This window comes from Streptomyces sp. BF23-19, from assembly GCF_041106355.1.
GTDB lineage: Bacteria > Actinomycetota > Actinomycetes > Streptomycetales > Streptomycetaceae > Streptomyces > Streptomyces virginiae_A.
The window spans coordinates 1-57,235 of record NZ_JBGBPT010000033.1; the positions used below are offsets into that span (position 1 = coordinate 1).

General features: G+C 71.1%; 51 protein-coding genes and 1 pseudogene (1 of these 52 cut by a window edge). 11 read left to right on the plus strand and 41 right to left on the minus strand.

Annotation, left to right across the window (positions count from 1 at the left end; translation table 11 throughout):
* From AB8A24_RS19710 to AB8A24_RS19790, 17 genes and pseudogenes are all read right to left on the minus strand, one after another.
* A pseudogene (locus AB8A24_RS19710) lies at positions 1-400 on the minus strand (hypothetical protein); the annotation flags it as partial.
* A 343-nt stretch (positions 401-743) separates the two neighbouring features.
* Positions 744-1,127, minus strand: a complete 384-nt coding sequence (locus AB8A24_RS19715) for a DUF6113 family protein (protein WP_328961813.1) — start codon at positions 1,125-1,127, stop codon at positions 744-746.
* Positions 1,124-2,020, minus strand: a complete 897-nt coding sequence (gene mshB, locus AB8A24_RS19720; RefSeq protein ID WP_369476883.1) for an N-acetyl-1-D-myo-inositol-2-amino-2-deoxy-alpha-D-glucopyranoside deacetylase — start codon at positions 2,018-2,020, stop codon at positions 1,124-1,126. Before mshB ends, AB8A24_RS19715 begins: the two co-directional genes overlap by 4 nt.
* A 24-nt stretch (positions 2,021-2,044) precedes the next feature.
* Positions 2,045-2,239 carry a hypothetical protein gene (locus AB8A24_RS19725; protein WP_030012369.1) on the minus strand — a complete coding sequence of 65 codons (195 nt, stop codon included), beginning with the start codon at positions 2,237-2,239 and terminating at the stop codon, positions 2,045-2,047.
* A 352-nt stretch (positions 2,240-2,591) separates the two neighbouring features.
* A complete protein-coding gene (locus AB8A24_RS19730) occupies positions 2,592-3,674 on the minus strand; it encodes an ABC transporter ATP-binding protein (protein WP_369476886.1) in 1,083 nt (360 codons plus the stop codon).
* Positions 3,667-4,650, minus strand: coding sequence for an ABC transporter ATP-binding protein (locus tag AB8A24_RS19735; protein WP_369476888.1), 984 nt, complete (start codon positions 4,648-4,650; stop codon positions 3,667-3,669). The genes AB8A24_RS19730 and AB8A24_RS19735 overlap by 8 nt, the downstream gene beginning before the upstream one ends.
* 12 nt (positions 4,651-4,662) lie before the next feature.
* The gene (locus AB8A24_RS19740; protein WP_328965863.1) at positions 4,663-5,589 is read right to left on the minus strand and encodes an ABC transporter permease; all 927 of its coding nucleotides are present in this window, start codon (positions 5,587-5,589) and stop codon (positions 4,663-4,665) included.
* A gap of 88 nt (positions 5,590-5,677) precedes the next feature.
* Entirely contained in the window at positions 5,678-6,601 is a 924-nt protein-coding gene (locus AB8A24_RS19745) for an ABC transporter permease (protein ID WP_328961816.1), read from the minus strand.
* A gap of 31 nt (positions 6,602-6,632) precedes the next feature.
* Positions 6,633-8,261 (minus strand): ABC transporter substrate-binding protein, encoded by a 1,629-nt coding sequence (locus AB8A24_RS19750; RefSeq protein ID WP_369476891.1) that lies wholly within the window; start codon positions 8,259-8,261, stop codon positions 6,633-6,635.
* Between the two features lie 107 nt (positions 8,262-8,368).
* Entirely contained in the window at positions 8,369-9,295 is a 927-nt protein-coding gene (locus AB8A24_RS19755; RefSeq protein WP_328961818.1) for a GNAT family N-acetyltransferase, read from the minus strand.
* A 96-nt stretch (positions 9,296-9,391) separates the two neighbouring features.
* On the minus strand, positions 9,392-10,444 hold the full coding sequence (locus AB8A24_RS19760) for a dipeptide ABC transporter ATP-binding protein (RefSeq protein WP_328961819.1): 1,053 nt from the start codon (positions 10,442-10,444) through the stop codon (positions 9,392-9,394).
* Complete coding sequence (locus tag AB8A24_RS19765) at positions 10,437-11,486, minus strand: ABC transporter ATP-binding protein (protein ID WP_328961820.1); 1,050 nt, start codon at positions 11,484-11,486, stop codon at positions 10,437-10,439. The genes AB8A24_RS19760 and AB8A24_RS19765 overlap by 8 nt, the downstream gene beginning before the upstream one ends.
* 51 nt (positions 11,487-11,537) lie before the next feature.
* Positions 11,538-12,461: an ABC transporter permease gene (locus AB8A24_RS19770; protein ID WP_328961821.1), complete on the minus strand. Its 924-nt coding sequence runs from the start codon at positions 12,459-12,461 to the stop codon at positions 11,538-11,540.
* A 23-nt stretch (positions 12,462-12,484) separates the two neighbouring features.
* Positions 12,485-13,411, minus strand: a complete 927-nt coding sequence (locus tag AB8A24_RS19775; protein ID WP_328961822.1) for an ABC transporter permease — start codon at positions 13,409-13,411, stop codon at positions 12,485-12,487.
* Between the two features lie 197 nt (positions 13,412-13,608).
* Positions 13,609-15,261 carry an ABC transporter substrate-binding protein gene (locus AB8A24_RS19780; RefSeq protein ID WP_369476894.1) on the minus strand — a complete coding sequence of 551 codons (1,653 nt, stop codon included), beginning with the start codon at positions 15,259-15,261 and terminating at the stop codon, positions 13,609-13,611.
* 472 nt (positions 15,262-15,733) lie between these two features.
* Positions 15,734-17,638: a translational GTPase TypA gene (gene typA / locus AB8A24_RS19785; RefSeq protein WP_266380445.1), complete on the minus strand. Its 1,905-nt coding sequence runs from the start codon at positions 17,636-17,638 to the stop codon at positions 15,734-15,736.
* Between the two features lie 334 nt (positions 17,639-17,972).
* Positions 17,973-20,288 carry an ABC transporter family substrate-binding protein gene (locus tag AB8A24_RS19790; protein ID WP_328961824.1) on the minus strand — a complete coding sequence of 772 codons (2,316 nt, stop codon included), beginning with the start codon at positions 20,286-20,288 and terminating at the stop codon, positions 17,973-17,975.
* A gap of 345 nt (positions 20,289-20,633) precedes the next feature.
* Between AB8A24_RS19790 and AB8A24_RS19795 the strand changes: the two genes are divergently transcribed.
* The 4 genes from AB8A24_RS19795 (at position 20,634) to AB8A24_RS19810 (ending at position 24,470) form a co-directional block, all read left to right on the plus strand.
* A complete protein-coding gene (locus AB8A24_RS19795; protein ID WP_030385851.1) occupies positions 20,634-20,858 on the plus strand; it encodes a hypothetical protein in 225 nt (74 codons plus the stop codon).
* 102 nt (positions 20,859-20,960) lie between these two features.
* Positions 20,961-21,785, plus strand: coding sequence for a hypothetical protein (locus tag AB8A24_RS19800; RefSeq protein ID WP_369476896.1), 825 nt, complete (start codon positions 20,961-20,963; stop codon positions 21,783-21,785).
* A gap of 1 nt (position 21,786) precedes the next feature.
* Positions 21,787-23,703 (plus strand): fumarate reductase/succinate dehydrogenase flavoprotein subunit, encoded by a 1,917-nt coding sequence (locus AB8A24_RS19805; protein ID WP_328961825.1) that lies wholly within the window; start codon positions 21,787-21,789, stop codon positions 23,701-23,703.
* Positions 23,700-24,470 (plus strand): succinate dehydrogenase/fumarate reductase iron-sulfur subunit, encoded by a 771-nt coding sequence (locus tag AB8A24_RS19810; RefSeq protein WP_328961826.1) that lies wholly within the window; start codon positions 23,700-23,702, stop codon positions 24,468-24,470. Before AB8A24_RS19805 ends, AB8A24_RS19810 begins: the two co-directional genes overlap by 4 nt.
* A gap of 93 nt (positions 24,471-24,563) precedes the next feature.
* On the opposite strand, the gene AB8A24_RS19815 is transcribed toward AB8A24_RS19810, so the two are convergent.
* Positions 24,564-24,803 carry a hypothetical protein gene (locus AB8A24_RS19815; RefSeq protein WP_266380466.1) on the minus strand — a complete coding sequence of 80 codons (240 nt, stop codon included), beginning with the start codon at positions 24,801-24,803 and terminating at the stop codon, positions 24,564-24,566.
* A 117-nt stretch (positions 24,804-24,920) separates the two neighbouring features.
* Here AB8A24_RS19815 and AB8A24_RS19820 point away from each other — a divergent pair, with 117 nt between their 5' ends.
* Positions 24,921-26,996, plus strand: coding sequence for a TPM domain-containing protein (locus AB8A24_RS19820; RefSeq protein ID WP_369476958.1), 2,076 nt, complete (start codon positions 24,921-24,923; stop codon positions 26,994-26,996).
* Positions 26,997-27,034: 38 nt separating this feature from the next.
* Positions 27,035-27,754 carry a PspA/IM30 family protein gene (locus AB8A24_RS19825; RefSeq protein WP_328961827.1) on the plus strand — a complete coding sequence of 240 codons (720 nt, stop codon included), beginning with the start codon at positions 27,035-27,037 and terminating at the stop codon, positions 27,752-27,754.
* A 169-nt stretch (positions 27,755-27,923) separates the two neighbouring features.
* On the opposite strand, the gene AB8A24_RS19830 is transcribed toward AB8A24_RS19825, so the two are convergent.
* The 6 genes from AB8A24_RS19830 to AB8A24_RS19855 form a co-directional block, all read right to left on the minus strand.
* A complete protein-coding gene (locus AB8A24_RS19830) occupies positions 27,924-30,533 on the minus strand; it encodes a SpoIIE family protein phosphatase (protein ID WP_328965865.1) in 2,610 nt (869 codons plus the stop codon).
* Positions 30,534-30,741: 208 nt separating this feature from the next.
* On the minus strand, positions 30,742-31,170 hold the full coding sequence (locus AB8A24_RS19835) for an ATP-binding protein (protein ID WP_328961828.1): 429 nt from the start codon (positions 31,168-31,170) through the stop codon (positions 30,742-30,744).
* 153 nt (positions 31,171-31,323) lie between these two features.
* Positions 31,324-31,734 (minus strand): (deoxy)nucleoside triphosphate pyrophosphohydrolase, encoded by a 411-nt coding sequence (locus AB8A24_RS19840; RefSeq protein ID WP_369476900.1) that lies wholly within the window; start codon positions 31,732-31,734, stop codon positions 31,324-31,326.
* A 39-nt stretch (positions 31,735-31,773) separates the two neighbouring features.
* Positions 31,774-31,959, minus strand: a complete 186-nt coding sequence (locus tag AB8A24_RS19845) for an SPOR domain-containing protein (RefSeq protein WP_030764821.1) — start codon at positions 31,957-31,959, stop codon at positions 31,774-31,776.
* 454 nt (positions 31,960-32,413) lie between these two features.
* A complete protein-coding gene (locus AB8A24_RS19850) occupies positions 32,414-33,166 on the minus strand; it encodes a GntR family transcriptional regulator (RefSeq protein WP_328961829.1) in 753 nt (250 codons plus the stop codon).
* Between the two features lie 136 nt (positions 33,167-33,302).
* Positions 33,303-34,472 (minus strand): DUF4190 domain-containing protein, encoded by a 1,170-nt coding sequence (locus tag AB8A24_RS19855; RefSeq protein WP_369476903.1) that lies wholly within the window; start codon positions 34,470-34,472, stop codon positions 33,303-33,305.
* Between the two features lie 241 nt (positions 34,473-34,713).
* On the opposite strand from AB8A24_RS19855, the gene AB8A24_RS19860 reads away from it, so the two are divergent.
* The 3 genes from AB8A24_RS19860 to AB8A24_RS19870 all read left to right on the plus strand — a co-directional run bounded on the left by AB8A24_RS19860 (position 34,714) and on the right by AB8A24_RS19870 (position 37,763).
* Entirely contained in the window at positions 34,714-35,808 is a 1,095-nt protein-coding gene (locus AB8A24_RS19860; protein WP_369476905.1) for a pyridoxal-phosphate dependent enzyme, read from the plus strand.
* A 129-nt stretch (positions 35,809-35,937) separates the two neighbouring features.
* On the plus strand, positions 35,938-36,756 hold the full coding sequence (locus tag AB8A24_RS19865; RefSeq protein WP_369476906.1) for an isocitrate lyase/phosphoenolpyruvate mutase family protein: 819 nt from the start codon (positions 35,938-35,940) through the stop codon (positions 36,754-36,756).
* 44 nt (positions 36,757-36,800) lie between these two features.
* Complete coding sequence (locus tag AB8A24_RS19870) at positions 36,801-37,763, plus strand: EamA family transporter (protein WP_369476908.1); 963 nt, start codon at positions 36,801-36,803, stop codon at positions 37,761-37,763.
* Positions 37,764-37,794: 31 nt separating this feature from the next.
* Here the strand turns inward: AB8A24_RS19870 and AB8A24_RS19875 are convergent, their stop codons facing one another.
* The 4 genes from AB8A24_RS19875 to AB8A24_RS19890 form a co-directional block, all read right to left on the minus strand.
* Entirely contained in the window at positions 37,795-38,586 is a 792-nt protein-coding gene (locus AB8A24_RS19875) for a trypsin-like peptidase domain-containing protein (RefSeq protein WP_328961834.1), read from the minus strand.
* Positions 38,583-39,596, minus strand: a complete 1,014-nt coding sequence (locus tag AB8A24_RS19880; protein ID WP_328961835.1) for an alpha/beta hydrolase-fold protein — start codon at positions 39,594-39,596, stop codon at positions 38,583-38,585. Before AB8A24_RS19880 ends, AB8A24_RS19875 begins: the two co-directional genes overlap by 4 nt.
* 232 nt (positions 39,597-39,828) lie before the next feature.
* Positions 39,829-40,839 (minus strand): alpha/beta hydrolase-fold protein, encoded by a 1,011-nt coding sequence (locus AB8A24_RS19885; RefSeq protein WP_328965866.1) that lies wholly within the window; start codon positions 40,837-40,839, stop codon positions 39,829-39,831.
* A 396-nt stretch (positions 40,840-41,235) separates the two neighbouring features.
* Positions 41,236-41,673, minus strand: a complete 438-nt coding sequence (locus AB8A24_RS19890; protein ID WP_266380497.1) for a MarR family winged helix-turn-helix transcriptional regulator — start codon at positions 41,671-41,673, stop codon at positions 41,236-41,238.
* A gap of 79 nt (positions 41,674-41,752) precedes the next feature.
* Here AB8A24_RS19890 and AB8A24_RS19895 point away from each other — a divergent pair, with 79 nt between their 5' ends.
* Positions 41,753-42,793 (plus strand): SMP-30/gluconolactonase/LRE family protein, encoded by a 1,041-nt coding sequence (locus AB8A24_RS19895; RefSeq protein WP_369476911.1) that lies wholly within the window; start codon positions 41,753-41,755, stop codon positions 42,791-42,793.
* Between the two features lie 6 nt (positions 42,794-42,799).
* Here the strand turns inward: AB8A24_RS19895 and AB8A24_RS19900 are convergent, their stop codons facing one another.
* The 8 genes from AB8A24_RS19900 to AB8A24_RS19935 all read right to left on the minus strand — a co-directional run bounded on the left by AB8A24_RS19900 (position 42,800) and on the right by AB8A24_RS19935 (position 52,839).
* Positions 42,800-43,999 carry an FAD-dependent monooxygenase gene (locus AB8A24_RS19900; protein WP_328961837.1) on the minus strand — a complete coding sequence of 400 codons (1,200 nt, stop codon included), beginning with the start codon at positions 43,997-43,999 and terminating at the stop codon, positions 42,800-42,802.
* 96 nt (positions 44,000-44,095) lie between these two features.
* On the minus strand, positions 44,096-44,671 hold the full coding sequence (locus AB8A24_RS19905; RefSeq protein WP_328961838.1) for a hypothetical protein: 576 nt from the start codon (positions 44,669-44,671) through the stop codon (positions 44,096-44,098).
* Positions 44,668-45,048 carry a PadR family transcriptional regulator gene (locus AB8A24_RS19910; protein WP_328961839.1) on the minus strand — a complete coding sequence of 127 codons (381 nt, stop codon included), beginning with the start codon at positions 45,046-45,048 and terminating at the stop codon, positions 44,668-44,670. The genes AB8A24_RS19905 and AB8A24_RS19910 overlap by 4 nt, the downstream gene beginning before the upstream one ends.
* Positions 45,049-45,069: 21 nt before the next feature.
* Entirely contained in the window at positions 45,070-46,296 is a 1,227-nt protein-coding gene (locus tag AB8A24_RS19915; protein ID WP_369476961.1) for an MFS transporter, read from the minus strand.
* Positions 46,297-46,530: 234 nt separating this feature from the next.
* The gene (locus tag AB8A24_RS19920; RefSeq protein ID WP_328961840.1) at positions 46,531-47,889 is read right to left on the minus strand and encodes a DUF4407 domain-containing protein; all 1,359 of its coding nucleotides are present in this window, start codon (positions 47,887-47,889) and stop codon (positions 46,531-46,533) included.
* Entirely contained in the window at positions 47,879-49,585 is a 1,707-nt protein-coding gene (locus tag AB8A24_RS19925; RefSeq protein ID WP_328961841.1) for a hypothetical protein, read from the minus strand. The genes AB8A24_RS19920 and AB8A24_RS19925 overlap by 11 nt, the downstream gene beginning before the upstream one ends.
* Positions 49,582-51,912: a hypothetical protein gene (locus AB8A24_RS19930; RefSeq protein ID WP_369476914.1), complete on the minus strand. Its 2,331-nt coding sequence runs from the start codon at positions 51,910-51,912 to the stop codon at positions 49,582-49,584. Before AB8A24_RS19930 ends, AB8A24_RS19925 begins: the two co-directional genes overlap by 4 nt.
* A gap of 87 nt (positions 51,913-51,999) precedes the next feature.
* Positions 52,000-52,839, minus strand: coding sequence for a hypothetical protein (locus tag AB8A24_RS19935; RefSeq protein WP_369476916.1), 840 nt, complete (start codon positions 52,837-52,839; stop codon positions 52,000-52,002).
* 287 nt (positions 52,840-53,126) lie between these two features.
* On the opposite strand from AB8A24_RS19935, the gene AB8A24_RS19940 reads away from it, so the two are divergent.
* The gene (locus AB8A24_RS19940) at positions 53,127-53,699 is read left to right on the plus strand and encodes a Pycsar system effector family protein (protein ID WP_369476918.1); all 573 of its coding nucleotides are present in this window, start codon (positions 53,127-53,129) and stop codon (positions 53,697-53,699) included.
* On the opposite strand, the gene AB8A24_RS19945 is transcribed toward AB8A24_RS19940, so the two are convergent.
* The 5 genes from AB8A24_RS19945 to AB8A24_RS19965 form a co-directional block, all read right to left on the minus strand.
* On the minus strand, positions 53,679-54,383 hold the full coding sequence (locus AB8A24_RS19945) for a Crp/Fnr family transcriptional regulator (RefSeq protein WP_328961845.1): 705 nt from the start codon (positions 54,381-54,383) through the stop codon (positions 53,679-53,681). The two genes, AB8A24_RS19940 and AB8A24_RS19945, sit on opposite strands and share 21 nt — an antisense overlap.
* Positions 54,384-54,489: 106 nt before the next feature.
* Entirely contained in the window at positions 54,490-55,500 is a 1,011-nt protein-coding gene (locus tag AB8A24_RS19950; RefSeq protein ID WP_369476963.1) for an MFS transporter, read from the minus strand.
* A gap of 464 nt (positions 55,501-55,964) precedes the next feature.
* Positions 55,965-56,438: a hypothetical protein gene (locus tag AB8A24_RS19955; RefSeq protein WP_328961846.1), complete on the minus strand. Its 474-nt coding sequence runs from the start codon at positions 56,436-56,438 to the stop codon at positions 55,965-55,967.
* The gene (locus AB8A24_RS19960) at positions 56,435-56,812 is read right to left on the minus strand and encodes a restriction endonuclease fold toxin-2 domain-containing protein (RefSeq protein ID WP_369476921.1); all 378 of its coding nucleotides are present in this window, start codon (positions 56,810-56,812) and stop codon (positions 56,435-56,437) included. Before AB8A24_RS19960 ends, AB8A24_RS19955 begins: the two co-directional genes overlap by 4 nt.
* Before the next feature lie 169 nt (positions 56,813-56,981).
* Positions 56,982-57,235, minus strand: partial view of a hypothetical protein gene (locus tag AB8A24_RS19965; protein ID WP_369476923.1) — the final stretch only. It continues 838 nt past the right edge of the window; only the last 254 of its 1,092 coding nucleotides appear in the window; its start codon lies off the right edge, out of view; its stop codon occupies positions 56,982-56,984.

Sequence of the window (57,235 nt, forward strand, 5' to 3'; positions counted from 1 at the left end):
CGGCCGCGGCCGGCGGGATCTGGGCCGGGGCGGGAGCCGGTGCGGGGGCCGGGGCCTGGGCGCCCGACTTGCGGGGGGCGAACCAGTTGCTGGTCGGCTCCTCGGGTTCGGCGGCCGGGGCGGGCGCGGGCGCCTGGGCGCGGTCCGGCTCCGGCGCGGCCTCGATGCGGGTCGGCTGCGGTCCGCGCCGCTGCGCGAGCGGCGGCGGGGCCTGCCCGGGCGTGGGCTCCGGGCCCAACTGCTCACCGGCACCGGCCGAGCCGGAGTTGGTGCCCATCGCCTTGCGCACGACCACCGGTGGGATCGGCCGCGAACCCGGGATGTTGATCCGGATCCGGGTCGTCAGGGTGGTCTCGGTCTTGGGCCCGTCGGAATCGGGCGTGGACGGCTTAGAGGTCACAGAGTTCTCCTCCGGAGCGGTCGCCGCAGCGTCCGTGGACGGGTACTGGCCGGTTCCGTACGGCGGTGTCCCCGAGGGGTAGGCGGCTCCACCGTGCCCCTTGGGCCCGGAGGACGAACTGTCGGTTTCACGACTCAAGGCAGGTTCTCCCGGTTGGCTCCGCCGCCCGTCATTCCGTGCGCGGGCAGCTCGGCGGCCCGTCCACCATACTGGCCGCCGCCCGCACGCAACTGACTGGCGGGAATCAGGGGTTCCTGATAGCGCCGGTCAAACCCCTCTGAAGCGCCCGGCGAGCACCCGCGCGCGTTCCCCGACGGACCTCCCTACGAGGTCCGACACCACGTCACTTGGCAGACCGAGCGGCCGAAACCGGCCGATCCAGCGAACCGCGCATCGTGGCACACATCACAGCGAGAACGGTTCCACCCAAAAGGTAGACGTACACGCCGATTCCGGACGAACCGAGGAGGAAGTCCCCCTCGGGGCGCGGAACGCTGAGCATCACGTAGGAGAGGAACCAGCCGGCCGCGGCGCCGCCCACCCCGTAGCCGGTTCCGAGGGCGATCCGGCCGCCGAGGAACAGTCCGAAGACGGCCAGCAGGGCGAGCAGCAGACCGCCGGGGAACCAGAGGCCGACCACCAGCCAGCCGGCCGCGCCGGTCAGCGCGCCCGCGACCAGCATGCCGAGGCAGCCGGCGATCCGCCCGGCCGTCGCCGTGCCGCTCATGCCTCCACCCCCGCGAAGAGGTCGTGTTCGCGTTCGCCCGCCGGGGCGCCCGGCCGGCCCTCGACGAGTTCGTAGTACTCGCGGGTGAACAGCGGCTGCGCCAGGTCGTTGGAGAGGGCGAAGACGGCCCCGTCCACGGCGATCTGGGTGGCGTGGGCCCGCATGGCGGCCGCCTTCGCCGCCACGAAGGTGTCCTCGGCCTCGATCTCGGTGGTGATCCGCTCGTCGGCGACGACCCCCGGCACGTCCCCGGGCGAGCCCACCGCGGGGAAGGGCACCCCGGCCCCGGCGGCGCGCAGCCGGGCGAAGCCCTCCTCGACCACTGAGCGCGGGACGCGGTTCCAGTAGATCTTCCCGACCGTATGGGGCGCGCCGAGGTCGCGCCGGTACGCGGTCTCCGCGGCCAGTTCGGCGGCGCGCATGGCGACCCGGTGGGCCTGGATGTGGTCGGGGTGCCCGTATCCGCCGTCCGGGTCGTAGGTGACGAGCACCTGCGGGCGCAGCTCCCGGATCACCTCCACGAGGTACGCGGCGGCCTCGTCCACGTCGGCGGACCAGAAGGCCCCCGGGCGGTGGTTCTGCGGGGCGCCCATCATCCCGGAGTCCCGGAAGCGGCCGGGGCCGCCGAGGAAGCGGTGGTCGTGGACGCCCAGTTCGGCCATGGCCGCGGCGAGCTCGCCGACGCGGTGGGCGCCGAGGGTGTCGTCGCGGTCGGCCGCCAGGTGGGCGAGCCCGGGCGGGATGACCTCACCCTCCTCGCCCAGGGTGCAGGTCACCAACGCGACGTGGGCGCCTTCGGCCGCGTACTTGGCCATGGTGACGCCGTTGTTGATCGACTCGTCGTCGGGGTGCGCGTGCACGAGGAGCAGACGACGGGCGGGAAGACCGTTCATGGGGCCTAGCCTACGAGGCGAGGCCTAGAACTTGAGGCCACTGATCATGCTCGCCACGTTCGAGGTGAGCTGGCTGAGCGTCGGGGCGATGGTGGAACTCGCCAGGTAGAAGCCGAGCAGTACGCAGACCACCGCATGTCCCGCCTTCAGGCCCGCCCTTCGGACCAGCAGGAAGACGATGATCGCCAGCAGCACCACGGCGGAGATCGAGAGTGCCACGGCGTTTCACCTCCACGTCGAGCGGACATCGGTACGCGTATTCGTGCTCGGCAGGAGTCATACCCACCGTGCGCTACGGATCATAACTATCCGTACCAGCGCATCGATCGAAATCCGGCAGCACGAGGGGCGCATGCCGCGCATGAGTGGGGGCACGGGGAGGCCGGCCGGCGAGGCTGTACGCCTCCCCGGCCGGCTGTCGGCACCCGCACGGCCGCACGGCGTCCAGGTTGCATGCCCCAGATCTCGGGGCAGAAACGGTCAAGTTGCCCCCACGTAAACGGAGTTGCCAGGGGTATCCACCGTTTCCCCACCCGTCGCACAGCGGTGGCCGGAAATGATCGGTATGCGGCTACTCCTTCGCCGGTGGATCCGCCGGTGGCGGGGGCGGAGGCGACGGCGGGGGCGGCTGGTCCGACGGCGGGACCACCTGCTTCTCGGCCGCGAAATGGCAGGCCGACGGGTGCGCCGCCGGGCCCGAGGGGAAGACCTGCGGGACCGCGAGCAGCGGGACCTCCACCGCGCAGCGGGGCTCGGCCTTCCAGCAGCGGGTGCGGAAGGGGCAGCCCGAGGGCGGGTTGGCCGGGGAGGGCACGTCACCGGTGAGGATGATCCGCTCGCGGTGCGCGCGGGCCTCCGGGTCCGGGACCGGGACGGCCGAGAGCAGCGCCTGGGTGTACGGGTGGGTCGGGTGGTCGTAGATCTGGCTGTCGGTGCCGATCTCGACGATCCGGCCCAGGTACATGACGCCGACCCGGTTGGAGATGTGCCGGACGATCGAGAGGTCGTGCGCGATGAAGACGTAGGACAGGTCGAAGTCGCTCTGCAGCCGGTCCAGCAGGTTGATCACCTGGGCCTGGACGGAGACGTCCAGGGCCGAGACGGGCTCGTCGGCGACGATGATCTCGGGTTGCAGGGCGAGGCCGCGGGCGATGCCGATGCGCTGGCGCTGGCCGCCGGAGAACTGGTGCGGGTACCGGTTGATGTACTCCGGGTTCAGGCCGACGACGTCGAGCAGTTCCTGGACCTTCTGCCGGCGCGAGCCCTTGGGGGCCACCTCGGGGTGGATCTCGTAGGGCTCCCCGATGATGTCGCCGACCGTCATGCGCGGGTTCAGCGAGGTGTACGGGTCCTGGAAGACCATCTGGATGTTGCGGCGCACGGCCTTCAGGGCGCGGCCCGACAGCTTGGTGATGTCCTGGCCCTTGTACGAGATCGTGCCCGCCGTCGGTCGCTCCAGGTTGACGAGCATCTTGGCCACGGTGGACTTCCCGCAGCCGGACTCGCCGACGATGCCGAGCGTCTCACCGGCGCGTAGGTCGAAGGAGACCCCGTCGACGGCCTTGACCGCGCCGACCTGCTTGCGGAAGACGATGCCCCGGGTCAGCGGGTAGTGCTTGACCAGGTCCTTCACTTCCAGCAGGGACTCAGCCATGGAGGCACTCCTTCCAGAAGTGGCAGGCGCTGGTCCGCTCCACCGGCGACTCGGTCACCCGGTACAGCGGCGGGACGTCGGTGCGGCACACCGCCTGCGCCATCGGGCAGCGCGGGTTGAAGGCGCAGCCGGGCGGGATGGCCACCAGGTTCGGCGGCAGTCCCTTGATGGCGTAGAGCTCCTGGCCCTTCTGGTCCAGGCGCGGGATGGAGTCCAGCAGGCCGCGCGTGTACGGGTGCGCGGGCGCCTTGTAGATCTCGTGGACCGGGGCCGCCTCGACGATCCGGCCCGCGTACATGACCGCGATCTTGTCGGCGACGTCGGCAACCACGCCCAGGTCGTGGGTGATCAGGATGAGGCCCATGTTCAGCTCGCGCTGGAGCTCGGCGAGCAGGTCCATGACCTGGGCCTGGACGGTCACGTCCAGGGCCGTGGTCGGCTCGTCCGCGATGATCAGGTCCGGCTCCAGGGCCAGCGCCATCGCGATCATGATGCGCTGGCGCATACCGCCCGAGAACTGGTGCGGGTAGTCCCCCACCCGTTCCTTCGCCGCCGGGATCTTCACCCGGTCCATCAGCTCGACGGCCTTGCCCTTGGCGTCCTTGCGGGACATCCCGCGGTGCACCTCGTACATCTCGCCGAGCTGCGCGCCCACGCTCAGGACGGGGTTCAGGGAGGAGAGCGCGTCCTGGAAGATCATGGCCATCTCGGCGCCGCGGACCTTGCGGCGCTCCTCCTCCTTCATCTTGAGGAGGTCCTTGCCCTTGAAGAGGATCTCGCCGCCCGCGATCCGGCCCGGCGGCATGTCGAGGATGCCCATCACGGCCTGGGCGGTGACCGACTTGCCGGAGCCCGACTCGCCGAGCACGGCCAGCGTCTCGCCTTCGGCCACCGAGTAGTTGACGCCGTTGACGGCCTTGGCGACTCCGTCGCGCGTCTTGAATTCCACGTACAGGTCGCGGACTTCGAGCAGCATGTGCGGGGCTCCTCAGCGCAGCTTGGGGTCGAGGGCGTCGCGCACCGCGTCGCCGAGCATGATGAAGGCGAGCACGGTCAGGCTCAGCGCGCCGGCCGGCCAGAGCAGCATGTGCGGGGCGTTGCGGATCTGCGAGGCCGCGTTGGAGATGTCGATGCCCCAGGAGACGGTGGGCGGGCGCAGGCCGACGCCGAGGAAGGACAGGGTGGCCTCCAGGGCGATGTACGTGCCGAGCGCGATGGTGGCGACGACGATGACGGGCGCGACGGCGTTGGGCGCCACGTGCCGGAGCATCATCCGGCCGTTGCCGGCGCCGAGGGCTCGGGCGGCCTGGACGTAGTCGTTCTGTTTGGCGGTGATGACGGAGCCGCGGCCGATGCGGGCGATCTGCGGCCAGCCGAGGAGCACGATGAAGCCGACCACCGGCCAGACGGTGGTGCTGGTGACCACGGACAGGAAGACCAGGCCGCCGAGGACGACGGGGATGCCGAAGAAGATGTCGGCGACCCGGGAGAGCAGCGCGTCGCCCCAGCCGCCGAAGAACCCGGCGAGCCCGCCGAGCAGCGAGCCGAGCAGGGCCGCGCCCAGGGTGGCGCAGACGCCCACGGTGATGGAGGCGCGGGCCCCGTAGACGGTACGGGTGTACACGTCGCAGCCCTGGGTGTCGTAGCCGAAGGGGTGGCCCGGGGAGGAGCCCTGCTGCGATTTGGACAGATCGCACTGCAGCGGGTCGCCGCTCGCGATGAGCTGCGGCCAGATCGAGATGATCACAAGGAAGAGGATCATCAGCGAGGAGATGATGAAGACGGGGTTGCGACGCAGCTGGTGCCAGGCGTCGGACCACAGGGAGCGGGGCTTCTCGCCGGGGCCGGTCCCGCCCCGTGGGCCGGTCTTCTCGATGCCCTCGACGCTCTCGGCCTCGTCCAGGGCCAGATCCATGGGTCCTCCCTGGCCGGTCGGGGAGACGGCCTCGTGCGGGCGGGGCCCGACGGGATCGTAGCCGCCGGGCCCTTCGGGACGCTCAGGGTCAGGCATACCGGATCCTCGGGTCCAGGACCGCGTAGAGCAGGTCGACGAGCAGGTTCGCCAGCAGGAAGACGATGACGAGGATGGTCACGAAGCCGACCACCGTCGGGGAGTTGTTGCGCAGGATGCCCTGGTAGAGCTGGTAGCCGACGCCGTGGATGTTGAAGATCCGCTCGGTGACGATGGCGCCGCCCATCAGCGCGCCGATGTCGGTGCCGATGAAGGTGACGACGGGGATGAGCGAGTTGCGCAGCAGGTGGCGGGTGACGACCCGGCGGCGCGGCAGTCCTTTGGCGACGGCGGTGCGCACGTAGTCGGCCTTGACGTTCTCGGCGATGGAGGTGCGCGAGAGCCGGGTGACGTAGGCGAGGGAGACCAGCGCGAGCACGATGCCGGGCAGGATCAGCTCGTTGAGGGGGGCGTCCGGGGAGACGGTGGGACGCACCCAGCCCCATTTGACGCCGAAGAGGTACTGGAGCAGATAGCCCGTCACGAAGGTGGGCACCGAGATGACCACGAGCGTGGCCACGAGCACGGAGGTGTCGACGCTCTTGCCGCGGCGCAGGCCGCTGATCACGCCGAGGGTGATGCCGATGACGACCTCGAAGAAGATCGCGACCATGGTCAGGCGCAGGGTCACGGGGAAGGCACTGGCCATCAGCTCGGTGACGGGCTGGCCGTTGAAGGCCGTGCCGAAGTCGCCCTGGAAGATCTGGCCCATGTAGTGGAGGTACTGCTCCCACAGGGGCCGGTCGAGGTAGAGGTCCTTGCGGATGCGCGCGGCGGTGGCGGGGTCGGGCGCCTTGTCTCCGAAGAGGGCCGCGACCGGGTCACCGAGCGCGTACACCATGAAGAAGATCAGGAACGTGCTGCCGATGAACACCGGGATCATCTGGAGCAGCCGCCGGATCACATAACGTCCCATGGACTGCTCCAGGATCGATCCGAAACGTGGGTCAGCTGACCTTGATCTGGTCGTACACGGGGACGCTGAACTGGTTGAGCGCCACGTCCGAGAGCCGCTCGGCGTAGCCCGCGCTGCCGTTCTGGTACCAGAGCGGGATGGCCGGCATCTGCGCGGCGAGGATCTTCTCGGAGTCCTGGAACTTGGCGACGGCCTTGGCCTGGTCGCTCTCCTGGTTGGCCTCGTCGACGAGCTTGTCGAAGTCCGCGTTGCTGAACTTCCCGTAGTTGGAGGAGGCCCCGGTGTAGTAGAGGGGCTGGAGGAAGTTCTGGATCAGGGGGTAGTCGGCCTGCCAGCCGGAGCGGAAGGGGCCGGTCAGCTTGAAGCTGCTCTGCTGGTTGCGGAAGTCCGCGAAGGTGCCGATCGGGTTGACCGTGCAGACCGGACCCTCGCCCAGCGCGTTGTTGATGCTGTTGCAGACGGCGTCCATCCAGTCGCGGTGCGAGCCGGTGTCCACGTTGGAGGTCAGCGTGACCTTGCCGCCCGGCAGCCCGCCGGCGTCCGTGATGAGCTTCTTGGCCGCGGCCGGGTCGTAGACGCAGGCGTCGCCGCAGACCGTGGAGGAGAAGCCGCCCGCCTCCCCGAGGGCCGGGGAGGTCCAGTCCTTGGCCGGGGTGCGGGTCTCACGGAAGATCTGCTTGGTGATCTCGTCGCGGTTGATGGCCATCGAGATCCCGCGGCGGACGTTCTCCATGCCCTCCTTGCTCCACTGCGGGTCGTACAGGGGGAAGGTGAGGGTCTGGATGATGAGGGCGGGCTGGTTGATGTACCGGTCGCCGAGGTCGTTCTTGACGTTCTTCAACTGCTGCGCCGGGATGTCGTCGACGAGGTCGAGGTTTCCGGAGATCAGGTCCGTGTAGGCGGTGTTGTTGTCGGTGTAGACCTTCAGGTCCACGCCGCCGTTCTGCGCCTTGTCCGGGCCGGGGTAGGTGTCCCACTTGCGCAGCTTCATGCCGGTGCCCTTGGTGTACGAGTCCACCGTGTACGGGCCGTTGCCGATCGGCTTGTTCAGCCAGCCGGCGTGGTCGGTGAAGAAGGCCTTGGGCAGGGGGGAGAAGGCCTGGTAGCCGAGGGTCTCGGGCCAGGTGGAGAACTTGTTCTTCAGGGCGACGGTGAAGATCTTGGCGTCCTTGACGACCAGTCCGGACATCGTCTTGGCCTTGGGCTCGCCGGAGGCGGGGTGGACGTCCGCGTACCCGACGATGTCGGAGAAGAACGGCGAGTTGTTCTGCTTGTTGCGCACGTCCGCGCCGTAGTTCCAGGCGTCGACGAAGGACTGCGCGGTGACCGGCTCGTCGTTGCTGAACTTCCAGCCGTCCTTCAGCGTGATGGTGAAGTTCTGACTGTCCGTCGTCTCGATCTTCTCGGCGACCATGTCGAGGGCCTCGCCCGTCTTCGGGTCGTAGCGCTTGAGACCCCGGAAGAGCATGTCGAGAACCTTGCCGCCCTGCACCTCGTTGGTGTTGGCCGGCTCCAGCGGGTTCTGCGGGTCACCCCACGAGGAGCTGACGATGCCCGCCTCGCCGCCTCCGCCGCTGTCGCTGCCGCCGCCGCAGGCCGTCGCCGCGAGGGCGACGGCCACCGCACATGCGGCCCACTTGGCGTGGGTGGCTCCGCGCATGGAGTGCCTCCTAGGGATCCCAAGACTCGCTTAGGGGCCAATGTCACCCTATGTGGGGTCCTGCACACTCATGGTTGGACCGATTGCACCCGCGCGTCTCGCCCCTGTCACCCCTGGGGGTGCAAGGAAAGCTCCCACGAGTCGACCGCGTAGTGCACGCCCATGCCGTGCGCCTCGTACAGCGCGAGCGCGCCGGTCTCGTTGTGGGTGTCCACCCCGAGGCCTACGGAGTCCCGGCCGCGCTCCGCGTAGACGGCGAAGCAGTGGCGCAGCAGGAAACCGCCGACGCCTCGGCCGCGTACCTCCTCGGTCACGCCGATGTGGCTGACCCAGGCCATGCTCGTCCGGTCGTCCCGGGTGAGCAGCACGGCCGCGTCGCCGTGGCCGGGCAGGCTCGCGATCCACACCAGGGACCAGTCGATCTTGCGGCCGTCTATGTGGTCGAGCCAGGTCTCGTACGGGCGGTCCACATGGCCGAAGTGCGCGGCGAAGGTTCGCTCGATCAGCGCGTGGGCCCGGTGGCGGTCGGCCTCGTCGTCGGCGCAGTGCCGCAGGGTGAGTCCGGCCGGCCGGGTCGGCGCCGGGTCGGCGGCCGGCGACAGGGAGCGGGTCATCACCTGGTAGCGGCGGATGGTGCGGTAGCCGCGCTCGGAGAGGAGGGAGAGGTCCAGGGTGGGCTTCACGTTGAGCTGGAGCCGCAGTACGCCCTGACCGCCGGTCAGCTCCCGGGCCCGGGCCTCCATGCGCTCCAGCAGCAGGAGGGCGGCCTCGGAGTGACCGGGCAGCACGTAGTGGTCCGCGTCGACGCGACCCGGGCCGGAGTCCGCCCAGACGAGGGCGTAGGCGACGAGTCTCCCGTCCTCGAAGGCGAGCCAGGAGTCGGTGGCCAGGTCCACGTCGGGGGCGTTGAGGTCGGACTCGACCGTGCCCAGATCGGTCTCCGGGCGGCCGATCTCGATCACGTCGACGGCATTGAGCAGGGCGCAGATGTCGGAGGCGTCCCCGGGCCCGGCGGGCCGTACGGTGAGGGTCATGGCGTCACTGTCCGTCGCGGGCTCCCGGGGGCGCAACCGGTTTCCCCGGGCTCCCGCCCCGGGGACGGCCCCGGCCGTTTCGGACGAACGCGTCGGTCAGACGGCCAGGACGGCCTTCTCCTCGGCGAAGTGGCACGCGGACTCGTGCGCGGCCAGGGTGTTGACACCCTTGAAGCGCTCCGGGATCGCCAGCAGCGGCTCCTCGGTGGAGCACTTGTCCTGGGCCTTCCAGCAGCGGGTGCGGAAGCGGCAGCCCGACGGCGGGTTGGCCGGGGACGGGACGTCACCGGTGAGGATGATCCGCTCGCGGCCCTCGCGCGCGTCCGGGTCGGGGACCGGGACGGCGGAGAGGAGCGCCTGGGTGTACGGGTGGGTCGGGTGCTCGTAGATCTCGGCGTCGGAGCCGATCTCGGCCATCTTGCCCAGGTACATGACGCCCACGCGGTCCGAGATGTGCCGGACGATCGAGAGGTCGTGCGCGATGAAGAGGTAGGAGAGGTTGAACTCGTCCTGCAGCTTCTCCATCAGGTTGATGACCTGCGCCTGCACCGACACGTCGAGCGCGGAGACCGGCTCGTCGCAGATGATGATCTCCGGGTTGAGCGCGAGGCCGCGGGCGATGCCGATGCGCTGGCGCTGACCGCCGGAGAACTGGTGCGGGTAGCGGTTGATGTACTCCGGGTTCAGACCCACGACGTCCAGGAGCTCCTGGACCTTGCGGCGCCGGTCGCCCTTCGGGGCCACCTCGGGGTGGATCTCGAAGGTCTCCCCGATGATGTCGCCGACCGTCATGCGCGGGTTCAGCGAGGTGTACGGGTCCTGGAAGACCATCTGGATGTTGCGGCGCACGGCCTTCAGCGCGCGACCGGACAGCTTGGTGATGTCCTGGCCCTTGTAGAAGACCTCGCCGGCGGTGGCCCGCTCCAGGTTCATCAGGAGCTTGGCGACCGTGGACTTGCCACAGCCGGACTCGCCGACGATGCCGAGGGTCTCGCCCTTGTAGAGGTCGAAGGAGATCCCGTCGACCGCCTTGACCGCGCCGACCTGCTTCTTGAACAGGATTCCCTGGGTCAGCGGGAAGTGCTTGACCAGGTTACGGACCTGGAGGATCGGCTCGCGCTCGGTGGCGTTCTTGGTGAGCTCAGCCATGGATCTGGTCCTTCCAGAAGTGGCACGCGCTGCCGCGGCCGGGCAGTTCGGTGCCGTCCTGCTCGGTGACCGGGTGCAGCACCGGGATCTCGGTGCGGCAGATGTCCTGCGCCTTGGGGCAACGGGGGCTGAAGGCGCAACCCGTGGGAATGCGGAGCAGGTTGGGCGGCAGGCCCTTGATCGCGTAGAGCTCCTGGCCCTTCTGGTCCAGGCGCGGGATCGAGTCGAGCAGGCCACGGGTGTACGGGTGGGACGGGCGCTTGTAGATCTCGTGGACCGGAGCGGTCTCGACGATCCGGCCCGCGTACATGACCGCGATCTTGTCCGCGACGTCGGCGACGACGCCGAGGTCGTGGGTGATCAGGATCAGGCCCATGTTCATCTCGCGCTGGAGCTCCGCGAGCAGGTCCATGACCTGGGCCTGGACGGTCACGTCGAGAGCCGTGGTCGGCTCGTCGGCGATGATCAGGTCCGGCTCCAGGGCCAGCGCCATCGCGATCATGATGCGCTGGCGCATACCGCCCGAGAACTGGTGCGGGTAGTCACCCACGCGCGCCTTGGCGGCGGGGATCTTCACGCGGTCCATGAGCTCGATGGCCTTGAGCTTCGCGTCCTTCTTGGACGCGCCCCGGTGGACCCGGAACATCTCGCCGAGCTGATCGCCCACCGAGTAGACCGGGTTCAGGGAGGACAGCGCGTCCTGGAAGATCATCGCCATCTTGTCGCCACGGAGCTTGCGGCGCTCCTCGTCGGACATCTTGAGGATGTCCCTGCCGTGGAAGCGCACCTCGCCGCCGGACACCCGTCCGGGCGGGCTGTCGAGGATGCCCATGATCGCCTGAGCGGTGACGGACTTGCCGGAGCCGGACTCGCCGAGCACGGCGAGGGTCTCGCCGGCGCTGACGCTGTAGCTCACGCCGTTGACGGCCTTGGCGACCCCGTCACGGGTCTTGAACTCGACCTGGAGGTTGTCCACCTCCAGCAGCGGCACGGCGGATCCGCCGCCCGTCTCCGCAACGCTGAGAATCTCCGACGTGGTCACGCCGCCACCTTCGTCCTGCTTGCTGATGTTGTCTCGGGGCATCGGGCTGCCCTACCGGAGCTTCGGGTCGAGTGCGTCACGCAGGCCGTCGCCGACGAAGGCGAAGCCGAGCACGGTGACGACGACGAAGAGGCTGGGGAAGTACCACAGGTAGTCGTTGACACCGATGAAGCCCTGACCGGCCGCCAGCATGTTGCCCCACTCGGGGACGTCGACGGGAACGCCGGCGCCGAGGAAGGACAGCGCCGCCACACCGACGATGGTGGTACCGACGTTGAACGTCGCGTACACCAGCACGGCGGTCAGCGAGTTGGGCAGGATGTGCGTGCGCACGATGCGCCAGCCGCTCGCGCCGAGCGCCTTGGCCGCATGGACGTAGTCCATCTCGCGCACCGACAGGATCGAGCTGCGCAGAAGTCTGGATACGGTGGCCCACGAGAAGATCGCGAGCGAGATGATCACCGGGGTGATGCCGCGGCCGGTGACCAGGATGATGACGACGGCACCGATCATCAGCGGGAACGCGAGGAACACGTCCGCGACGCGCATGACCAGTGTGTCGGCGAAGCCGGAGAAGTAACCGGCGATGGCGCCGAGGGCGACACCGATCAGCACCGCGAAGAAGATCGAGGCGAGGCCGACGAACATGGCCACGCGGGTACCGGCTATGAGGCGCGAGAACATGTCGCGGCCCAGGGCGTCGGTACCCATCCAGTGGGTGCCGTTGGGCGACGCGAGGGTGTTCTCGAGGTCCTGCGCAGCAGGGTCGAACGGGGCGAGCATCTCGCCGAACACCGCCGTCAGGAACAGCAGCGTGATGATCACGAGGCCGACGACGGCCAGCTTGTTCTGGACGTAGCGGTGGCGGATCTCGCCCCACTGGCTCAGTTGCTTGGGTCGGGGTTCGGCCGGGGCCGAAGCGGACGACACGGGGTTCTCGTCCCCGATCGCCGGGCTCGTTGCGAGCTCAGACATGAGGAAATCCTCCTTGGGGGCGGTCAGCTGAGGCGGATACGCGGGTCGAGGGCCGCGTACAGCAGGTCCACGATGAGGCTGAGGACGACGAAGATGGCGACGCTGTAGGTCACTACGCCGATCACGATCGGGTTGTTCTGCTGCTGAATCGCCTGAACCAGTGCCAGACCGACACCGTCCCAGTTGAAGATCGCCTCAGTGATGAGCGCACCACCGAGGAGTCCGCCGAACGAGATGCCCAGGTAGGTGACCACGGGGATGGACGAATTGCGCAGCACGTGCTTGAAGAGCACGCGCCGGCGCGGAAGTCCCTTGGCCACGGCCGTCTTCACGTAGTCCGCGCGCAGCACCTCGAGCATCGTGCCGCGGGTGAGGCGGGCGACGAAGGCGATGTCGGTGACCGCGAGGGTGACCGCGGGAAGGACCATGCCTTCGAGCTTGTCGCCGCCGAGCTGTGGGAACCACTGGAGTTCCACGGCGAAGTACTTCATGAGCAGCATGCCGATCACGAACGTCGGGAATCCGACGGCCATGGTCGTAAAAAATGTCGTGGCCATGTCCAAGATGCTGTATCTGTAGAGGGCGGCGATGATGCCGACGCCCATACCGAACACCGTGACGAGAACGATGGCCAGCAGGGCCAGCTTCGCGGTGTTCTGCAGCTTGGGACCGAGGATTTCGGACACCTCGCGGCGCTGGACGAAGTCCTCGCCGAGGTCTCCGGTCGCGACCTTGGCCACGTAGTTCACATACTGCTCGGGCAGCGACTTGTCGAGCCCGTAACGCGCCTTCAGTTCCGCGACCACTGCGGGGTCGCGTGCCTTGTCGCTGCCCGCGATCGAACCCACGGGATCACCGGGGAGAACGAACAGACACGCGAACAGAACCATGGTCGCGCCGATGAGGACTATGACCATCTGCCCGAGGCGACGGGCGACGTACCTTCCCATGTTTTGCCTCTCTACCTGGCCGCTTCTGGGAGCAGCGGCCTCCGACCCAAGGAACGGGCCGGCTCTCGGCCAGCGGGGATTGCCCGCGGATGTGAGGGGTGCCGAAGTAAAAACGGCCTGCCGAGCGGGGCCGCGGCCCACCGGTCTCCCGGGGGCCGCGGCGCGTGCGCTCCTGGCGGATATACCGCCCGAACCGATTACTTCTTGATCGAGATCTTCTCGAGGATCGGGTCCTCGTTGAAGTTGATGTCGTCCAGACCGTTGAACTTGTCCGTCGCCATCAGGCGGAACTGGGAACGGTTGAAGGTCGGGATGAGGGCCATGTCGTCCATGGCCATCTTCTCGGCCTGCTTGTACATCGCCAGACGCGCGGCCTCGTCCTTGGTGCCACGGGCCGTGTCGATCAGCTTGTCGAACTCCGGGTTGTTGTAACGGACGCGGTTGTCACCGGTCACGTTGCCCTCGGCGTCCTTGTTCATCGAGGCCGAGTGCAGCAGCGGGAACAGGAAGTTCTCCGGGGTCGGGTAGTCCGCGCCCCACGCGAAGCGGTAGATACCGGTCGCGCCGGAACCCTGCTGCTCCTTGAGCATGCCCGGGAAGTCCTTGCCGTCGAGCTTGACCTTGACGCCGAGAACGTCCTCGAGCTGCTTCGCGATGGCCTGGACCCACTCTTCGTGGCCCGCACCGGTGTTGAAGCTGAACTTGATCTCGGTACCCGGCTTCAGGCCGCCCTTCTCGGCGTACTCCTTGGCCTTGGCGACGTCCTGCTTGACGCAGGAGACGCACAGGTCCTTCTGGTACGCCTTCGGGAACGCCGGCGGCACGATGGTCGTCGACGGGGTCTGGTAGCCCTGGAAGACACCCTTGGCGATGGCCTGACGGTCGATCGCGTAGGAGATCGCCAGACGGGCGTCCTTGTTGTTGGTCGGGCCGTTGTCACCGATCGGCAGAACGAAGTTCATGCCGTTGGTGTCCTTGGCGAACCACTTGTTCTGCGGCTTGTACTTCGCCTCGGCCGTCTTCAGCATCGGCGTCGGGATGTGCGCGTAGTCGAAGGTGCCGGCCTGGAAGCCGTCGTACTCGAGCTGCTGCGCGGTCTTGTCGTTGAGGAGGGTGACCTGGACCTTCTCCAGGGACGCCTTCTGCAGACCGTAGCTGTCGTTACGGACGAGGTTGATCGCCTTGTTGTGCTCCCACGTGCCGTCCATCTTGAACGGACCGTTACCGACGGGGGCCTCGCCGAACGCCTTGTCCTCTTCGCCGACCTTGGCGACCTTCGGGACCGGGCTGTAGGCGTTGTGCGCCGTCTTCAGGACGAACTCGCAGTCCGCCTTGGACAGGTCGACCTTGATGGTGGTCGGGTCCGGCGTGGTGACACCGCTGAAGGTCTTGGCGGAGCCGTCCTGCAGCTGCTCGTAACCCTTGATGCCGGCGAAGTGGTACGCCACGTCGGACGCGGCGGCCTTGTGCGCGGCACGGGCCCAACCACGGGCGAACGACTCGGCGTCGACGACCTCGCCGTTGGAGAACTTGGTGTCGGGCTTGATCTTGAAGGTCCAGGACGTGCAGCCCTCGTCCGACGTCGCCGACTCGGCGAGCGCGGGCTCGGCCAGGCCGTCCGGCGTGTTCCCGTACAGGCCGGTGAACAGGGCGTTGGCCAGCAGGACACCGGTGGACTCGTGGGCACGCCCCGGGTCGATGGTGTCGGGCTCCGTGCTACCGAGCCGGAACACACCGCCGTTGGCACTGCCCTTGTCCTTGCTGTCACCGTCACCGCCGCCACAGGCGGTAGCGGCCAGGGCGACGACAACCGCGCCCACGACCCACTTGGCGCTCTTGGCACCGCGCATGGGTTTCCTCCTCATGAGTCCACTGATCGACTTGAGGGGCAAAAAAACCTCGCCGACACCCCTGACGGCGAGCAATTTTCCTGCCCATAGTGTGCTCGTGAGTCGGCGCGATCCCCACATCGCGTGACCCATTGACCCGAGCTCAATGGAGCCATCCTCAGGGACTGCCAGGCCGTAAACCACACTTAAGTGGTCTCGTTTTCACAACATCGATCCGCGTCAGAAACCCGAAATCCGGACAAACGGATAGGAGACAGACACGTGCGAAACGGACGGTTAGCTCATCTTCCGGAGTGTCACGGTCGGTATGCGGACACCTGAACGCAAAAATCCGCTTGACATAAGCGAACAGCCCCTCCCTTCACGGACTCCGTGAAGGGAGGGGCTGCTGCACTACCAGGGCCCTGCGGCCGGCTGCGCCGACCGTTGCCACCGCCCGAGCAAATCCGGGCGAACAGCCTTACGACTGTTGTTACTTGGCGGACTTGGCGCGCGACGCGGTGCGCGAGCGGTCCTTCTGGTCCAGGACGACCTTGCGGATACGGACGGCCTCCGGGGTCACCTCGACGCACTCGTCGTCACGGCAGAACTCCAGGGACTGCTCCAGGGAGAGCTTGCGCGGGGGCACCACGTTCTCGGTGTTGTCCGCGGAAGCCGCACGCATGTTGGTGAGCTTCTTCTCCTTGGTGATGTTCACGTCCATGTCGTCGGAGCGCGAGTTCTCGCCGACGATCATGCCCTCGTACACCTCGGTGCCGGGGTCGGTGAACAGGACGCCGCGCTCCTGCAGGTTGATCATCGCGAACGGCGTGACCGAACCGGCGCGGTCGGCGACCAGCGAACCGTTGTTACGGGTCACCAGCGGGCCGAACCACGGCTCGTGGCCCTCGTGGATCGAGTGGGCGATGCCGGTGCCGCGCGTGCCGGTGAGGAACTCCGTACGGAAGCCGATGAGACCGCGCGACGGGACGACGAACTCCATGCGGACCCAGCCGGAGCCGTGGTTCGACATGTTGTCCATGCGGCCCTTGCGGACGCCCATGAGCTGCGTGACGGCGCCCATGTGCTCCTCGGGCACGTCGATCGTCATGCGCTCGACCGGCTCGTGCACCTTGCCGTCGACCTCCTGCGTGACCACCTGCGGCTTGCCGATGGTCAGCTCGAAGCCCTCGCGGCGCATCTGCTCGACCAGGATGGCGAGCGCGAGCTCACCACGGCCCTGGACCTCCCAGGCGTCCGGGCGCTCGGTCTCCAGCACGCGGAGCGAGACGTTACCGACGAGCTCGCGGTCCAGACGGTCCTTGACCTGGCGCGCGGTGACCTTGCGGTCCTTGACGGCGGACTTGGCGTCCGCGCCCTTGCCGCTGCCGCCACGGCCGACCATCGGGGAGGTGTTGGTACCGATGGTCATGGAGATCGCCGGCTCGTCGACCGAGATCAGCGGAAGCGCGATCGGGTTCTCCGGGTCGGCCAGGGTCTCGCCGATCATGATCTCGGGGAAACCGGCGACCGCGCAGATGTCACCCGGGCCCGCCACCTCGGCCGGCTTGCGGGTGAGCGCCTCGGTCATCATCAGCTCGGTGATGCGGACGTTGGAGATCGAGCCGTCACGCTTGATCCACGCGACGGTCTGGCCCTTGCGCAGCTCGCCCTGCTCGACGCGAACCAGCGCGATACGGCCGAGGAAGTTGTCCGCGTCCAGGTTGGTGACGTGGGCCTGGAGGGGGGCCTCCTCGTCGTACACCGGGGCGGGGACGTGCTCCAGGATGGTGGAGAAGAACGGCTCCAGGTTGGTGCTGTCCGCCGGGACGGTGCCGTCCTCGGGCTTGGTCAGCGAGGCCACGCCGTCACGGCCGCAGGCGTAGACGATCGGGAACTCGATCTGGTCCTCGTCCGCGTCCAGGTCCAGGAAGAGGTCGTACGTCTCGTTGACGACCTCGTCGATCCGGGAGTCCGGGCGGTCGGTCTTGTTGATGCAGAGGATGACCGGCATCTTCGCCTGCAGAGCCTTGCGCAGGACGAAGCGGGTCTGGGGCAGCGGACCCTCGGAGGCGTCCACCAGCAGAACGACGGCGTCCACCATCGACAGACCGCGCTCGACCTCACCACCGAAGTCGGCGTGGCCGGGGGTGTCGATGATGTTGATCGTGATCGGGGCCCCGCCGTCCTTGGGGTGATACTTCACCGCCGTGTTCTTGGCGAGGATCGTGATGCCCTTCTCACGCTCCAGGTCGTTCGAGTCCATCATGCGGTCGTCGAGGTGCTGGTGGGCGGCGAAGGCACCGGCCTGCTTGAGCATGGCATCGACGATGGTCGTCTTGCCATGGTCGACGTGGGCGACGATGGCGACGTTACGGATGTCGTGGCGCGTGGGCACTTCGGCGCTTCTCCCGGGATCGTGGATGGCGTCGCGTACGGTCCGGCACGCGCGCCTCGGCCGGGCGAAAACCTGCCACGGCCTTACCCCATGGTACGTCGAGTGGCGGGAACCGCCTGCCGGGGGTCTGTCAAGAGGCCGGATGCATGAGTGCGGCCGAGGGTTGCGTGGGGTGCCCCGACCGCTGTTCCGACCGGTATTCACGCGGGTCAACGGGTATGCACGACCTTGCCCGCCGGGGGATCCGGCGGGCAAGGGACTTGAGTCACATCTGAGCTTGTGACCCTGCGGTCAACCAGACAGGCACCGCTTTGTCACCACTTCTTCTCCCCCGCTACTTCTTCTTGTCCTTCGCGGTGGGCGCCTTCTTCCAGCCGATGTCCTGGTAGCGGGGAGCGCCGAGGCCGAACGCGCCCGCGTTGGCCAGGCCCGGCTTGACCGCCACCAGCTCGGGACGCTGGAAGAGGGGGATGGAGCCGGCCGCGGCCCAGATCCGGGCGTCGGCCTTGCGCATCAGCTCACGGGACCGGTCCTCGTCCAGCTCGCCGACCGCCTGGTCGAAGAGCTGGTCGATGTGGTCGGTGCCGACCCGTGTGTAGTTCTGTTCGACGAGGAGCGAGCCGTCCGCGGCCGGCTCCGGCTTGGCGAAGATGGGCCGGGCGTCGGTGGCCGGGTAGGCCGTCGCGGGCCAGGAGTACAGGGCCAGGTCGTACTGCCCGGAGGCGATGTGGTCCTTGAAGAAGCTGTCGTCGGCCACCTTGATCGTCTCGGTGTTCACACCGACCTTGCGAAGCATCCCGGCGATCCGCTCGCCGACCGTGCGCAGGGACTCCGAGCCGGGGCCCGCCGGGAGGACGAACCGCAGCGAGAGCGCCTTGCCGTCCTTGGCGAGCATGCCGCCGGAGGTGCGGACGGGCTGCTTGGCGGGTGCCGGGGCCGGGGAGGCCTTGGCGGGGTCGACCTCGTCGCGGGCCGGGACGCCCTTGGCGTCGTCGATGCTCTCCGCCGTGGCGGCCCGGGCGACCTGGGCCGCCTGGGCGAGCAGGGACGCCTCCTGCTGGGCGCCGAAGGGGGCGGGGGCGAGCACCGGGGACGGCCCGTCCTGGGTGCCCTCCGGGGCGGTGTCGCCCTTCGCCCGGTCCTCGGTCGCCGAGCGCGGGTCGCCGTTGGCTCCGTCGTCCTGGCCCACGATGTAGAGCCCGTCGTTGCCGGTGCCCGGGCCCGACGGGGTCTTCGAGTCGTCCTGCTGCTCGCTCTCCGGGCCGGCCTTGGCGCCCGCCGGCTCGGTGATCTTGCCGCCCTTGCGCCAACCCGCGTCCGTGAGCAGGGCCTGGGCCGCGTGGGTGTCCTGGCCGCCGAGCGCGTCGCTGTTGTCGGCGTACGCCCGCTGCCCGGCCAGGGCCAGGTGGCTGCCGACCGGCTTCGCGGGCAGGCCGAGCGGCTTCAGTACGACCTCGGCCAGCGCCTTGCGGTCCAGGGCCCGGGCCACCGCCCGGCGCACCCGCTCGTCCGCCAGCGGGCCGGAGGCCCCGTTCATCGCGAGCTGGGTGTAGGTGGGCTCCAGGGACTTGCGGACGGTGAAGGCCTTCAGGGCCGTCTGCTCCTCGGCGTACCGCTTGACCGAGTCGAGGTGCTTCTGGCGGCTCTCCGTCTCCGCCGCGGCCTTCTCCTCGTCCACCCCGAAGGCGGTCGCCCACGACAGCGTGGCCTCCGCCGGGGTCAGCGCGGCTCCCGGGCCGTGGGCCGGCGCGCCGCCCGCGCCCGGGCCGTTCTTGCCGGCCGCGTCGCGGCGGGCCAGTGCGATCCGGTCGGCCCCGGCCCGGTCGATCTCCGCCAGATCGAGCTTGCCGGCCGCCAGCGCCGCCGGGCGCTCGGCCCGCGGCACCGCCGTCAGGACCAGCGTGTCCAGCTTGGCCGGGCGGCCCCACCAGCGCGCGTTGCGGGTCAGGGCGGCGGTACCGGTCTTCTTGTCGATCGCGCCCAGCCCGAAGGGCCCGGCGGTGATCTTCAGCGCGCCGCGGGCGCCCTCGTTGAAGGCGTCCGGGGTGCCGGTGACCTGCTTGGGGTAGAGCGGGGTGAAGAGCGAGCGCCAGTCGGCGTACGGCTTGTTGAAGGTGACCCTGACCTCCAGGTCGGTCTTGCCCTTCTCGATCTTCTCGATGCGGTCGTAGCCGGCGTTGCGCGCCGTCCAGTACGCGGAGTCCTTGCCGTTCAGGGCCCGCCACTGCGCCACGAAGTCGGCGGCGCCGATCTCGCGCCCGTCGCTCCACACCGCCTTCTGGTTCAGCTTGTACTGGACGACCTGCTTCGGCTCCCGCTCGATGATCTCGGCCTTCTCCAGGTAGTCCGGGTTGGCCACCGGCCGGCCCTTGGCGTCCAGCACGAAGAGCTGGGGCAGCACGGCGCCGGCGATCCTGTTGGTGGTGGCGTCCGCGTCGGCCTGGAAGGTGTTGAGGGTGTCCGGGAGGGTGTCCACCGCCCAGCGCAGCACACCCCCGTCCGCGACCTTGTCGCGGGTGGTCGTCGCGATGTCCTGTCCTGCGGCGGCCTGACCGCCCTCGTCGTCACCCGCGCCGCAGCCCGTGAGCAGCGGCAGTGCGAGGACTCCCGAGGTCAGGAGCGCCAAGGACCTGCGCCTTCTCTGGGACATGGGTGGTACCTCCGGGGCGGGGCGTGGGGGAAGCATGATCACGTTCGGCGGTATATGGAGCTGATCACACCGGTTGCCGGAACCCACTGAAATAGACGCTCCGCCGCACCCCCCGCACCCGCCTCTCGCCACGCCGCGAACCCCACCCGTGCGGACCAATCCCGCTTGCGCGGCGAGAGGCGTTCCCCCGGGAGAGGGATGACAATGGGGGGCAGGGAGGGGCGCACGATTCACGCCTGCGCGCCCGCAATCGCTGCACGTCCCTTCACACGGGGGACGGGAAGCGCGACACTCGCAGGCGCACATGAGCGTTGCCACCGCACCTGGCGGAAGTGAGGGCAAATCATGTCCCTGCAAGACGATCTGAGTGCCGTACGGCGCAACCTGGACGAGCTGACGCGCAAGGTCGAGCGGCTGGAACAGCAGGCCGCACGGCAGAAGCCGTCGACGACGGCGGCCGGTCCGGACCCGTCCCGGATGGTGACGGTCCCGGACACCCCGTACGACAGCTCCCTGTGGACGGACTCCGACGACGAGGGCCTGGGCGCCCGCGACCGCCGCGCCCCCTGAGGCAGTCCGTCACGGACACGCATCCACCCGCGCCCCGTCGGGTCCGGCCGTCCGCGGCCGGGCCGGTCGGGGCACCCCTCATCACTCCACCCGGAGTCTTCTTTGGCCACAGGCACGGAACGACCCCAGCAGCGGCCCGGCGGCGTCCACGACGCCTCACGGGCCGCGATCGCGGCCCGGCACCTGCGGACCGACCGGTGGTGGCTGGCCCCCGCCGGCACCGCGGCCGGGCTGTTCGCCTTCATCGTCTACTCGACCTGGCGGGCCTTCGCGAACGCCGACTACTACGCGGCCCCGTACGTCTCCCCCTTCTACTCCCCGTGTCTCGCGGAGAACTGCGTCCCGATGAAGGGCGGGCCCAACTGGGAGATCTTCGGCAGTTGGTGGGGCCTCTCCCCCGCCCTGCTGATCCTGATCTTCCCGCTCGGCTTCCGGCTGACCTGCTACTACTACCGCAAGGCCTACTACCGGGGATTCTGGGCCTCACCGCCCGCCTGCGCCGTCGCCGAACCGCACGCGAGGTACACCGGCGAGACCCGTTTCCCGCTGATCCTGCAGAACGCTCACCGGTACTTCTTCTACGCGGCGGTCCCGGTCGCGGGCATCCTCACGTACGACACGGTGCTGACCTTCCGCGACGAGCACTACGCCTGGGGCCACATGGGCCTCGGGACCCTGCTGTTCCTGGTCAACATCACCCTGATCTGGGCCTACACCCTGTCCTGCCACTCCTGTCGGCACATCATGGGCGGCCGGCTCAAGCACTTCTCCGAGCACCCGGTGCGCTACCGGCTCTGGGGTTGGGTCAGCCGGCTCAACGCCCGCCACATGCAGCTGGCGTGGGCCTCCCTGATCAGCGTGGCCCTGTGCGACTTCTACGTGTACCTGCTGGCGAGCGGCGCCTTCACCGACCCGAGGATCTTCTGAGATGGCTCAAGTGGAACGGCAGCAGTGGGACGTGGTCGTGGTCGGCGCGGGCGGCGCCGGACTGCGCGCCGCGATCGAGGCCCGCGAGCGCGGCGCCCGTACGGCCGTGATCTGCAAGTCCCTGTTCGGCAAGGCCCATACGGTGATGGCGGAGGGCGGGATCGCCGCCTCCATGGGCAACGTCAACGAGGGCGACAACTGGCAGGTGCACTTCCGCGACACCATGCGCGGGGGCAAGTTCCTCAACCAGTGGCGGATGGCGGAGCTCCACGCGAAGGAGGCTCCGGACCGGGTCTGGGAGCTGGAGACCTGGGGCGCGCTCTTCGACCGCACGCCCGACGGGAAGATCTCCCAGCGCAACTTCGGCGGGCACGAGTACCCGCGCCTCGCGCACGTCGGCGACCGCACCGGCCTGGAGCTGATCCGCACCCTCCAGCAGAAGATCGTCCAGCTCCAGCAGGAGGACTTCAAGGAGTACGGGGACCACGAGGCCCGGCTCAAGGTCTTCCAGGAGTGCACGGTCACCCGGGTGTTGAAGGACCGCGGCGGTCCGACGGACGGAGCGAGGGTCTCGGGGACCTTCTGCTACGAGCGCGAGACCGGCCGCTTCTTCGTGCTGGAGGCCCCGGCGGTCGTCCTCGCCACGGGCGGGATCGGCAAGTCCTTCAAGACCACCTCCAACTCCTGGGAGTACACGGGCGACGGCCACGCGCTGGCCCTGCTCGCGGGCGCGCCCCTGCTCAACATGGAGTTCGTGCAGTTCCACCCGACCGGCATGGTCTGGCCGCCGTCGGTCAAGGGCATCCTCGTCACCGAGTCCGTACGCGGTGACGGCGGGGTACTGCGCAACTCCGAGGGCAAGCGGTTCATGTTCGACTACGTCCCCGACGTCTTCAAGGAGAAGTACGCCGAGTCGGAGGCGGAGGGCGACCGCTGGTACGAGGACCCGGACAACAACCGGCGCCCGCCCGAGCTGCTGCCGCGCGACGAGGTGGCGCGGGCGATCAACTCCGAGGTGAAGGCGGGCCGCGGCTCACCGCACGGCGGGGTCTTCCTCGACGTGTCCACCCGGATGCCGGCCGAGAGGATCAAGCGGCGGCTCCCGTCGATGTACCACCAGTTCAAGGAGCTGGCGGACGTGGACATCACGGCGGAGCCGATGGAGGTGGGCCCGACCTGCCACTACGTGATGGGCGGGATCGCGGTCGACTCGGAGTCCGCCGCCACCGTCGGGGTGCCGGGGCTGTTCGCGGCCGGGGAGGTCGCGGGCGGGATGCACGGCTCGAACCGGCTCGGCGGGAACTCGCTCTCCGACCTGCTGGTCTTCGGGCGGCGGGCGGGACTGCACGCGGCCGAGTACGCCACGTCGGCGCCGCGCCCGAGCGTCGTCCAGGCGGAGGTCGACGCGGCGGCGACGGAGGCGCTGGCCCCCTTCCACGCCGCCGAGGGCGCGGAGAACCCGTACACGCTCCACCAGGAACTGCAGACGACCATGAACGACCTGGTCGGGATCATCCGGCGCGAGGGCGAGATGGCCGAGGCTTTGGAGAGGCTCGCGACCCTGCGCGTACGGGCCTCCCGGGCCGGTGTCGAGGGGCACCGGCAGTTCAACCCGGGCTGGCACCTCGCGCTGGACCTGCGGAACATGCTGCTGGTCAGCGAGTGCGTGGCCCGAGCGGCCCTGGAGCGCACCGAGAGCCGGGGCGGGCACACCCGCGAGGACTGCCCGTCGATGGAGCGCGCCTGGCGCCCGGTGAACCTGCTGTGCCGGCCGGTGGACCCGGCCCCGGTGGACCCGGCGGCCGACCGGATCACCCTGGTCCGTACCCGCACGGAGCCCATCCGCCCCGACCTGCTCGCGCTCTTCGAGAAGGAAGAGCTGGCCAAGTACCTCGCCGAAGAGGAGCTGTACGGATGAGTACGTACGACGCGAGCTTCCGGATCTGGCGGGGCGACGCGGAGGGCGGGGAACTGCGGGACTTCACCGTCGAGGTGCACGACGGGGAGGTGGTCCTGGACATCGTCCACCGGCTCCAGGCCACCCAGGCCTCGGACCTGGCGGTGCGCTGGAACTGCAAGGCCGGCAAGTGCGGCTCGTGCAGTGCGGAGGTCAACGGCCGGCCGCGGCTGATGTGCATGACGCGCATGTCGACCTTCGAGCGGTCCGAGACGATCACGGTCACCCCACTGCGTGCCTTTCCGGTCGTCCGCGACCTGGTGACGGACGTGTCCTTCAACTACGCCAAGGCGCGGGAGGTGCCGGCCTTCGTACCGCCGGCGGGGGTGGCCCCGGGCGAGTACCGGATGCAGCAGATCGACGTGGAGCGCTCGCAGGAGTTCCGCAAGTGCATCGAGTGCTTCCTGTGCCAGGACACCTGCCATGTGGTGCGTGACCACGAGGAGAACAAGGGTGCCTTCGCCGGTCCGCGGTTCCTGATGCGGGTGGCGGAGCTGGACATGCACCCGCTGGACGCGGCGGCGGAGGCGGGCCTGGACCGCAAACGCACCGCGCAGGAGGAGCACGGGCTCGGCTACTGCAACATCACCAAGTGCTGTACGGAGGTCTGCCCGGAGGGCATCAAGATCACGGACAACGCGCTGATCCCGCTGAAGGAGCGGGCGGTGGACCGTAAGTACGACCCCCTGGTCTGGCTGGGGAACAAGATCGGACGCCGGCGGGGCTGACGGCCTGCCCCGGGCCCCCTCGGGAGGGCCCGGGGTCGGCGTCCGGCGTCCGGCGTCCGGCGTCCGGCGTCCGGCGTCCGGCGTCCGGCGGGGTCAGCGCCCGGAGTGGTCGATGACGTTGCCGTTGGAGCAGTTGTTCGCGTGGTCCCCCACCCAGTCGCCGAGGACGGGGACCACGGCCACCTCCTGGAGGCAGACGGCGGCCGCGGTGAAGTTCCAGTTGTTGGCCGCGTTCACCCCGCCGCCGAAGTTGCTGTCGTTGTCGGCGTGGGCGGGCGTGGCGAGGGCGAGCGCGGCCACGGTGAGCGCGGCGGCGGAGATGATCTTCTTCATGGGCTGCCAACGAGCCGTCGGCGGGCCGGTCACGGACGATGACTCCGAATGCGCGGCCACGAAAGCCCCCATACCCTCCCAATTGTGATTCCGCCGAGAAGCAGGCCGCGCCGCAGGATGTTCGTACGGGCCGGGCTCGCCCTGGCGGCCGGGCTGCTCGCGGTCGGCGGCGGGGGCGCGGCCGGGGCGACGCCCGCGTGGGCCGAGGATCCCGTCACCCTGTCCCAGCAGGGGCAGATCACCGACCGCGTGGGGGCCCTGGGCGACCGGCAGGGGGCCGTCACCGCGGCGCTCGACAAGCTGTACGCCGACCGGAAGATCCAGCTCTTCGTCGCCTACGTACGGGACTTCTCCGGGCGCTCCCCCCAGAGCTGGGCCGACGCCACCGCCCAGCGCAACGGCCTCGGCCAGAACGACGTCCTGCTGGCCGTGGCGACCGGGGCCCGCCAGTACGCCTATTCGGCCGATGTCGACTCCGGTTTCACCGAGCAGCAGCTGGCCACCGTCGCGCAGACCGCCATCGAGCCCGCCCTGCGGCAGAACGACTGGGCGGGCGCCGCCATCGGCGCGGCCAACGGCTACAACGCCGTCCTCGGTGGTCAGCCGATCCCCGTGCCCACCATCACCCCCGGACCGGCGAATCCCGGCGGCAAGGCGGACGGGGAGAGCGGGGCCGGGGACTTCGTGCTCCCGGTGATCGCCGTCGGCGCGGCCGGGGCGCTCGCGGCGTACACGTACACCCGCCGCAAGCGCAAGGACGCCGCCGGTGGCGGGCGCGGTACGACCACCGGGCCGGGCTGGCCCGAAGGGGCGCCGGACCGGCTCCCGCTGCCGGAGCTGGACTCCAGGGCCAAGGCCCTGCTGGTGGAGACCGACGACGCGGTCCGCACCAGCACCGAGGAACTCGGTTTCGCCTCGGCCCAGTTCGGCGAGGAGGCGGCCCGCCCGTTCGTCGCGGCCGTGGAATACGCCAAGGACGAGCTGACGCACGCCTTCCGGCTGCGTCAGCAGCTCGACGACGCCTACCCGGAGGACGACGCGACCCGGCGGCGGATGCTGGACGAGATCGTCGCCCGGTGCGCCGAGGCGAACGGGCGGCTGGACGCCGAGTCGGCGGACTTCGACCGGCTGCGGGACCTGGAGAAGAACGCCCCGCAGGCGTTGGCGAGCGTGGAGCAGAGCTATCTGGAGCTGACGGGGCGCGCGAGCACCGCCGAGGCGACCCTGACCGCGCTGGCCCGGCGGTACGCGGACTCGGCGTCCGCGCCCATCGCCTCCAACGCCGAACAGGCCAAGGACCGGCTGCTGTTCGCGGCGACCAACCTGGGCCTGGCCCACGCGGCCCTCGACGCGGGCGAGAAGGGCACGGGGGCCGTGCACGTACGGGCCGCCGAGGGCGCGGTGGACCAGGCGGCGACCCTGGTGGACGCGGTCGAGCGGCGGGCGCAGGAGCTGGCGGAGGCGGCCGGGAAGCTGCCCGGCGCGCTGACCGAGACGGACACCGACCTCGCGGACGCCCGCGGGCTGCTCACCGGAACGGCGGAGGGCACCTCGACGGCGGACCTGCGCGGACGGATCGGCCGGGCCGAGGCCGTACTGGCCGACGTACGGCGGGAGGAGGCGGCCGGCCGGTACGACCCGATCGACGCCCTGCGCCGGATCGAGGAGGCCGACGCGGCCCTCGACGAGGCGCTGGCCGGGGCGCGGGAGCGGGAGTCGGGGCGGCAGCGGGCGGTGGCCCTGCTCGACCAGGCCATGCTCGCGGCGCGCAGCGCGATCGGCGCGGCGACGGACTACATCACCACCACCCGGGGTGCGGTGGGCAGCCAGGCCCGGACCCGGCTGGCGGAGGCGGGCCGGCACCTGGAACGGGCGGTGTCCCTGACGGAGGCCGACCCGGCGGGGGCGCTCGCGGAGGCCCAGCGCGCGGATGCGCTGGCGCGGGAGGCGCAGCAGCTGGCGGAGCAGGACGTACGCGCGTACCAGGACCCGTACGCGGGCCGGCGGCACGGCGGCGGCCAGGGCGGTGCCGTACTGGGCGGGATCATCCTGGGCGAGATCCTGCGGGGCGGCCGGGGCGGCGGGGGCTTCGGGGGCGGCGGCGGGGGCTTCGGCGGTGGGGGCGGCAGCGGTCCCGGCTCCTTCGGGGGCGGCGGAACCCGCGGCCGCATGGGCGGCGGCGGCCGCTTCTGAACTGCACACACATCGTCCCTGACCAGGAGAGACCCATCATGAGCAAGCAGACCGTCCTCGGCCGCGTCACCCAGCTCGCCAAGGCCAACATCAACGCGCTGCTGGACCAGGCGGAGGACCCGCAGAAGATGCTGGACCAGCTGATCCGCGACTACACGAACAACATCTCGGAGGCGGAACAGGCGGTCGCGACGACGATCGGCAACCTGCGGATGCTGGAGGCGGACCACACGGAGGACGTGGAGGCGGCCGCCGAGTGGGGCGGCAAGGCCCTGGCGGCGAGCAGGAAGGCGGACGAGCTGCGGGCGGCGGGCTCGGCGGCGGACGCCGACAGGTTCGACAACCTCGCGAAGGTGGCGCTGGGCCGGCAGCTCCGGTCGGAGAAGGAGGCGAAGACGGCGGAGCCGACGATCGCCGCCCAGACGGAGGTCGTCGACAAGCTCAAGTCGGGTCTGGACGCGATGCGGAACAAGCTGACGGAGCTGCAGGGCAAGCGCGACGAGCTGGTGGCCCGGGCCAAGACGGCCCGAGCCCAGAACACGATGTTGGACGCGGTGAAGAACATCGACGTCATGGACCCGACGAGCGACCTGGCCCGCTTCGAGGAGAAGGTGCGGCGGGAGGAGGCGATGGCGCTCGGCAAGCAGGAACTGGCGGCGTCCTCCCTGGACGCCCAGTTCGAGGCCCTGGACGACCTCGGCAAGTCCTCGGAGGTCGAGGCCCGCCTCGCCGCCCTCAAATCCGGCAAGGCCGCCTAGGCCGTCTCTTTCGGATCTTGTCGCCCGGCAAGATCCGGAAGAGACGGCCTGGGTCGGGGCCAGGATTCCCGCCCGCCGCTCCACGACCGGCGTCGGTGACAGCCGCCCCGCCCGACCGGGGGGCGGCCACCACGTGCTGTCGGCCCCTGCCCCGGCGGGCGGGAGGTGCTCAGCCGTACATGCTCAGCAGCTGCTCCGCCGAGAGTTCGGCGACGGCCTCCGATGCCGCGCCGGGCAGCGGGAGTTCGAACCAGACCGTCTTGCCGCGGTGGGTGCGGCGCGTGCCCCAGCCCGCCGACAGCAGGCCGACCAGCTGGAGGCCTCGGCCGCCCTCGTCGGTGTCACGGGCGCGGCGGCGGCGGGGCTGGACCAGGTTCGCGTCCCAGACCTCGCAGACCAGTGTGCGGTCCAGCAGCAGCCGCAGCCGGATCTCGCCCTCCCCGTACCGCAGGGCGTTGGTGACCAGCTCGCTGACCAGGAGTTCGGTCGTGTCCAGCAGGCCCTCCAGGCCCCAGGCCGGGAGCTTGGCCCGGGCCAGTTCCCGGGCCCGGCCCACCGAGCGTGCCTCGCGCGGCAGTTGCCAGTCGCCGACCGCGTCCACCGGCAGGCCCTGCACCCGTGCCATGAGCAGGGCGATGTCGTCCTCGCCGTGCCGGGTGTCGAGGGTGTTCAGCACGTGGTCGCAGACGTCCTCCAGCGGCCGGACCGGATCCGCGAGGGCCGCGCGCAGTCCGCGCAGCCCCTCCTCCAGGGGATGGTCGCGGGATTCCACGAGCCCGTCCGTGTAGAGGGCCAGCAGAGCCCCCTCCGGCAGGTCGACCTCGACCTCCTCGAAGGGTTCGCCGCCCACGCCCAGCGGCATCCCGGGCGGGACCTCCAGGAGCAGTGCGGGCCGTGAGACGCCGGCCTCGTCCGGGGGTTCGACCAGCACGGGCGGCATGTGGCCCGCGTTGGCGATGGTGCAGCGCCGCGTCACCGGGTCGTAGACCGCGTAGACGCAGGTGGCGAGGTACACCTCGGAGCGGTCCGCGTCCCGCGAGTGCAGGGCCGCCCGGGAGGCCTGCTGGGAGCCGCCGGGGGCGCCCAGGCCGCGGGCGATCTCGTCGAGCGCGGTCAGTACCTCCGCCGGTTCGAGGTCCAGCAGCGCCAGGGTCCGTACGGCGGTGCGCAGTTCGCCCATGGCGACGGCGGCCCGCAGGCCGCGGCCCATGACGTCGCCGACGACCAGCGCGGTGCGGTGCCCGGGCAGCTCGATGACGTCGAACCAGTCGCCGCCGACCTCGGTGGCCGCGTTGCCGGGCAGGTACCGGCAGGCGATGTCGAGACCGGCCGCCTCCGGGTCGCCGGGGGGCAGCAGGCTGCGCTGCAGGATCAGCGCCCGCTCGTGCTCGCGGCGGTAGAGCCGTGCGTTGTCGATGCATACGGCGGCCCGTGCGGCGAGTTCCACGGCCACCGCCCGGTCCCGTTCGCCGAAGGGTTCGCTGCCCTTGGTACGGGAGAACTGGGCGAGTCCGACGACCGTGTCGTGGGCGACCATCGGCACGACCAGCGTGGACTGGACGAGGTCCTCCGGTCCGCCGCCCTCGATCAGCCGCGTGCGTGCCGTACGCAGGGCCAGCGCGCCCGGCGAGGCGGCCGGGTAGCGGTGGATGTCGCCGACGGAGACCGGTGCGCCGGCACCCGACAGCGGGGCGTCCGAGACGGCGGAGGCGAAGGCCACCCGGCGCAGGGCGGCCGAGGGCGTCCGGGCCGGGCCCTGGCCGGGCAGGCTGGGCACGCCCGGGCCCTGGGGTCGGGCGGGCCGGTCGTCGTCGCCGAGCAGCAGCCCCTGGTAGAGGTCGACGGCGGCCAGGTCGCAGAAGCCGGGGACGGTGACGTCGAGGAGCTCGCGGGCGGTGGTCTCCAGGTCGAGGGAGTTGCCGATGCGGTGCCCGGCCTCGTTGAGGAGGGCGAGGTTGCGCCGGACCCCGGCGGCCTCGCGGGCGGCGAGGTGGCGGCGGGTGACGTCGGTGCCGATGCCGGCGACGCCGATGGGGCGGCCGCTGCCGCCGTGGACGCGGTAGAGGTTGATGGACCAGTGGCGGTTCTCGCGGCTGCCGGGCGCGGCACCGGTGATCCGCAGGTCGGTGACCGAGTCGCCGGTGTCCAGCACCCGGCGCAGGGCTTCGGTCATCCGGTCGGCCTCGTGCGCGGGCAGGTAGTCGTGCACGGTCCGGCCGCGGTGCTCCTCGGCGGCGCCCCCGAAGACGGTGGCGAACCGGCGGTTGGCCCGCTGCACGGTGAGGTCCGTGCCGAAGAGCAGGAAGCCGAAGGGAGATTGGCCGAATATCGCCTGTGAGGCCGCCAAGTCGGATTCGATCCGGCGCAACGCGCGTACGTCGACGACGACACACAGCGCGGCCCGTTCGGCGGTCGCCGTCTGGGTGGGCATCACATAGATCTCGGCCACGCCGTGCGCGCCGTTCCCGCCCGGGATCCGGAAGGGGATCAGGCCGGTCCACTCCTTGCCGTCGAGGATCTCGGCGACCTTGCGGTGCGCGTCGGGACGCAGCTCGGGCGGCATGAAGGCGTCGACCGGGTCGCGACCCACGGCCTGGGACGCGCTCAGCCCGAACAGTTCCTCGGCGCGCAGGCTCCACTGGTCGATGAACCCGTCGGGTCCGATCGAGAAGGAGGCGACCTTTATGTAGTCATATATCGAGCCAGGCGGACTGCTGTGCCACAGGGCGTCGTGCCATGTCTCTCGCGGCACGTCGGTCTGATGTGCCTGCGCAGGTATCTCGCTCACGCGACCGTCCCCTCCAGCTCACCGCAACCGGACCGGCCATGACCGAAGTATTCAGCACCACGGCCCCGGACGGCACGGCGTTCACGATCACAGCACGGTCTCGATGATTTCGAGCCATGTCGCGCGATCTCCCCCGCGTCCTTCCCCCGGCTGTCGCCGGGAGGCGTTCCCCAGAGGTCACACGCCACCGTTCACCTTGTTACTCACCAGGAAGAGCCAACTCGAACCACACAGTCTTGCCCGATTTCCCGTGGCGGGTCCCCCAGCGCTGCGAGGAGACGGCGACCAGGTGCAGGCCACGGCCCCCCTCGTCGTCATGGTCCGCGACCCGCTCGCGGGGCGGATCCGGAAGCGGATCGGAAACCTCCACGAGCAGTGCGGGGCCGGCCGCGGAGCTGTCGGCGGCCGGATTGCGCCGTTCCAGACGGACGCCGATGGGGCCGGAGGCGTACCGCAGGGAATTGGTGACGAGCTCGCTGACCAGCAGGACGGTCACATCGCCGACGGCTTCCAGGCCCCAGTCGTGCAAGGCGCCGCGGACGGCGTGGCGGGCGGTGCGGACGGCACCGGGCTCCGCGGGGAAGGCCCACTCGGCGCACTCACCGTCTGTGTCGATCACGCCGATCACTTCCCGGGCCAGCAGCGACCCCAGTCCGGTTCGTCGGGGACGAAAGGGGGACGAGATAGGGATTAATAGCGACATACCCGATATTTGGGGCGTCGTACCACTCGATCCCCGCCCACCGGCGCACTGTGGCGCAGACGGCCTAGACCGGGAGCCTCACGCGCCCCCGCCGCCGTCCTGGCACAGCCGGCGCCCGGCCTCGGCGACCGCGGGCCGGTCCTGGTCCAGCCAGTCCACCGACTCCAGCTCCTCCGGCCCGAGCCAGCGCAGCTCGTCGTGGTCCTCCAGCGGGGCGGGCACTCCGGAGAGCAGTCGGGCGGTCCACACGTGCAGGACGAGGCCGGGCCGCAGCGGCCACTCCCCCGGGATCCGCTCCAGCGGCTCGGCCTCGACGCCGAGCTCCTCGCGCAGTTCGCGCACCAGCGCGTCGGGGACGGACTCACCCGGTTCGGCCTTCCCGCCCGGCAGCTCCCAGCGTCCGGCGAGTTCGGGCGGTGCGCTGCGGCGGGCGGCCAGCAGGCGCCCCTCATGACAAAGGGCTCCGCCCACGACCACTCGTACCGTCATGGGCGGAGCCTATGTCAGCGTCGCGGGGCGCTGCGACGCTCAGTTCATCGTGGCGGTCCGACCGATCCGCTCGACCCAGTAGAGCTGCTTGTGTCCTCGGTCCTCGAGGCTGTCGGCGACCTTCTGGGCCTCGGCCCGGGTGGCGTACCGGCCCACCCGGTAGCGGTTGCCGTTGTCGTCCTCGCGTATGACCAGCCACGGAAGCAGGGCACCGCTGTCGTTCATTGCGTTTCACCCTCCGCCGACGTACCTGTCCGGGAAACCGCATTGCGCATATGCCCGAGCTTACGCCCGACCTTTACGGAGCGGATACGGTTTTTCACGAAGAGGTACCTCACAGGCGTACGCATCCGGCCATGCGTACGACTGGGCCGTGCGCGCCGGTTCGAACGGGGCGCACCGGCGGCCGGGGCGGGACCGCCGCGCCGTCGGGCGGCGGGCATCCGCGCAGGTGGCGCCGAGGAAGCGGCGGGGTGTCCGGAGCGGTCCGGGCCGCGGCGCGGGGGAAGGGGGTCCCGGCATACGGACCGAACGGTCCGAGGACGCCCGGGGCCGGGAGGGCGCGGGCGCCCGCCATCGCGCCGAAACCCGCCGGGTCGCCGGCGTCCGGTCGGGCGCGCGTGAACCCCCGGACGCCGCCCGGGGGTTGATGTCGCGAAGGAGGGAGCGGAGGGGACGGCTACCTCACCGGGAGGTGGTACGCCAGGCGGTAGCGGTCCGCCGGGACCACCACGTCGGCGGTCTCCACGGCCCGGCCGGAGGCGTAGTAGGTGCGGCCGATCACCAGCACCACGTGCCCCGGCACCCCGCCGAGGAGCAGGATCTCCTCGGCCAGCCCGGGCCGTGCGCCGACCTCCTCGACCACGTTGTCCACGACGACGTCGATCGCGGCCATCCGGTCGACCACCCCGGAGCCGCCCAGCGGTCCTTCCTCCGGCAGCATCACGGGAGTCCGGCCGGTCACGGCCAGCGGCTCCCAGGAGGTCGACAGCATCATCGCCTCCCCCGCGTCGCGGAAGACGTACCGCGTCCGCATCACGCGCTCGCCCGGTTCGATGCCGAGGCGCTTCGCGATCTCGGCGGGCGCGGCGGCCTGCTCACTGCTCGACTCCCACGTGCCGCGCGCGCCCACGTCCGCCTGTTCCTGACGGAACGGAGTCGAGGCGCCGCCCGTGCGGTAGCCGGCGCGGGCGACCCGCCGCGGGACCGGCTGTTCCCGTACGTACGTGCCGGATCCGGACCGGCCCTCGACCAGACCCTCCGCCATGAGGACCTTGCGCGCCTCCAGGGCCACGGTGTCGGAGACCCCGTACTCCTCGCGGATGCGTGCCTGAGAGGGAAGCCGGGCGTGCGGGGGCAGAGAACCGTCGACGATCTTCCGTCGCAGATCCCCGGCCACGCGCAGATAGGCCGGCTGCTCACCGAAAGTCACTGGCCACTCCCATCAGGTTGACAGACAGCTACACCCTGGCAACCGACGGTTGAAGACCGCAAGCAAGGGCCAGAGTTTCACTCGAAGTGATGAAGCCAGGTCCTCAAACCCGTTACCCTGCGCTACCTCGACGCCGTCACGCCGACTCCGACGAGGGCCCCCCGTCGGACCCGCCGTCCCCGTCCTCCAGGTCGTCCTCGATGTCCTGCAGCCACTGCGGAACCACCGTCGAAAGCCCGTACGCACCGCGCAGCGCCCGTTCCGTCTCCAAGGACATGGCGAGCTCCGCCCCGCGCCACGGCTGGTTGAAATCCTCCGGCCTCCTGGCCTGCGAGGCGCGCTGCCACTGCGTGCGCGCCGCCTCGATCTCCTTCAGCTGCGCCGCCACCGCCTTCTCCATCCCCGGCCGGGCCGCGTCCCCCTGGAGGAGCTTCGCCTCGACGCCCAGCACCGCGTGCACCTCACGCGCCCACGCCTGGTACTCCGGCAGCACGTCCTCCACGTCGCTGTCGGGAGGCCGGCTCATGACGAACTCGACGGCGTTGGCGGCCTGCAGGAAGGCCGCCTGCTCGGGCTTCAGCATCGGGGCGTCCTTGCGCAGACTGCCCCGCCACTCCTCCTCGGTCGTACCGATCACGCAGACCAGCGCCCGGTCCCCCTGGCGCCAGGACTCGCGGGAGGGCGCGTAGTAGAACATCTCCGCGTACTCGGGCAGCGCCCACGTGTCCATCGCGTACGCGTCCTGGGCCTTCCAGCACGTGTCCTCGGCCGTGCGGTCGGCCGCGCGGGACTCGGGGTCGTCCGGCACCTCCAGCACCTCGGCGGCGGTGACCTCGCCGTGGTGCACCCGCGCGCAGTCGATCCGGTACGTCACGGGCCGTTCGTCGACCAGGTCCCCGCCGGGAACGTTGAAGCAGTCACCCGCCCGCAGGTCGTCGAGGTCCGTGAGCTCGCCCTCGACGTCGGTGTATTCGCGCAGCGAGTCGAACCGGTCGTCGACGGAGTTCAGGAGCCGCTGACCGGTGAACACCAGCGCGCCGGTCATCGCCACGGACACCACCAGGCCCACGATCGCCAGGACCTTGCCCCGGTCGCCCCGCTTCGTGATCTGTACGAGGGCCGCGATGCCGAAGGCTATGCCGAGCGGCGGGAAGCACAACAGCCCGGACAGCAGCGAGGCGAGTGCGAATCCGTTGAGCGCCGGCGGCTGCTGTCCGTAACCGGGCGGCGGGGCCCAACCCCCGTGCGGGGGCGGCGGGGGCCAGGAGTGGCCCGGTCCGGGAGGAGGACTCGGCGGGTTGCTCACGGGGGCGGACTCCATCGCAGGGCGGCATCGCGGGGCGCCGCGCCGCAGCGGGCGCGAACGGATGCGCGAAATAGTACGCAGCTCAGGCGCCCGGCAGATCGGTCGCCCCCGCCGTCACGCACGGCCCGGTCGGCGCCCGCGGCTCCTGCGCCCCGGTGCGTGACACGGACCCCTGCGACGATCACCGACGCGTAACATCCGTGCCGTACACCGGCCATGACCGAGCGAAGGTGTTCCACCCATGACGCACGCACTCCCCGGCTACATCTGTTCCGAGGACGGCACCCGCGCGGACGTCCGGACCGCCCCGTGGGCGTGCCCGGTCTGTGGCGGACCCTGGGACCTCGATTTCACTCCGGACCCGACCGCGGCCCTGGAACCGGCCGCGGGACCGAACTCGCTGTGGCGGTACGGGTCCGTGCTGCCGCTTCCCGGGGCGTTCTCCGTGTCGCTGGCCGAGGGGCACACGCCAATGATCCCGCTGGCGGAGCGGATCCACGCCAAACTCGACTTCCTGATGCCCACGCTGTCCTTCAAGGACCGGGGCGCGGTGATGCTCGTGGAGCTCGCCCGGCGGCTCGCACCGCAGCGGGTCGTGGCGGACAGCAGCGGCAACGCCGGTACGGCGGTGGCCGCGTACTGCGCGCGCGCCGGACTGGCGTGCGAGATCTTCGTGCCCGAGGGCACGTCGGAGAAGAAGACGGCCCGGATGCGGGGGCACGGCGCTGCCGTCCGGGTGATCCCCGGCGGCCGCGAGGACGCCGCGCAGGCCGCCCGGGCGGCGGCGGACGCACCCGGCGTCTTCTACGCGAGCCACGTGTTCAACCCGTACTTCCTGCACGGGACCAAGACGTACGTGTACGAGGTGTGGGAGGAGTTGGGCGGCCGGCTTCCGGAGGCCCTGGTGGTCCCCGTGGGCAACGGCACCCTGCTGCTCGGGGCCGCCCTGGCCGTGGAGGAACTGGCCCGGCGCGGGGTCAGGCCGCCGGCCCTGATCGCGGTCCAGGCGGAGGCGGTGGCCCCGCTGGCGCGGGCCTTCGCGGCGGGCGCGGAGGAAGCCGCTCCGGTGGAACAGCGGCCGACCCTGGCCGAGGGGATCGCGATCCCGGCGCCGCCGCGCGCCCGCCAGATCCTGGCGGCGGTCCGCAAGTCCGGCGGCACCGTCCTGACCGTCCCGGACGACCGGCTGCGCGAGGCCCGGCGGGACCTGGCCCACCGCGGCCTGTCCGTGGAGCCGACGGCCGCCGCCTGCTGGGCCGCGGTGGGCCCGTCGGCTCCCGGGGATCCCCTGCAGGGCCGCACCGCCGTGATCCCCCTCTGCGGCGCGGGCACATAGGGGCGGCCCACCCACGCCCCGGCACCCGCACCCCGGCACTCCGGCACCCGCACCCGCGACCTGCACCGCCCCCACGTCCATGTCGGAATTCCACGAGCCCGGACGCGCCCGGTCTGATGAACTGACCCCATGACCACCCATGTTGATCTCGCCGCCCGGGCCACGGCGTTCGCGGCCCTGCACACCCCGGCCGCCCCGCTCGCCCTCGCCAACGCCTGGGACGTGGCAAGCGCCCGCATCGTCGAGGCCGCCGGCGCCCCCGCCGTCGCCACCACCAGCGCCGGCGTCGCCTGGTCCCTCGGGTCCCCCGACGGCGACGTGCTCGCCCGGGACCGGGCCCTCGACCTCGTCGCCCGTGTGGTCGACGCCGTCTCCGTGCCCGTCACCGCCGACATCGAGGGCGGCTTCGGCGCCGACCCGGCCGCCGTGGGCGAGACCGTCACCGGGGTCCTCGCCGCCGGGGCGGTCGGCATCAACATCGAGGACGGCCACCGCGACCCCGCCGAGCAGGTCGAGCGCCTGGCCGCGGCCCGCGCCGCGGCCGACGCCGCCGGGGTCCCGCTCTACATCAACGCCCGCGTCGACACCTACCTCCGGGGCTTCGGCGAGGACGCCACCCGTCTGGACGACACCCTGGCCCGCGCCGCCGCGTACCTGCGGGCCGGAGCCACCGGCGTCTTCGTGCCCGGCGTCCTCGACCCGACCACCGTCGCCGAGCTGGCCAAGGGCATCGACGCGCCCCTCAACATCCTGCTCGGCCCGGGCGCCCCGACCGTCGCCGCCTTCGGCGCCCTCGGCGTCTCCCGCGTCAGCCTCGGCTCCTGGGTGGCCGAAGCCGCGTACGCCGTGGTGCGCCGCGCCGCCGAGGAACTCCTCTCGGAGGGCACCTACGGGGCGCTCGCGCACTCCCTGCCCTACGGCGAGCTGAACGGCCTGCTCAAGGGCTGAGAAATCCGGAAGCCTGCATGGGCCAACGACCTTAGGATCCGGGCATGAGCACCTCAACTCCGGTCGACGGCAAGGCCGGCAAGGACGGCGAGGCCGCCGGGTCGGCCGCCACCCCCCTCGGCGGGATCTCGGGGGCGGTCTGGGCCGCCCTCGCCCTCGTCTACGTGGTCTGGGGCTCGACCTACCTCGGCATCCGGATCGTCGTCGAGACCATGCCGCCCTTCCTCTCCGCCGGAGCCCGGTTCATCACCGCCGGCCTGCTGCTGGCCGGGGTCGTCGCCTGCCGGTACGGTACGGCCGCGCTGCGGGCCACCCGCGCGCAGCTCGGCTCGGCGGTCCTGGTCGGCCTGCTGCTGATCCTCGGCGGGAACGGCGGTGTGGTCCTCGCCGAGACCTCGGTGCCCTCGGGCCTGGCCGCGCTGCTGGTGGCGGCGGTGCCGATGTGGGTGGTGGTGCTCCGGGCGAGCACCGGGGACCGGCCGCCGCGGCGCACCCTGGCCGGGGTGCTGGTGGGTCTCGTCGGGCTTGGGGTGCTGACCGGCCCCGGGCTCAGCGGCGCGGTGCGGCTGTCGGGGGTGCTGCTGGTCGTGGCGGCCTCGGTCCTGTGGTCACTGGGTTCGTTCACGGCGCCCCGGCTGAAGTTGCCGGCCAACCCCTTCACGGGCAGCGCCTACCAGATGTGCGCGGGCGGGATCGCCGCCGTGGTCGTCGGTCTGCTGCGCGGCGAGCACCGCGGTCTGGACCCGGCGGCGTTCTCCACCGCCTCCTGGGTGGCTCTGGGCTATCTGACGGTCGTCGGCTCGCTCGTCGGCTTCACGGCGTACGTGTGGCTGCTCCAGGCGGCTCCGCTGTCGCTGGTGTCCACGTACGCGTACGTCAATCCGGTGGTGGCCGTGGCGCTCGGCACGCTGATCCTCGACGAGGCGCTGACCTGGCCGATCGTGGTCGGCGGTGCGATCGTCGTCGCGGCGGTGGGCGTGATCGTCAGTACCGAGCGGAAGAAGTAGCGGAAGAAGCGACGGCGGCGCGGGCGCGCGCTCAGCCCCGCGCGGCCTGTTCGTACAGGGCTTTGGCGTGCTCGTCGAAGAGCGCGGCCGTGGAGTCCACGTCCGTGTCCCCGCCGCTCAGCACCCCGATCAGGTGCCCGGCCCGGTCCGGGCCGCCCCGATCGGCGATCCAGGGGCTGCCGCTGGTCCCCGTCCAGAACCCGGCGCAGCTCATGTAGAGCATGTCGGGGTCGTCCTCGTCGTGGCGGGTCTGGGTGGTGCAGGAGACGGGCTTGTTCTCCGGGTTGTGCTCGGACTCCGGGTAGCCGACGACGGTCACGTCCCGCTCGTACCCCGAGGTCCACTCGGGCTTCGGGGCCTCGGCGCCGCCGCCGACCGCGTCCTGGATGCTGCGCCCGTCCTCGTCCGGCTCGATGGTGAGGAAGGCGAAGTCGGCCGTGTCCTCGCCCCATTTCGTCCAGCGGTCGTCCACGTGGATCGACTTGACCTTCCACACGCCCAGCGGCTGGGTGCCGGCGCCCTCGCCGGAGAAGGCCGGGGCGAAGGAGAGCTCGCCGATGGCCAAGCCGTCGTGGGCCACCTCGCCCGGTTGCCCGTCCTCGCCCGCCGGGGCCACGCAGTGCGCGGCGGTGGCGACGACGTTGCCCTCGGGGCTGTCGACGACGCTCGCCGTGCACCAGTGCTCGCCGCCCGCCATGAGTACTCCGACGGTGGGGAAGGGGAGCACCGGCCGCTCGCCGGGCACCTTGAGGAACGCGACGGCGAACACCGCCACGATCCCCGCCGCGGCGGCCGCCGACGCCCCCTTCACCACCGTGCTCATCGCACGACGGGATCGGGTGTCGGTGCCTTCATCACCTTGCTGATCCACTCCAGGGAGCCCTCCCTCATACCGCGCACGTACGACTTTCCGTTGTGCTCACCATCCTGGATCACCTGCAGCGAAGTGTGCACGGGGCCCTTGCCGAAGTCGTTCATGAACTTCTCCGCCTTGTCGCGGCCGCTCTCCTTGGTGCCGATCTGGAAGTTGATGTAGACGTCCGGGCCGCCCGCCGCGATCAGCCGCCCGGCGAGCTTCTCCGGGTTGTCGGCGTCCATGGCCTCCTTGTTCCCCTGCCACAGCGGGGAGTCGGGGACGATGTCGACCCCGCTCGCGATGGCCGCCTTGAACCGGTCGGGGTGCTTGAGGACGTGCTTGAAGGCACCGAACCCGCCCGCGGAGGAGCCCATGAAGGCCCAGCCGTCGCGGGACGTGAAGGTCCGGAAATTGGCCTTCGTGAAATCCGGGATGTCTTCGACCATCCAGGTGCCCATCTTGGGCTGGCCGGGGATGTCCGAGGCGTCGAAGTGGTGCTTGGTGTCGGCGTTGTGCACCGGCATGATCAGGATGAAGGGCAGGCTGGTGCCGGCCTTGACCCCGTCGCTCACGGCCTGCTGCAGGCCGAGGCCGGGACCCGTACCCCAGTAGTTGGTGGGGTAGCCGCGCCCGCCGGGCAGGGAGATCAGGACCGGGAAGCCGCTCTTGGCGTACCTCGGGTCGTCGTACTCCTTGGGTACCCACACCCACACGTCACCCGTGAAGCCGGACTTCTTGCCGGTGAGGGTGGTGCGGCCGATCTGGGTGCCGTCCGGCAGCCGGGAGGTGCGGACGAACGAGGCCTTCGGCCCGGTCGGCATCTGCACCTCGGGCGGCACATCGGCGATCGCCCCGGCCTTCTCCTGGGTCTTGCCGAAGGCGACCGGATCCCCTATGTCCGAGAAGAGCCCGTACTGGTAGGCCGCCGTTCCGGCCCCGGCGAGGGTGAGCGCGAGCCCACCGCTGATCAGAATCATGCGCAGGCGATGGGGGCGACGGCTGCCCTCGGTCACAGGGCCGCCGTCGCCTTGCTGGTCTTGCTGCACGGTTTTTGTCCCGTTCCTTCTCCGGCGCCCACAAGGGGCGCGGGTCGGACCGATCGGTCCCCCTTACACCCTTTACAGAGGTATGAACGACGGGATGGGTTGCCTGGGACGGGGGTGACGTGGCGAGCGCCACGCGGTCGGCGGGGACGCGCCGCCGGGCCGGTCAGCCGACTTCGGGCTTCGGCCCCTTCAGGACCTTGCTGACCCACTCCAGGGAGCCTTCCTTCATGCCCCGGACGTAGTGCCAGCCGTTGTGCTCACCGTTCTGGATGTCGCGGACGGTCATCTTCACCGGTCCCTTGCCGTACTGCTGCTGGAACTTCGTCATCCGCTCCTTCCCGCTCTCCTTGGTGCCGATCTGGAAGTTGATGTAGACCTCGGGCCCCTTGGTGTCGATCAGCTTCTGGGCGAGCTTCTCCGGGTTGTTCGCGTCCATCTCCGTCTGGTGGCCCTTCCACAGCGGGGAGTCCGGAACGATCTCGCCGCCGCTGGCGATCACGGCCTTGAACCGGTCCGGGTACTGCAGGACGGTCTTCATGCCGACGAAGGCGCCGGAGGAGGAGCCCATGAAGGCCCAGCCGTCACGGGACTTGTACGTACGGAAGTTGGCCTTGACGAAGTTCGGGACGTCCTCGGCGATCCACGTGCCCATCTTGGCCTGGCCGGGTATGTCGGAGCCGTCGTAGTAGTACTTGGCGTCCGGGTTGAGCACCGGCATGATCACGACGAACGGCAGGCTGGTGCCGGCCTTGACCCCGTCGCTGATGGCCTTCTGGAGGCCGAGGCTGCGGTCGGACCAGTAGTTGTCCGGGAAGCCGTTGCCGCCGGGGAGCGCGATGAGGACCGGGAAGCCGCTCTTCGCGTACTTCGGGTCGTCGTACTCCTTGGGCGCCCACACCCATACGTCGCCCTCGAAGCCGGACTTCGCGCCGGCGAGGCGGGTCTTGGCGATGATCGTGCCGTCGTCGAGCTTGGCGGTCTGCTTGAAGCCCGACTTGGGACCGACCGGCAGAGCCACGTCCGGGTCGCCGGAGGGCGTGGCGGCGGTCGCCGGGGCGCTCGGGTCCGCCTTGCCCGTGGCCGAGGGCGGGGTGTTCTTCCCGAAGCTCACGTCCTCGCCGTTGCCGGAGAACCAGTCGAGCTTCCAGGAGACGAATCCGCCGCCGAGCAGCAGCGCGAGGGCGACGGTCGCGCCGATCCATATGCGGCGCCGGGAGCGCTTCGGCTCCGGGGTCCGGGTGGCGGCGGGCCGCTCGCCGTCGGGCTGCCGGTAGGGGTACTGCTGCGGCGGGCCCGGGTACCCGGGGAAGTCCTGGTGGCCCTGGTACTGCTCCTGGGGCGGGTACTCCTGGTACGACGGCTGCCCATCAGGCCGCGGGCGCTGCGGGTACTGGTGCACGGACTTCGCTCCGAACGGTCATGACTGCCCCCGAGGGCAGAACGGCTGTACATCCCCTGGAGGCGATCCGGCCCGACCGACAGGACACCCCCTGGTTCTGATGTACGAAACCGTCGCGTAGTTCCAAGAGCGAGCAAAGTCACGCGGGGCGCCCTCGACCGGCCGGCCGCCTCAGCGCTGGGCGTCGAGCGCCTCCGCGCACCGCCCGAGCAGTTGGATCAGCAGCTCCCGTTCCTCGCCGGTGAACGCGGCGGCGAGCGCCCGCTCCACCCGCACCGCGCCCGAGTCCGCCAGCTCCATCACCGTACGACCCTCGTCCGTGAGCCGGGTCTCCAGCACGTTGCGGTGCCATTCGTGCGGGGTGCGTTCGATGAGCCCGCGCTCCTGGAGGTTCTTCAGCACGGTGTTCATGGTCGGGGGCGTCACCCCGCACAGGCGGGCGAGCGCGGCGGCCGAGATGCCCGGCTTCTCGGCCAGCCAGAGCAGCGCGGCGTACTGCGGAACCGTTACTGCGGCCGGCTTGCACGCCGTGTTCTTCGCCGCGAGAAGCGCCTGCTCAGCACGCTTGAGGTGAGAGCCGATGCGCTCCTCGGGGGCCATGGAGGTCATGCCCGCATCCTACGGCCACCCTTGCAAGCATTAGAGCTCTAACATACATTCGCCTTCACCTGATCGATAGAGGACACCCATGAAGACGAAGTCGTTCCTGCCCGCCGGCCTCACCTCCGCCCTGACCCCCGCCCTGGCCCCCGCCGTGACCGCGGCGACGGTCATGGCCCTGACCCTCGCCCTGACGGCGGCCCCCGCACAGGCGCACGCTCCGGCCGGCGACGCCCGAATATCCACGGCCTTCGCCCTGCCCGGCGGGAAGGTCTACCCGGAGGGCATCGCCGCCGACCCCCGTACCCGCACCGTCTACGTCGGCTCGTACGCGGACGGCACCGTCTACCGGGCCCGCCCCGGCCGGGGCGAGGCCGAGGTGTTCCTGCCCTCCGGCACCGACGGCCGCCGCACGGCGAACGGCCTGCGCGTCGACGCCCTCGGCCGCCTGTGGGTCACCGACTCCACCGCGGGCGTGGCGGTCTACGACACCGCCGGCGGGTCCCGACTGGCCCACTTCGAGGTGGCCCAGGGGGCCGGCGCCCCCGCGCACTTCGTCAACGACCTGGCCTTCGCCCCGGACGGCACCGCGTACCTCACCGACAGCGTCCGCGGGGTGATCTACCGCGTGACCCCCGAACAACTGGCCGCCGGGAGCGGGACCCTGACCGCGGCCTACGACCTCACCCCGGCCCTGCGCCCCCGGCCGGGCGGGGGCTTTAGCCTCAACGGCATCGTCGCCGACCGGTCGGGCCGCTACCTCCTCACCGTCGACATGACGGCGGGCGACCTCTACCGCGTCGACCTGCGCACCGGCGCCGTCCGCCGCGTCGACCTCGGCGGCGGCGACCTGAAGGCCGCCGACGGCCTCGACCTCTCCCCCGACGGCACCCTGCGCGTGGCGCACAACATCACCAACACGCTGACCCGCTGGCAGGTCCGCGGGGACGGCACCCGGGCCCGCCTCACCCGGACGATCACGGACCCGTCCCTGCAGATCCCGACGACCCTCGTGCACACCCCGGGGCGCACGCTGGTGGTCCGTTCCCAGTTCGACAAGGGCGGCCCCATGTCCCCCGGCTCGGGGACCCCGACCACCTTCACGGTCGCCGCGGTCCGCGGTCTGTGATCCCCTTCAGTACTGCTTGAGCGTGATGGCGGTGGCGGCCCGGTGGATCGGCTCGACGGCCTTGGCCATGAGCCGGTCCTTGCCCGGGAGGCGGCCCAGCAGCGACAGCACCGCCATGGACATCCGTACCTGCCCGGCGCTGCGCAGCACCATCCGCTTGATGTTGGCCGGACCGAGCTTCTGGTTCCGCTCGACGAACGGCCGCATCTCCCGCTCGTACGCGGCCAGCGCGGCGGAGTGCCGGCCGCCGGCCGCCGCGAGCTCGCCGGCCAGGACGTACGCGCCGACCAGCGCGAGGCCGGTGCCCTGCCCCGAGGCGGGCGAGGCGCAGTAGGCGGCGTCGCCGAGCAGCACCACCCGGCCGGTGGACCAGCGGTCCATCCGGACCTGGCTGAGCGAGTCGAAGTAGAAGTCGGTGGCCCCGTCCATGCCGTCGAGCAGCCGGGGCACCTCCCAGCCCTCGGCGGCGTAGGCCTCGGCGAGCAGCCGCTGCTGGCTCGCCCGGTCGCGCCGGTCGTACTCCAGCGGTCCGGAGGCGAAGAGGAACATGGCCTTGGCGCCGTCGTCCCGGGCCGTGCTGTAGGTGAGGGCGGTGCGGCCGGGGCCCACGTAGGTGAGCTCCCAGCGGTCGAGCCCGAGGTGGTTGGGCACGCTGAAGACGCAGACGTGGTGGCCGAGGTCGTGGACGAAGCGCGCCTCGTCGCCGAAGACCAGCGCGCGGGTGGCGGAGTGCAGCCCGTCCGCGCCGACGACGAGGTCGTAGTCCTCCACGCGTCCGCTCTCGAAGGTCACCCTCGCGCGCGCTTCGCCGTTGTCGACGGCGGCGACGGCGTCGTCGAAGAGGTACTCGACCTCCCCCGCGGCCGACTCGTGGAGCAGGCGGTTCAGGTCGCCGCGCAGGATCTCGGCGTCCTCCCGCTGCCGGCCGCCGAAGGTGTCGCCGTCCATGCTCGCCACGCGTTTGCCGGCGGCGTTGACGATCGAGCCGCCCCGTACGTCCGTACGCAGCTTGCGGATCTCCTCCCGCAGCCCCATCCGGGTCACCACGTCCAGGGCCGCACCCCGGATGTCGACCTTGTAGCCGCCGTCGCGGATCGCGGGGGCCCGCTCCACCACGGTCGGCCGGAAACCGTGCGCGCGGAGCCAGTAGGCCAGCGCGGTACCGGCGATTCCGGCTCCGGATATCAGGACCCTTGCGTTCTCCATCGCGCCGGCACTCTCCTTGCGTCGCAGGCAGGGCATGTGATCACCAGATCGTGCCAACCTCGCGGCGCGCGTACCAGACGTACCGTCAAGTAATCTTCAGAGCGCTTGAGTTGAGCCACCCTTGGCGTTCCGACGGGCCCGCATGTCGGCGTACACGTACGGCAGCGCGGGCAGCAGCAGGAGCGGCGCGACCCACAGCGGGAGCGTGAACAGCACCCTCTCGCCGGCCAGTCGCTTCACGAGGATCAGCACGGGCAGACCGACGGCCAGGGAGAGCAGCCACTGGTGGCGCATGCGCATGGTGCCCCGGCGCAGCTCCCAGGCGACGGTGACCGCGCCGATGGCCACCCAGAAGGCGAGGTAGTGGGCGCGTACGTCCATCTCGGTGGTCCGGCGGACCAGGAACGTGAGGAGCGGAAGCCAGCCGAGGACGTAGCAGGCCATGGCCGTCGTGCGCAGGGCCCGGTGGGTGAAGGGGGCACGCTCGCGCGCCCAGGCCGCGGCGAAGGCCCGTACGTCCGGGCCGACGACGTCCTGCCCGGTGCGCCCGGCGGCCTCCGCGTCCTCCAGGTGCGCGGAGAGCTCGTCGAGCATCTCCCGCATGTCCGCCTCGGCGACGCCGCGGTACCCCCAGTTGCTGCGGCAGGCCGCGAGTATCTGCTCGTTCGTCATGGTGTGCCTTCCCCCGTGGATTGCGTACCGACGCTCAGGATCCGACCGACGGGCCCGACGAAGGACTGCCAGCCGGCCCGCCCCGCGGTCAGCTCGGCACGCCCGGCCTCGGTCGGTCGGTAGTACTTGCGCGGGGCGCCGCCACTGGGCGACGGAGCACGGTACGAGGAGATGAGCCCCGCCCGCTCCATCCGCGCGAGCAGCGGATAGATGCTGCCGTCGCTGACGAGGTCGAGCCCACCCTCGGCGAGCGCCTCGGCGAACTCGAAGCCGTACCTGGGGCGTTCGGCGATCAGGGACAGCAGGCAGAGGTCGAGCACTCCGCGCAGGAGCTGGCTGCGCCGTTGGTCGGCGGTCGCGGTCGGCTCCTTTGTCATGCGGTACAAGATAGTCATCTACTACCTTGCGCCGCAAGACAGTTGCTTCTCGCGCGGCAGCAGCAGCGGGGTGGCCAGGAGGAGGACCCCGGCGGCCGCGATCGCGGTGCGGGGGCCGGTGACGACGGCCAGCACGCCCCACCCGGCGGTCAGGGCGGCGATGGTGACGCTGCTGCTGATCGCCCAGGCGGCCTGGGTGCGGGCGAGCCGGCCGGGGTCGACATGGGTGAGCCGGTAGGTGGCGAGCACCGGATTGAACAGGCCGCAGCAGGCCACCAGGCCGAACTGGACGGTGATGACGAGCGCCATCCCGGGGATGCCGGGCGGGACGAACGCCAGCCCGAGCGGCCAGCACGCGCGCAGCGCTCCGGCGGTGCGGAGCACCCGGTGCCGCCCGTACCGGGCCACGAGCCGGGGTGCGAGGCGTGAGCCGACGAGGCCGCCGATGCAGGGGAGCGCGAAGACGAGACCGTACTGCCAGGGCGCGAACCCGAGACCACGCAGCAGGAGCAGGGCGAGCAGCGGCTCGGAGGCCATGATCAGGCCGTTGACGGCGATCGCGTTGAGGAACAGCGGGCGCAGCACGGGGTGGCCGAGGATGTGGCGCCACCCTTCGAGCAGATCGCCCGCGCGCAGCCGCGGCGACCCGGCCGCCCGCCCGGGGCTCGGTTCCGTCCCGCCGACGGACCGGATGCCCAGCGCCGAGAGCAGGTAGCTGACCGCGTCGGCGACCACGGTCACCACCGGGCCGAACATCCCGATCAGGGCCCCGCCGAGCGGTGGTCCGACCATGGTCGCGGTCCACGTCGTCGACTCGAACCGGCTGTTCGCGACGAGCAGGTCGGCCGCCGGCACGAGCGTCTTCAGATACGCGCCGGCGGCCGCCTTGAAGGCGATGTCCGCCGCGGCGACGACGACCGACACGAACAGGAGCTGGGCGAACCCGAGCCACCCGAGCGCGAACGCCACGGGGACGCTGATCAGCGCGACGAACCGGGTCAGGTCGGCCCCCACCATGACCGGCCGCTTGCGGCGCGGCTCCACCCAGGGACCGAGCGGCACCGCGAGCACGGCCCCCAGCACCCGCCCCGCCGCGGCCAGCGCCGCCACCTGGGCCGGCCCGGAGTCCAGTACGAGGATCGCCATCAGCGGGAACGCGCCGAAACCGAGCGAGGTGCCGAACGCGCTGACGGCGTACGCGGCCCACAACCGCCCGAACCGCCGCCCGAGCCCCCGCGCCCCGACCACCGCCCGCGCGGCCTCGTACAGCCGTGCACCCCGGGCGACCGCCTCCCGCTCCCTGCGCCCCATCCGGCCCCGGCCCCTCTCTCCTTGTCCGCGCATCCTGCCACCGCGGCCACGGTGGCAGCGCCGCGAGGGCCGGACCCCGACCGGGTCGATCCCCTGCCGATCCGCCGGACGCGACGGTGACCGGTCGCCGCGGCCGCCGGGGCGGTCGGAGCAACCGGTCACCGTCGTGCGTCATTCGCCCAGGAGTCGGGCGGTGCGGGCGTCGAGCTCCTCGCGGACCATGCGGGCGTGCTCGGTGCGCGCCTTGTAGTGGTCGTGCCCCAGCCGGGCCTTGTCCTCCTCGGCCCACACCTCGGCCGCGTACTGCCGGACCTCGTGGTCGATGGCGTCGACCCGGCGCTGCGCCTCCTGGTCGTCCAGGTGCATGCGCTTGTTGGCCTCGCGCCGCTCCGCGAGCCGGCGGTCGTACTCGGACGGGCCGCTCATCAGCTTGGCGAGCACCGGCATGGCGTCGACCAGCAGCAGCACGGCGTGCAGCAGGAACATCATGAAGAGCGCGAAACCGTCGGACCAGGCCACCGTGGACAGGGCGTCGGCGCGCATCAACAGTCCGTCGTGCTGCTGCGACTTCTGCCGATCGGCGACCTTGGCGTCGATCGCCTTCTTGACGTCCACGCGGTAGGCGGTCCCGGCGTCGATCAGCGTCTCGGACAGGACGTTGCCCTTGGCGACGAGTTCGGCGCGCTTCGCCTCGTACTCGGCGACCTTGCCCGTCGCCTTGTACGCGCCGGTGTCGGCGCGGGCGCGCTCACAGGTCTCGCTGGTGTCCCAGCCGTTGCCGCGCCGGATCCAGCGGTCCTTGGCGCACTCGTCGCGCTCGGTCTGCAGTTTCTGACCGAGGTTGTCGTTGTAGGTCTTGATCTGCCCGTCGAGTCGGGCGGTGGCGGCGGTGTTGTCGTCGATGTCCGCCTTGATCGAGGCCGGCGCGCCCGGCACCGTCAGGTGGAAGTCTCCGCACGCGGCGCGGTCGGTCGTGTCCTTGCCGTCGAGGGGGTTGCAGGCAGTGAGGTCGCCCCGGAAGTCGGCGAGGTCGCGCTCCCTGTCGACCGCCATCTCCTGACGTATCTCCCGGTCGAAGATCTGGAACAACAGCGGCTCGGCGATGGTGAGCCCGAGCACCAAGGAGAGGAACAGCCGGGGCACCAGCATGCGGACCGCCCGTCCGCCGGTGTAACCGTGGGTGCTGGAGACCAGCCAGCTGTCCAGGGCCAGCACGATCCACGCCCAGACCAGACCGACGACGATCGCCACCGCGACCGGCGTGCCCTCGCGGATCGTGGAGATCGCCATGGCCATGGAGGCACCGCCGAGCAGCGCGGTGTTGAGGACGATGGCGCCGTACCACGTGTAGCGGGCCCGCTCGGCGCTCTCGCGGTCGAGGATCTCCTCGCGGATGCCGATCAGTCGGCGCAGGAACACGGCGGGGCCGCGGCCTCCCCAGGTGCGGTACGCGCGGTGGGCGGGGCGGGTCTCGGCCGCCCAGGCGTCGTACTCCTCCTCGGGCGGGCGGACGGGGGTGTCAGCGGCCACGCTCCTCCCTCCCCGCTTCACCGAGGTCGTCGTCGGCGATCAGGGGGCGGCGCGCGGAGCGGGCGCCGTCCTCGTCGCCCGCGCCGTCGCGGTCCCGGTCGGTGCCGCCGTCGCGGGCGGGCCGGTCGGTGCGCCCGCCCCCGTCGCCGTACCGGTCGTCCTCGTACCGGTCGTTCCCGTACCGATCGTCACGTCGGCCGTCGCCCGGGTCGTACTCACGCCCGTACTCGTCCTTCTCGTACGGGCGGCGGCGCTCGTCGGAACGGTCCCGGGAGGAGGTGCCGTCGCCCTCCTTCAGCTGCGGGGTGTCGGTCGCGCCGGTCACCTGCCCGGCGGTGGGTGGGTCCTGGTCCAGGAGGCCCTGCCCGGTGCTGAGGCGCTCGACGAAGGCGCGCGCGTCGATCGGCGCGTTGTCGAGGAGGCCGCGGTTGATCATCTGGCGGCCCAGCTCCTGGTTGATGCTGTCGCGCCGGTCGGCCCGGTGCCGCCTCTCGGCCCGGTCGGCCAGCACGTCCTCGCGGTGCTCCGCGCGCTGCGCCAGCCGGTCGTCGCGGTCCGAGGTCCGCTGCTCGCGCTGCTCCTCCCGGGCGGCGTCGAGCGCGGCGCGGTGGTCCTGACGGTCGACCTCGCGGTGCCGGTCCTCGCGCTCCAGGCTGTAGCGCAGGTCCTCCCGCTCGGCCTGGCGCCGGCGTTCGGCGTTCTCCCAGTGGCGCTCCTCGTCCTCGCGCTGCCGCTCGCGCCGCAGCCGGTCGGTCTCGCGCTGGCGCTCGGCCAGCTCTGAGTACCCGATCTCGCCCCGGCGCTGGGCGAGGATGTCGGTGTTGGCCGGGTCGGTGCCGAAGTCGTCGAGGTCCTTGAGCGCCTCGGTGCGGTCGAACTCGTTGTCCTTGCGCTTGAGCTTGTGGGTGTAGTGCTGGTCCTCGGCGTCGGTCCGCTGGGTGTACGACCGCCTGAGGTCGTCCAGTTCCTGCTGGTGCCGCATCTCGAGCGCCTTGCGCTCGGCGTCCATCCGCTCCCGTTCCTTCTCCCGCTCGTGCTCCATCTGCTCGCGCTCACGGCGTACCGCCTCCTTCACGCGGTCGTGCTCGTGTTCGCGCCGCTCCTCGTCGGCACGGCGCTGCTGGGTGGCGAACTCCTCGGGGGTGAGCACCGTCAGGTACGGGTCGCCGACGGAGAGACCGGCGATCCGCGGCGGCTCCATCTCCAGGTACGAGATCAGGCGCGCGGTCAGCCGCCGGGACACCTCCTTCCCCGCTTCGAGCGGCCATTCCTGGGTGACGTCGGTGAGCCCGGGCAGCGCCCGGAGATAGCCGAGCAGCCGGGACTCCACGTCGACGACGCCCTCGCGGACGACGGCCACGGGGTCGGTGACCGTGCAGTGGAAGGCGACCTGGACGGTGAAACCGTCGGTCTCGGCGGACGGTACGTCGGTGCCGACGGTGACGGGCACGGCGGTGCGGCAGTCGACGACGGTGACCGAGCCGGCGTTCAGGACGGTCTCGTCGCCGGGCCCGCGGACGCCGTGGTCGGTGAGGTACTGGTCGCCGGTGCGGTACACGAGGACCTGGTGGGCGGAGACGCGGGGCAGTTCGTCGTACGAGCGGGTCGGCTGGTTCCAGAAGCGGCGACCGGTGCGGGGCGCGGGGGCTAGCACGCGCTCCTCGACCAGGGGATAGGTCTTGCGGATCGTGGTCATCGTGGGTGGGTGTCCTTCGCACTGTTCAAGGCGCCGAGCAGGGTCGCGACACAGTCGGGACCCGTGGCGCGAGTGGGACGGGAGACCGCGAGTCGGCCCAACTCACTTGTCAGCAAGGGGTGCTCGACCTGCGGAAGCGCGGCGGCGAGGGCGTGACCGAGTCGCGCGGCCGCAGCGGTGGGGTCGGAGGTCACGGCGGGCAGGCCACGGACCGTGACGAGGAGGGCGGACAGGGCGTTGCGGCGCAGCGGCCGGTAGCAGAGGATCGTCGCCCACAACTCCGCGACGACGTCGGCCTCTTCGGGCCGGTCGGCGAGGTGGCGCGCGACGGCGGGGCGGCCCGAGAGCCGCTCGGTGGCGGTGAACACCCAGAGGGTGGTCTCGAGGACGAGCAGGCCGGTCGCCGAGTAGGCGGCGGACCGGGTGCGCTGTTCCTTCCTGATCCGGTGCGCCAGGGCGTCGAGGACGATACCGGCGTCCTCCTGGCAGTCGACGAGCGTCAGGAACAGCTGCGCCCAGGCCCGTAGACCGTGCTCGCGTTCCGCCCGCTTCTCGAGGGCGCCGCTGCGCAGCACCGCCCAGAGCCACTTCACCGCGTCGGTGGGGAAGGTGACGCCGAGCTGGCCGCTGAAGGCGATCAGCGCGGTGCCCCGCAGGGTGGGGTGGAGGGACTGGGCCCAGGTGCGGGCCAGGGTGAGCGCGGCGGCCGCCTGGGTCTCCTCCAGGCACATGTACCAGAGCACGTACACCGCGAGGGTCTGCCCGGTCTCGCCGCTCTCCCCGCGCGCCCACGGGTCGAGGTAGCTCTGCACGACCTCGTCGAAGGCGATGTGCCCGAGGAGGGTGAGGCCGGAGGCGATGGACAGCTGGAGGGCGGGGTCGGGGTCGGCGTCGACGAGCGCGTCCAGCCAGTGCCGGACCGCGTCCCAGTACTCGGTGGGGTGATCGCGCCACAGCGCCTGCAGCACCCAGCGGCGCAGCTCGGCGTCGGCGAAGACCATGACCTCGCGGGTGGTCGCGCCGTAGACCTGCATCTCGGTGGTGATCAGGGCGTTGCGGGAGAGGGAGCGGCGCCGGTCCACCGGGCGGGCGCGGCGGCGCTGCTGCGGGTCCTGGCCGTCGGGGGCGGCGGTCTGCCCCGTGGTGTCGGGGGCGGCCGCGCCGTCGGCGGAGGAGGCGACCTCCGGGGTGAAGTAGACCGGCCCGAGGAGCCGTTCGAGGAGGTCCTGCAGCGATTCGAAGGCGCGCCGTCCGATGCCGGGGGCGAACGCGAGGGTGGTGACCTCGGCGATCTCGCGCAGGCTCCGCTCCTCCTCGGTGCCGAACCACTCCTGGACCGCCTGCGGCGCGCTGCCGCTGTGCTCCTTCCACGCCTGGTCGGGGTCGGCGCCCGCCGCGATCCGCTGCGCCGCTTCGGCGACGACGGCGATGGGGCAGCGGGGCGGGATGCCGGAGACGGCCCGGTCGACGATCTCCTGCGGGATGCGGGCCTGGACCAGCCGGGCCCGGACCACCTTGTCCAGGACCGGGGGCCGCCACGGCAGATGGCGTACGGCCTTGGGCGCGCGCCCGGCCACGCCGTGCACGGTGGTGATCACCAGGTGGGCGCGGTGGCGGCGCAGCTGGTCGCGTACGCGGCGCCAGTCGAAGTCCGAGGACGGACCGGCGGTGTCCGCGGTGGCCCCGGCGACTCCGCCGGCCCCGCCGGCCCCGCCGGGTCCCGTGGTGCCGGCGGTTCCGGTGCGGTCGAGGACGACGTAGCCGACGCCCTCGTCGAAGGTGCGCTCCGCGAGCTGGTCGAGGCCGATGTCGGGCGAGAGCACCACGTAGTCGGCGGAGGGTCCCACCGTCTCCCGGAGCAGGGCGACCGCGCCGGAGCGCTTGCCCGTGCCCTGGGGGCCGGTGAGCACGACGATGCCGGTACGGGAGAGCTCGCCGGCCGCGTCGTCGAAGCAGTCGGGGCGGATGTAGGAGCGCAGCAGCGCGTCGATCTCGTCGCCGTCGAGGAGGCCGGTGGCGCGGGCCCGCCCGGGTCGCTCGGCGGTGGCGATGCCGAAGTGGGCACGGCCGTGGTACTGCGGGCCGTAGAAGTTGTTGTAGACGCGGTAGTCGCCGTCGGTGGAATCGGCTCCGGAATCCGCCCCGGGGTTCGCTCCGGAATTCGCTCCGGAATTCGCTCCGGAATTCACTCGTGAGGGTGACGGGGAGGTGAGTGTGGGCGGGGTCGGGGAGGGGGTCGGTCCCGGGGTCGCGGGCGACTCGGGGGCGGGGCGGGGATCGGCGGTGCCGTCCGCCTCCTCGGTCAACTGCCGGGGTTCACCGGACATGCCGTTCCCTTCCCCACCACTTCCGTGATCCTGCGTGGGCCGATCCGTGGATCTCACGTGTGCACCCCGTCTCCGCGTCCACTCAACTCACTTGGAGATGCCGAAGACGACGTTCCCGTTGAAGACGGTTCCGTGCAGATTGTTGGTGACCGAGTCGCCTCCACCGGCCCCGGCCGCCGCCGAATCGGAATCCGAACCGGAATCCGAACCAGAGTTCGGTGTGGATCCGGAAGTCGATGCGGTGTCGGATCCGGAGCCGGAATCCGGCTCGGAAACGGAATCAGAATCGGAACCAGAACTGGCACCGACACCGGGCTCACCGAGGTCCAGCGTGTGGACGTCGCACCCCGACACCCACAGCCAGGCCCGCCCCCGGTACTCCTTCTTCTCGACGACGACCTCGCGGAACTCCTCCGGCCGGAAGTTGGTGTACCCCTGCGCGACGAGCTCCGTGAAGATCGGCGCGGTCAGTGCGACGGCGAGGGCGGCGTCCGGGGCCGCGGCGAGGGCCCGGCGCAGGGGGTCGCTCTCCAGGACGCGGGAGACCTCGACGGGGCCGGGGCCCACGAAGCCGTTGGGGGCCTCGGACGCCGGACCGAAGTGCACGGCGGCGCGCAGCGCGAGCCGGGCGGCGGGCACCCGGTCGCGGTTGTACGCCCGCAGCCCGGCGTCCAGCCGCCGCATGAACGGCTCGACCAGCGCCTGTTCGCCGGAACCGGCCGGGAGCACGGCGAACTCGGAGTCCCCCGCGGCCTGCCGTACCCAGGAGGCCCGGTCGAGCCCGGCCGCCTCGGCGGCGTCGGCCAGCAGCCGGGGCAACACTGTCTGGATATCGCGCTGTCGCGCGGTGTCCGCACTGCCGTAACCACGCGCGTCGACGGCGAGCAGAAGCCGCCTGTCGAACCTGCCCATCGCACCTACGGACATCCCGTCCTCCTCGTCCGTGCCATCGGGGAGGCACAGCATGCCGCACCTCCAACTCACTCGCGAATCAGCAGAGTTACGAGGTGCAAAGCGATGCGGCATGTCGCTCCCGGACCGTTGCCCACCCCCGTGGAGCGCCGGTCGCCCTGCCAGTCGTACACCGGATCCGGCCACCCGCACCCCGTGGAAATACGGGATCTCGCGAACTCGGCCGATCCCGTAGAAGTGCCTGGTCCGCCCGGCGGGCCGGCGGCTCAATGGAAGTCCGGACGAGCCGCGTTGGAGGTACCGTGACAGCCACCCCGCCCGCCGCGCCCACGGCGGAGCCCACCCCTGCCGAGGCCCGGCTCGGGCCCGCCTCGCGCACGATGCTGACCGTCCTGCAGACCACGCACCAGCACGCCGACGCCAAGGCCGGCATCCTCTCCGCCGTGCAGGCGGCGCTCGTGGGAACGGCGGGCGCCTGGAGCGAGGCGGCGTTCGACGGCTGGCGGCGCGGCGGCCCGCTCGGCGTTCTGGCGGGGGTGCTGCTGACCCTCTTCGCCTGCGGCCTCTTCGGCGGCGCGGCCTCGCTCGCGCTGGCGCTCCGGCCGCGCGTCTGGCGGCCCACCGGCGCCAACGACTACAGCTTCGTCCGGCTCGCCGCCGCCTCGGACCCGTCGCCGCCCACCGCCGACATGGCCCCCGGCATCGACACCGGCGTCGCCACCGCCGAGGACGAACGGCAGCTGCGCGCGGTGATCCGCTTCCTCTCCGAGGTGGCCCTGCGCAAGTACCGCTGTGTCACGGCCGCCGTGGTGTGCACCGCGGTGATGGGTGCCACCGCCGGTCTCTGCCTGCTGCTACGGCCGCTGCTCGGCTGATCCCCGGGGCCGGCGCGGGGCGGGCGGCGCCACGGGTTCGGCGAGTTCGGCCACCCGGGCGAGCCGGGCGAGGTCGTGCACGGTGGTGGTGCGGTATCCGGTGCCGAGCAGCCCCTCGTCCCGTAGCTCGCGCAGTCCCTTGTGCACGGTGGTCTCCGCGGCGCCGGTGAGCGCGGCGAGTTCGGGCTGGGTGAGCTGGAAGCCGATCACACGGCCACCGCCCGCCTCGGGTCGCCCGTACGCCATGGCGAGCTCCACCAGGAGCCGCGCGAGGCGCACCTTGACCGGGTACCCGCGGAATTCGAGCCGCCGCCGGTTGGCCCAGCGCAGCCGGTCGGCCACGATCCGGGTCAGCGCCATCGCCACCTCGGGCCGCCGCAGCATGAGCGCGTGCAGGGCCCCGGGCCCGATCACCCGCGCCCGCAGCGGCCCGCAGGCCACCACTCCGGCCGACCGCGGCGCGCCGTCGAGCGCGGCCATCTCGCCGACGCTGTCCCCGCCGACCCGAACGGCGAGCAGCGACTCCTGCCCGTTCTCGACGGTCGCGGTGACCTTGGCGAACCCGCTGAGGATCACGTACAGATGCCGATCGGTGGCGCCCTCGGTGAGCAGTACGCCGCCGGAGTCGAGCGTCGACTCGGAGCCGAGCGCGAGTAATTCCGTCCGTGCGGGAGCGGACAACACTCCGAGCAGGCTCCGACCCGGCCATTCCCACCGCTCACCCGGTCCCACGCCCACCCGTCCGCCCTCCGCCCTTCGCACGCAGCACGCGCATCCCAGCCCGCCCAGGCTAGGGGGTGTCGTGCCGATCGGGGCGCGCTCGGCGGCGGGTACGGAGCATCGTCAGGGCGTGGGCCGCCGCCGTGGACAGGCCCAGGAGCAGAGCGCCCGTCCACAGTGCGGCGGAGCCCCAGGTCTGCAGGACCGCCATCCCGAGGGGGGCGCCGACCACGAGCCCCAGGTTCCAGACGAACCCGTACGCGCCCTGGTACGACCCGGCCCGGCCCGGCGGCGCGTGGCGGACCAGGAACGCGGAGGCCTGCGGGACGAGCAGCATCTCGCCGACCGTCCAGACCACCAGGGCGGCGGCGTACGTCCACGGCCCCGCGGCCACCGCGTTGGCCCCGAAGCCGACCGCCACCAGGACCGCCGCGCACAGGAACTGGACGTCCACGGCGAGCCGCCGGGTCAGCCGGGAGACCAGCGGCTGGGTGGTGATGATCAGGAATCCGTTGAGCGACACCACCAGGCCGTAGACCTGCGAGGACAGGCCGTGCGCCTTCATGTCGAGCGGCAGTGCCGACTGCTTCTGCAGGTAGATCGCGGCCAGACAGAACGAGAGCGCGAGGAACCACGCCGTCGCGGGGCTGCGGAACGGCGCGAGCAGTCCCCGCAGGGTCTCCCGCCCGCCGTCGCCGGCCTCGTCCGCCGCGCCCGCCTCGTCCGCCACGCCCTTCGGGGCGGCCTCGGCCCGCGGCCGGGGCCCGGGCAGCCGGTGCGCCAGGCCGGCGTAGGCGAGCGCGGTGGTGATGTTGAGCGCGACGAGCCAGTAGCCCGAGGCGGACAGGAGGAAGCCGGAGACGGCCGGGGAGATCGCGGCCCCGATGTTCGACGCCCAGTACAGCAGGCCGAAGGCCCGCACGTGCTCGCTCTCCGGCAGTGTCTGTGCGACGACCACGGTCCCGGCGGGCTTGTGCAGGGTGGAGGCGCAACCGGCCAGGAAGGCCGCGACGCCCAGCACGGCCGGCCGGTCCACCGCCGCCAGCACCGCGCAGGCGCCGACGGCGTGCCGGCACTTGATCGACTCCTCGCCTCGTCACGGCTTCCGAGGATCGCCCGCTGCCCTCGCTAGCCGGTGTCCTCGCACGCTCGGACGAGGTCGCGGTGGCCGACTTCGCGCGCGTACTCGCCACCTCCGCCATGCTGGCAGCAGCTACCGATCCGCGTTCTTGAACGCGGATGACGGGCATGGACGTTGCGCCCTCGGAATGGCAGAAGCACATTCGACGATTCGACGGTCGGCACCGACACGCACTGGTCGCAGCATCGCGCGGACTGCTGCGGACAGCAAGGCTCCCCGACTTGCATCGCCGCAGGTCAGGGAGCCTCCGATGGCTTGCTCAGACGTTGAAGCGGAATGCCTGCGGACCGATCCCGACCTGCGGCGGAGCCGCATTCACCGCCCTGACCAGGCATTTCTCCGTTGGTGTGCGTTGGGTCCCGGCGGCTGTTTACGGGTGTCCTGCGGACTGTCTGCGGACTGGCCTACGGGGTCTCGACGGAGTCGAGGTGCCTGCGCAGCTCCGCCGCGATCTCTTCCTCCCCACCCTCGGCCGGCAGCGGCCACGGGTCCTGCTCGCCGTTCGCCACAGCGAGGCTGCTCGCGAACCAGACGAGGTGCGGTGCGGGCACAAAGGAGTCCCGAAGCCACCGCGCGAAGACCGCGGCTTCGCCTGCGGTCACGTCGGTCAGAGTGATGTAGGCATAGTCGGGCCTAGGCATCGACGCCGTCCCGTCGATCCATACGCCAGGCGCCGGCTCGATCTCGAAATCGAGGACGGGCACACTGTGGATCCCCGAGATCCGATACTCCACAGCCGGCTCGGGGAACGCCTCCCTCAGAGCCCTCTCCAGAGACTCGGCCGTGGCTCGCCAAGCTCCTCCGTCGCCCTGGGGCGGGTAGAAGGCAAAATTGGTTCGGATATTCCGTTCAGTGGGCACGGTCTTCCTCTGTCTCACGGCACGTATCGCGTCGAGCCCGGCGTACCCGACATCGCCATCATGGACTGCCAGTAGGCAGCGTTGTCCTTGCCGTTCGTGACGATCTCCAGCCCCCGTATCTCGCTGTTCGCGGCGTTCTCCATCGCCTGCTTGTACCGGACGAGCTCCTTCTCGTCACCGGCGTACATGGAGTCGATGACGGGATCCCAAGCGATCTTTCCCTGCGAGTCCACCTTGACCGGTTTGGTCAGAGTCTCTTCCAAGCGGTCAAGGGATCGGAAGCTCTTCTTCTTGCAGTCGGGATCACGAACGTGCTTCGCCTCGACGAGGTATCCGTCAACGGGCCGTATGCCGTCCACCATCAGTCCACGGTTCTTCCCGGCCAGTGGCACCTCCCGTTCCGGATACCCGGAAGTGCGCAGCTGGTAGGCGTTGTCCGGGTCGCTCGGGCCTCCGCCGCCGGCGAAGCCGCCAGGCGTGAGCTAGTTCATCCACGTACGGAACTGCTGCTGCTCCGAGGCCGTGAGTGGCTTGGTAGTACCGGGCACCGGGGCAATGGGATCAGCGAACGGGATGCCGGGGTCGACAGAGTTGACCATCGGCAGGCGTGCAGGGGTCCCCGCGTACGACGCGAGCCGATCGGCAAGGGAACGGGCAGGCGGATGAGCGGGGGCAGGAACGGCACCCCGGGGAGCCCCGGAGCCTCCGGGCCTCCTGCATCGGGGAGCGTGACTCGGGCTGCGGAAGAGTCGAGCGCGTGGGCGACGTCTCCCAGGTCGTGTATCCAGGAGTCGGCGAGAACGGCATCGTGCAGC

Coding starts and splice junctions, on each gene's coding strand:
- AB8A24_RS19865 (WP_369476906.1), top strand. CDS start 35,938: ATGACCACCCATGTTGATCTCGCCGCCCGGGCCACGGCGTTCGCGGCC.
- AB8A24_RS19880 (WP_328961835.1), bottom strand. CDS start 39,596: ATGATTCTGATCAGCGGTGGGCTCGCGCTCACCCTCGCCGGGGCCGGA.
- AB8A24_RS19870 (WP_369476908.1), top strand. CDS start 36,801: ATGAGCACCTCAACTCCGGTCGACGGCAAGGCCGGCAAGGACGGCGAG.
- AB8A24_RS19715 (WP_328961813.1), bottom strand. CDS start 1,127: ATGAGCGGCACGGCGACGGCCGGGCGGATCGCCGGCTGCCTCGGCATG.
- mshB (WP_369476883.1), bottom strand. CDS start 2,020: ATGAACGGTCTTCCCGCCCGTCGTCTGCTCCTCGTGCACGCGCACCCC.
- AB8A24_RS19790 (WP_328961824.1), bottom strand. CDS start 20,288: ATGTCCCAGAGAAGGCGCAGGTCCTTGGCGCTCCTGACCTCGGGAGTC.
- AB8A24_RS19895 (WP_369476911.1), top strand. CDS start 41,753: ATGAAGACGAAGTCGTTCCTGCCCGCCGGCCTCACCTCCGCCCTGACC.
- AB8A24_RS19935 (WP_369476916.1), bottom strand. CDS start 52,839: ATGTCCGTAGGTGCGATGGGCAGGTTCGACAGGCGGCTTCTGCTCGCC.
- AB8A24_RS19845 (WP_030764821.1), bottom strand. CDS start 31,959: ATGAACGACAGCGGTGCCCTGCTTCCGTGGCTGGTCATACGCGAGGAC.
- AB8A24_RS19755 (WP_328961818.1), bottom strand. CDS start 9,295: ATGACCCTCACCGTACGGCCCGCCGGGCCCGGGGACGCCTCCGACATC.
- AB8A24_RS19795 (WP_030385851.1), top strand. CDS start 20,634: ATGTCCCTGCAAGACGATCTGAGTGCCGTACGGCGCAACCTGGACGAG.
- AB8A24_RS19820 (WP_369476958.1), top strand. CDS start 24,921: ATGTTCGTACGGGCCGGGCTCGCCCTGGCGGCCGGGCTGCTCGCGGTC.
- AB8A24_RS19825 (WP_328961827.1), top strand. CDS start 27,035: ATGAGCAAGCAGACCGTCCTCGGCCGCGTCACCCAGCTCGCCAAGGCC.
- AB8A24_RS19860 (WP_369476905.1), top strand. CDS start 34,714: ATGACGCACGCACTCCCCGGCTACATCTGTTCCGAGGACGGCACCCGC.
- AB8A24_RS19930 (WP_369476914.1), bottom strand. CDS start 51,912: ATGTCCGGTGAACCCCGGCAGTTGACCGAGGAGGCGGACGGCACCGCC.
- AB8A24_RS19890 (WP_266380497.1), bottom strand. CDS start 41,673: ATGACCTCCATGGCCCCCGAGGAGCGCATCGGCTCTCACCTCAAGCGT.
- AB8A24_RS19925 (WP_328961841.1), bottom strand. CDS start 49,585: ATGACCACGATCCGCAAGACCTATCCCCTGGTCGAGGAGCGCGTGCTA.
- AB8A24_RS19770 (WP_328961821.1), bottom strand. CDS start 12,461: ATGTCTGAGCTCGCAACGAGCCCGGCGATCGGGGACGAGAACCCCGTG.
- AB8A24_RS19775 (WP_328961822.1), bottom strand. CDS start 13,411: ATGGGAAGGTACGTCGCCCGTCGCCTCGGGCAGATGGTCATAGTCCTC.
- AB8A24_RS19900 (WP_328961837.1), bottom strand. CDS start 43,999: ATGGAGAACGCAAGGGTCCTGATATCCGGAGCCGGAATCGCCGGTACC.
- AB8A24_RS19745 (WP_328961816.1), bottom strand. CDS start 6,601: ATGGGACGTTATGTGATCCGGCGGCTGCTCCAGATGATCCCGGTGTTC.
- AB8A24_RS19760 (WP_328961819.1), bottom strand. CDS start 10,444: ATGGCTGAGCTCACCAAGAACGCCACCGAGCGCGAGCCGATCCTCCAG.
- AB8A24_RS19735 (WP_369476888.1), bottom strand. CDS start 4,650: ATGCTGCTCGAAGTCCGCGACCTGTACGTGGAATTCAAGACGCGCGAC.
- AB8A24_RS19805 (WP_328961825.1), top strand. CDS start 21,787: ATGGCTCAAGTGGAACGGCAGCAGTGGGACGTGGTCGTGGTCGGCGCG.
- AB8A24_RS19810 (WP_328961826.1), top strand. CDS start 23,700: ATGAGTACGTACGACGCGAGCTTCCGGATCTGGCGGGGCGACGCGGAG.
- AB8A24_RS19815 (WP_266380466.1), bottom strand. CDS start 24,803: ATGAAGAAGATCATCTCCGCCGCCGCGCTCACCGTGGCCGCGCTCGCC.
- AB8A24_RS19905 (WP_328961838.1), bottom strand. CDS start 44,671: ATGACGAACGAGCAGATACTCGCGGCCTGCCGCAGCAACTGGGGGTAC.
- AB8A24_RS19730 (WP_369476886.1), bottom strand. CDS start 3,674: ATGGCTGAGTCCCTGCTGGAAGTGAAGGACCTGGTCAAGCACTACCCG.
- AB8A24_RS19740 (WP_328965863.1), bottom strand. CDS start 5,589: ATGGATCTGGCCCTGGACGAGGCCGAGAGCGTCGAGGGCATCGAGAAG.
- AB8A24_RS19875 (WP_328961834.1), bottom strand. CDS start 38,586: ATGAGCACGGTGGTGAAGGGGGCGTCGGCGGCCGCCGCGGCGGGGATC.
- AB8A24_RS19910 (WP_328961839.1), bottom strand. CDS start 45,048: ATGACAAAGGAGCCGACCGCGACCGCCGACCAACGGCGCAGCCAGCTC.
- AB8A24_RS19840 (WP_369476900.1), bottom strand. CDS start 31,734: ATGACGGTACGAGTGGTCGTGGGCGGAGCCCTTTGTCATGAGGGGCGC.
- AB8A24_RS19780 (WP_369476894.1), bottom strand. CDS start 15,261: ATGCGCGGTGCCAAGAGCGCCAAGTGGGTCGTGGGCGCGGTTGTCGTC.
- AB8A24_RS19750 (WP_369476891.1), bottom strand. CDS start 8,261: ATGCGCGGAGCCACCCACGCCAAGTGGGCCGCATGTGCGGTGGCCGTC.